The 57,671-nt window shown below is 61.2% G+C and carries 49 protein-coding genes (2 of these 49 cut by a window edge); 24 read left to right on the top strand and 25 right to left on the bottom strand.

Going from position 1 to position 57,671, the window contains the following annotated elements; translation table 11 throughout:
• A protein-coding gene (lnt, locus tag GXB78_RS19340; protein ID WP_329516617.1) for an apolipoprotein N-acyltransferase crosses the window boundary here: on the top strand, positions 1–1,464 show its 3' portion. It extends 60 nt beyond the left edge of the window; the window shows 1,464 of its 1,524 coding nt (coding positions 61–1,524); its start codon lies beyond the left edge, outside the window; its stop codon occupies positions 1,462–1,464.
• 90 nt (positions 1,465–1,554) lie between these two features.
• Here lnt and GXB78_RS19345 read toward each other — a convergent pair whose 3' ends face one another.
• Both GXB78_RS19345 and GXB78_RS19350 read right to left on the bottom strand, forming a co-directional pair.
• Positions 1,555–2,334, bottom strand: a complete 780-nt coding sequence (locus GXB78_RS19345) for a YdcF family protein (RefSeq protein ID WP_329516618.1) — start codon at positions 2,332–2,334, stop codon at positions 1,555–1,557.
• 104 nt (positions 2,335–2,438) lie between these two features.
• Positions 2,439–2,762: a hypothetical protein gene (locus GXB78_RS19350; protein WP_024014441.1), complete on the bottom strand. Its 324-nt coding sequence runs from the start codon at positions 2,760–2,762 to the stop codon at positions 2,439–2,441.
• A 255-nt stretch (positions 2,763–3,017) separates the two neighbouring features.
• Here GXB78_RS19350 and leuS point away from each other — a divergent pair, with 255 nt between their 5' ends.
• From leuS to GXB78_RS19375, 5 genes are all read left to right on the top strand, one after another.
• A complete protein-coding gene (gene leuS / locus GXB78_RS19355) occupies positions 3,018–5,624 on the top strand; it encodes a leucine--tRNA ligase (RefSeq protein WP_329516619.1) in 2,607 nt (868 codons plus the stop codon).
• Positions 5,625–5,712: 88 nt separating this feature from the next.
• Entirely contained in the window at positions 5,713–6,318 is a 606-nt protein-coding gene (locus GXB78_RS19360) for an LPS-assembly lipoprotein LptE (protein ID WP_329516620.1), read from the top strand.
• A 39-nt stretch (positions 6,319–6,357) separates the two neighbouring features.
• Positions 6,358–7,395, top strand: coding sequence for a DNA polymerase III subunit delta (gene holA / locus GXB78_RS19365; protein ID WP_329516621.1), 1,038 nt, complete (start codon positions 6,358–6,360; stop codon positions 7,393–7,395).
• Between the two features lie 181 nt (positions 7,396–7,576).
• The gene (gene arfA / locus GXB78_RS19370) at positions 7,577–7,741 is read left to right on the top strand and encodes an alternative ribosome rescue factor ArfA (protein ID WP_329516622.1); all 165 of its coding nucleotides are present in this window, start codon (positions 7,577–7,579) and stop codon (positions 7,739–7,741) included.
• Between the two features lie 61 nt (positions 7,742–7,802).
• The gene (locus GXB78_RS19375) at positions 7,803–9,125 is read left to right on the top strand and encodes a lytic murein transglycosylase (RefSeq protein ID WP_329516623.1); all 1,323 of its coding nucleotides are present in this window, start codon (positions 7,803–7,805) and stop codon (positions 9,123–9,125) included.
• Between the two features lie 100 nt (positions 9,126–9,225).
• Here GXB78_RS19375 and GXB78_RS19380 read toward each other — a convergent pair whose 3' ends face one another.
• From GXB78_RS19380 to GXB78_RS19440, 13 genes are all read right to left on the bottom strand, one after another.
• A complete protein-coding gene (locus tag GXB78_RS19380) occupies positions 9,226–10,191 on the bottom strand; it encodes a S66 peptidase family protein (protein ID WP_329516624.1) in 966 nt (321 codons plus the stop codon).
• Positions 10,192–10,502: 311 nt separating this feature from the next.
• Entirely contained in the window at positions 10,503–11,501 is a 999-nt protein-coding gene (lipA, locus tag GXB78_RS19385; RefSeq protein WP_160768663.1) for a lipoyl synthase, read from the bottom strand.
• A gap of 25 nt (positions 11,502–11,526) precedes the next feature.
• The gene (gene lipB, locus GXB78_RS19390; RefSeq protein ID WP_024014445.1) at positions 11,527–12,174 is read right to left on the bottom strand and encodes a lipoyl(octanoyl) transferase LipB; all 648 of its coding nucleotides are present in this window, start codon (positions 12,172–12,174) and stop codon (positions 11,527–11,529) included.
• Positions 12,174–12,449 carry a DUF493 domain-containing protein gene (locus GXB78_RS19395; protein ID WP_329516625.1) on the bottom strand — a complete coding sequence of 92 codons (276 nt, stop codon included), beginning with the start codon at positions 12,447–12,449 and terminating at the stop codon, positions 12,174–12,176. The genes lipB and GXB78_RS19395 overlap by 1 nt, the downstream gene beginning before the upstream one ends.
• Before the next feature lie 86 nt (positions 12,450–12,535).
• The gene (locus GXB78_RS19400) at positions 12,536–13,693 is read right to left on the bottom strand and encodes a D-alanyl-D-alanine carboxypeptidase family protein (RefSeq protein ID WP_016773028.1); all 1,158 of its coding nucleotides are present in this window, start codon (positions 13,691–13,693) and stop codon (positions 12,536–12,538) included.
• Positions 13,694–13,880: 187 nt separating this feature from the next.
• Positions 13,881–14,891, bottom strand: coding sequence for a septal ring lytic transglycosylase RlpA family protein (locus GXB78_RS19405; protein WP_016773027.1), 1,011 nt, complete (start codon positions 14,889–14,891; stop codon positions 13,881–13,883).
• Complete coding sequence (gene mltB / locus GXB78_RS19410) at positions 14,891–15,901, bottom strand: lytic murein transglycosylase B (protein WP_329516626.1); 1,011 nt, start codon at positions 15,899–15,901, stop codon at positions 14,891–14,893. Before mltB ends, GXB78_RS19405 begins: the two co-directional genes overlap by 1 nt.
• Before the next feature lie 17 nt (positions 15,902–15,918).
• Positions 15,919–17,022: a rod shape-determining protein RodA gene (gene rodA / locus GXB78_RS19415; RefSeq protein ID WP_051600793.1), complete on the bottom strand. Its 1,104-nt coding sequence runs from the start codon at positions 17,020–17,022 to the stop codon at positions 15,919–15,921.
• A gap of 31 nt (positions 17,023–17,053) precedes the next feature.
• Entirely contained in the window at positions 17,054–18,949 is a 1,896-nt protein-coding gene (gene mrdA, locus GXB78_RS19420) for a penicillin-binding protein 2 (protein ID WP_329516627.1), read from the bottom strand.
• A 10-nt stretch (positions 18,950–18,959) separates the two neighbouring features.
• Positions 18,960–19,427, bottom strand: coding sequence for a 23S rRNA (pseudouridine(1915)-N(3))-methyltransferase RlmH (gene rlmH / locus GXB78_RS19425; protein WP_011063671.1), 468 nt, complete (start codon positions 19,425–19,427; stop codon positions 18,960–18,962).
• A gap of 9 nt (positions 19,428–19,436) precedes the next feature.
• The gene (gene rsfS, locus GXB78_RS19430) at positions 19,437–19,931 is read right to left on the bottom strand and encodes a ribosome silencing factor (protein ID WP_016773024.1); all 495 of its coding nucleotides are present in this window, start codon (positions 19,929–19,931) and stop codon (positions 19,437–19,439) included.
• 71 nt (positions 19,932–20,002) lie between these two features.
• The gene (gene nadD, locus GXB78_RS19435) at positions 20,003–20,725 is read right to left on the bottom strand and encodes a nicotinate-nucleotide adenylyltransferase (protein ID WP_408005140.1); all 723 of its coding nucleotides are present in this window, start codon (positions 20,723–20,725) and stop codon (positions 20,003–20,005) included.
• Positions 20,694–21,965 carry a glutamate-5-semialdehyde dehydrogenase gene (locus GXB78_RS19440; protein WP_329516628.1) on the bottom strand — a complete coding sequence of 424 codons (1,272 nt, stop codon included), beginning with the start codon at positions 21,963–21,965 and terminating at the stop codon, positions 20,694–20,696. Before GXB78_RS19440 ends, nadD begins: the two co-directional genes overlap by 32 nt.
• 177 nt (positions 21,966–22,142) lie before the next feature.
• Between GXB78_RS19440 and GXB78_RS19445 the strand changes: the two genes are divergently transcribed.
• The 5 genes from GXB78_RS19445 to GXB78_RS19465 all read left to right on the top strand — a co-directional run bounded on the left by GXB78_RS19445 (position 22,143) and on the right by GXB78_RS19465 (position 32,217).
• Positions 22,143–22,868, top strand: a complete 726-nt coding sequence (locus tag GXB78_RS19445) for a DNA-3-methyladenine glycosylase (RefSeq protein ID WP_329516629.1) — start codon at positions 22,143–22,145, stop codon at positions 22,866–22,868.
• Between the two features lie 149 nt (positions 22,869–23,017).
• Entirely contained in the window at positions 23,018–24,334 is a 1,317-nt protein-coding gene (locus GXB78_RS19450; RefSeq protein WP_329516630.1) for a bifunctional DedA family/phosphatase PAP2 family protein, read from the top strand.
• 401 nt (positions 24,335–24,735) lie between these two features.
• Positions 24,736–26,628 (top strand): hypothetical protein, encoded by a 1,893-nt coding sequence (locus GXB78_RS19455; protein ID WP_329516631.1) that lies wholly within the window; start codon positions 24,736–24,738, stop codon positions 26,626–26,628.
• 41 nt (positions 26,629–26,669) lie between these two features.
• Positions 26,670–30,152 (top strand): calcium-binding protein, encoded by a 3,483-nt coding sequence (locus GXB78_RS19460; RefSeq protein ID WP_329516632.1) that lies wholly within the window; start codon positions 26,670–26,672, stop codon positions 30,150–30,152.
• A 109-nt stretch (positions 30,153–30,261) separates the two neighbouring features.
• The gene (locus GXB78_RS19465) at positions 30,262–32,217 is read left to right on the top strand and encodes a hypothetical protein (RefSeq protein WP_329516633.1); all 1,956 of its coding nucleotides are present in this window, start codon (positions 30,262–30,264) and stop codon (positions 32,215–32,217) included.
• 65 nt (positions 32,218–32,282) lie between these two features.
• Here GXB78_RS19465 and GXB78_RS19470 read toward each other — a convergent pair whose 3' ends face one another.
• Genes GXB78_RS19470 through GXB78_RS19480 form a run of 3 tightly spaced genes read right to left on the bottom strand, consistent with a single transcriptional unit; the run spans position 32,283 to position 33,962 of the window.
• Positions 32,283–32,873 carry an LON peptidase substrate-binding domain-containing protein gene (locus GXB78_RS19470; protein WP_329516634.1) on the bottom strand — a complete coding sequence of 197 codons (591 nt, stop codon included), beginning with the start codon at positions 32,871–32,873 and terminating at the stop codon, positions 32,283–32,285.
• A 10-nt stretch (positions 32,874–32,883) separates the two neighbouring features.
• Positions 32,884–33,600 carry an LrgB family protein gene (locus GXB78_RS19475; RefSeq protein ID WP_329516635.1) on the bottom strand — a complete coding sequence of 239 codons (717 nt, stop codon included), beginning with the start codon at positions 33,598–33,600 and terminating at the stop codon, positions 32,884–32,886.
• Entirely contained in the window at positions 33,600–33,962 is a 363-nt protein-coding gene (locus tag GXB78_RS19480) for a CidA/LrgA family protein (RefSeq protein ID WP_329516636.1), read from the bottom strand. The genes GXB78_RS19475 and GXB78_RS19480 overlap by 1 nt, the downstream gene beginning before the upstream one ends.
• Positions 33,963–34,156: 194 nt before the next feature.
• Between GXB78_RS19480 and GXB78_RS19485 the strand changes: the two genes are divergently transcribed.
• From GXB78_RS19485 to GXB78_RS19495, 3 genes are all read left to right on the top strand, one after another.
• Positions 34,157–34,612 (top strand): MaoC family dehydratase, encoded by a 456-nt coding sequence (locus GXB78_RS19485; protein ID WP_253496167.1) that lies wholly within the window; start codon positions 34,157–34,159, stop codon positions 34,610–34,612.
• Positions 34,613–34,714: 102 nt separating this feature from the next.
• Entirely contained in the window at positions 34,715–36,442 is a 1,728-nt protein-coding gene (locus GXB78_RS19490; RefSeq protein WP_329516637.1) for a C13 family peptidase, read from the top strand.
• A gap of 27 nt (positions 36,443–36,469) precedes the next feature.
• Positions 36,470–37,111, top strand: coding sequence for an oxidoreductase (locus GXB78_RS19495; protein ID WP_329516638.1), 642 nt, complete (start codon positions 36,470–36,472; stop codon positions 37,109–37,111).
• A 100-nt stretch (positions 37,112–37,211) separates the two neighbouring features.
• Here the strand turns inward: GXB78_RS19495 and GXB78_RS19500 are convergent, their stop codons facing one another.
• From GXB78_RS19500 to GXB78_RS19515, 4 genes are all read right to left on the bottom strand, one after another.
• Positions 37,212–37,496 (bottom strand): YceK/YidQ family lipoprotein, encoded by a 285-nt coding sequence (locus GXB78_RS19500; protein WP_329516639.1) that lies wholly within the window; start codon positions 37,494–37,496, stop codon positions 37,212–37,214.
• Entirely contained in the window at positions 37,489–38,136 is a 648-nt protein-coding gene (gene ubiX / locus GXB78_RS19505) for a flavin prenyltransferase UbiX (RefSeq protein ID WP_024014462.1), read from the bottom strand. Before ubiX ends, GXB78_RS19500 begins: the two co-directional genes overlap by 8 nt.
• Positions 38,133–39,482, bottom strand: coding sequence for a UDP-N-acetylmuramate:L-alanyl-gamma-D-glutamyl-meso-diaminopimelate ligase (gene mpl / locus GXB78_RS19510; RefSeq protein WP_329516640.1), 1,350 nt, complete (start codon positions 39,480–39,482; stop codon positions 38,133–38,135). Before mpl ends, ubiX begins: the two co-directional genes overlap by 4 nt.
• 226 nt (positions 39,483–39,708) lie before the next feature.
• Positions 39,709–41,619: a sigma-54-dependent Fis family transcriptional regulator gene (locus tag GXB78_RS19515; RefSeq protein WP_329516641.1), complete on the bottom strand. Its 1,911-nt coding sequence runs from the start codon at positions 41,617–41,619 to the stop codon at positions 39,709–39,711.
• A gap of 409 nt (positions 41,620–42,028) precedes the next feature.
• Between GXB78_RS19515 and exaC the strand changes: the two genes are divergently transcribed.
• From exaC to GXB78_RS19565, 10 genes are all read left to right on the top strand, one after another.
• A complete protein-coding gene (gene exaC / locus GXB78_RS19520) occupies positions 42,029–43,549 on the top strand; it encodes an acetaldehyde dehydrogenase ExaC (protein WP_110646090.1) in 1,521 nt (506 codons plus the stop codon).
• A 192-nt stretch (positions 43,550–43,741) separates the two neighbouring features.
• Entirely contained in the window at positions 43,742–45,193 is a 1,452-nt protein-coding gene (gene eat, locus GXB78_RS19525; RefSeq protein WP_329516642.1) for an ethanolamine permease, read from the top strand.
• 52 nt (positions 45,194–45,245) lie between these two features.
• Positions 45,246–46,640 carry an ethanolamine ammonia-lyase subunit EutB gene (locus tag GXB78_RS19530; RefSeq protein ID WP_329516643.1) on the top strand — a complete coding sequence of 465 codons (1,395 nt, stop codon included), beginning with the start codon at positions 45,246–45,248 and terminating at the stop codon, positions 46,638–46,640.
• Positions 46,641–46,645: 5 nt separating this feature from the next.
• Entirely contained in the window at positions 46,646–47,470 is an 825-nt protein-coding gene (gene eutC, locus GXB78_RS19535) for an ethanolamine ammonia-lyase subunit EutC (protein WP_329516644.1), read from the top strand.
• Between the two features lie 115 nt (positions 47,471–47,585).
• Positions 47,586–48,047, top strand: a complete 462-nt coding sequence (locus tag GXB78_RS19540; protein WP_039771887.1) for a GNAT family N-acetyltransferase — start codon at positions 47,586–47,588, stop codon at positions 48,045–48,047.
• Between the two features lie 258 nt (positions 48,048–48,305).
• Positions 48,306–48,956, top strand: coding sequence for a DedA family protein (locus GXB78_RS19545; protein ID WP_016773001.1), 651 nt, complete (start codon positions 48,306–48,308; stop codon positions 48,954–48,956).
• Between the two features lie 4 nt (positions 48,957–48,960).
• Entirely contained in the window at positions 48,961–49,773 is an 813-nt protein-coding gene (locus GXB78_RS19550) for a M90 family metallopeptidase (RefSeq protein WP_329516645.1), read from the top strand.
• Positions 49,774–49,885: 112 nt separating this feature from the next.
• Entirely contained in the window at positions 49,886–50,413 is a 528-nt protein-coding gene (ppa, locus tag GXB78_RS19555) for an inorganic diphosphatase (RefSeq protein WP_003205933.1), read from the top strand.
• A 320-nt stretch (positions 50,414–50,733) separates the two neighbouring features.
• The gene (locus tag GXB78_RS19560) at positions 50,734–51,480 is read left to right on the top strand and encodes a S24 family peptidase (RefSeq protein ID WP_329516646.1); all 747 of its coding nucleotides are present in this window, start codon (positions 50,734–50,736) and stop codon (positions 51,478–51,480) included.
• 435 nt (positions 51,481–51,915) lie between these two features.
• Entirely contained in the window at positions 51,916–52,086 is a 171-nt protein-coding gene (locus GXB78_RS19565; protein WP_329516647.1) for a hypothetical protein, read from the top strand.
• Positions 52,087–52,161: 75 nt separating this feature from the next.
• Here GXB78_RS19565 and GXB78_RS19570 read toward each other — a convergent pair whose 3' ends face one another.
• The 3 genes in view from GXB78_RS19570 to GXB78_RS19580 are tightly spaced (at most 3 nt apart) and all read right to left on the bottom strand, a layout consistent with a single transcriptional unit that may run on beyond the window.
• Positions 52,162–52,974 carry a YfaP family protein gene (locus GXB78_RS19570; protein WP_329516648.1) on the bottom strand — a complete coding sequence of 271 codons (813 nt, stop codon included), beginning with the start codon at positions 52,972–52,974 and terminating at the stop codon, positions 52,162–52,164.
• Positions 52,975–52,977: 3 nt separating this feature from the next.
• Positions 52,978–54,597: a DUF2300 domain-containing protein gene (locus tag GXB78_RS19575; RefSeq protein WP_329516649.1), complete on the bottom strand. Its 1,620-nt coding sequence runs from the start codon at positions 54,595–54,597 to the stop codon at positions 52,978–52,980.
• Between the two features lies 1 nt (position 54,598).
• On the bottom strand, positions 54,599–57,671 hold the 3' portion of the coding sequence (locus GXB78_RS19580) for an alpha-2-macroglobulin family protein (RefSeq protein WP_329516650.1). Its footprint extends 1,502 nt past the window's final position; the window shows 3,073 of its 4,575 coding nt (coding positions 1,503–4,575); its start codon lies beyond the right edge, outside the window; it ends in the stop codon at positions 54,599–54,601.

Genomic DNA, 57,671 nt, shown 5'->3' on the forward strand with positions numbered 1-57,671 from the left:
ATCACCACGTTCGCTCTTGCCCCGTTCGACATCTGGCCGCTGGCGTTGCTGGCGGTCGGTCTGTTCTATGCCGGTTTGCGTGAGCTGAGCCCTCGTCAGGCGCTGGGTCGTGGCTGGTGCTTCGGCTTCGGCCTGTTTGGCGCCGGCACGAGTTGGATCTATTACAGCATTCACCATTTTGGCGGCGCTTCGGTGTTGCTCGCCGGGTTCCTGATGCTGCTGTTCACCGCGGCGATTGCCTGGTTCTTCGCCCTGCCCGCCTGGTTGTGGGCGCGCTGGTTGCGCCGTAACGAGGCGCCGCTGGCGGATGCCTTGGCCTTTGCGGCGTTGTGGGTCGGCCAGGAAGCGTTTCGCGGCTGGTTCCTCACCGGTTTTCCGTGGCTGTATTCCGGTTACAGTCAGCTCGACGGTCCGCTGGCCGGGCTCGCGCCGGTGGGCGGTATGTGGCTGGTGTCGTTCGTGCTGGCCCTGACGGCAGCACTGATCTACAACGCGCCGCGCTTGTTGCAGACTCGCCGCAAAGGCTTTATCGCTGCCGGCCTGGTCCTGCTGCTGGGCCCTTGGATAGCGGGCGTCGCCCTCAAAGGCCACGCCTGGACCAGCCCGTCCGGCGCACCGCTGACGGTGGCTGCGATTCAGGGCAACGTCGCGCAAAGCATGAAATGGGACCCGGCCGAGCTCAACGCACAACTGGCGCTGTACCGCGACTTGAGTTTCCGTTCCAAACCGGTCGACTTGCTGATCTGGCCGGAAACCGCCGTGCCGGTGCTGAAGGAGTCCGCCGAGGGCTACCTGACGATGATGGGCAGCTTCGCCGCCGAGCGTAAATCGGCGCTTATCACCGGCGTGCCGATCCGCCAGACAGTGCATAAAGAGAAACGCTTCTTCAACGGCATCACCGTGGTCGGCGAAGGCGACGGCACTTATCTGAAGCAGAAACTGGTGCCGTTCGGCGAATACGTGCCGTTGCAGGATGTGTTGCGCGGATTGATCGCGTTCTTCGACCTGCCCATGTCGGACTTCGCTCGCGGCCCTTCCGACCAGGCGCTGTTGCAGGCCAAGGGTTACCAGATCGCACCGTTTATCTGCTACGAAGTGGTGTACCCGGAATTCGCCGCTGGCTTGTCGGCACGCAGTGATCTGTTGCTGACGATCAGCAACGACACCTGGTTCGGCACCTCTATCGGACCGCTGCAACATCTGCAAATGGCGCAGATGCGCGCGCTGGAGGCCGGACGCTGGATGATCCGCGCTACCAACAACGGCGTCACCGGGCTGATCAACCCGTTTGGGCAGATCACCGCGCAGATTCCACAGTTCGAACAGGGCGTGCTGTACGGCGAAGTGGTGCCGATGCATGACCTGACGCCGTATCTGCAATGGCGCTCGTGGCCGTTGATCGTGTTGTGCCTGCTGCTGTTTGGCTGGGCGCTGATGGCGAGCCGGATGTCGAAGACCCTTTAAAAGCTTCGCGAGCAGGCTCGCTCCCACATTTGGCATGCATTTCAATGTGGGAGCGAGCCTGCTCGCGAAGAGGGTGTTAGCAGCACCGAGTCAATCGTGCTTGGCATCACTTCGGTAAAACAGCGAATACCCCACCTGCCCCACCGCTTCATTGAGCAACTGCCCGCTCTGCCAGATCGACTTGAATTCCGGCAGCCAGCCGCCAAACGGCCGGGCGTTGTCAGTGCCTAAAAAGCCCACCGGTGCCGGCACTACCTCAAAACCCGCCTGCTCAAAGCTCCACACCGCACGCGGCATGTGCCACGCCTGCGTGACCACGACGACCCGTTTGATCCCCTGCGGCAAGAGAATATCTGCCGTCATCTTCGCGTTTTCCCATGTGGTGCGGCTCTCGCCTTCCTGCCAGCGCACGCTCACGTCGAAGTCATCACGCAACGAATCCGCCATCAATTTCGCTTCGGTCGGGGGCGTGCCGTAATGCAGACCGCCGCTGGTCAGGATCGGCAATCCCGAAGCCTTGGCCAGGCGCGCCGCGTAACGTTGACGCTCGAGGCCGACGCCGGTCGGCTGGTCTTCGCCCCAGGCCAGATCACCGCGCTCGCGCCCCGAGCCCAGCACCACAATCGCATCGGCGCGTTGCGCCAGCGTCGGCCATTCCTGCCGGGCCAGCGGCGGCTCGCGCTCAAGGGCCTTGGCGCCCCACTGCACCACCACCGGCAGGCTCATCAGCCACAGCCCGCCGAAGCCGAGGGCGAAACACACGCCAGCCAGGCGCGGCCGCGAGCGGCGCAGCCACCAGGCGGCCAGCAACAGCAGCAAAAGAATGCCGGGCGGCAAGAGCAGTTGTTTGATGAAGTATCGAAAGGGCATCGGGCATCTCCAAAAGATGCCCGAAGCCTAAGAGTGTTAATCAAGGGTTACAACCAAAGGCGGGATCCTGTTGCAGAAGATCCGCTTCCTGACCTGCCATGCGCTTACTTGGCCTGCACAGAACGCACCTTGCCGGTGTCTCTGCGCGGCGCCTTGTCCTTGAGCCAGATGACCTTGGCCGAATGTGCTGCATCGAGTTGCTTCACTGCTTGCGACAGGCATCCCTGCGTTTCACGTTCACTGCGATCCAGATAGGCCTTGACCAGTTTGAACTCGGCGGGGCTCAAGCCACGCAATTCCAGCTCCAGGGGGCGCTCGTCGCGCAGCCGGTCAGCGGTTTTCACGGCGTCCAGCGCCATGCCCAGACGATCGATCAACCTTTCGTACAACTCGGGTTTCGTTACGTTTTTTTTCCGTTGCTCCACCATCCCTCACCTCATTGAAGATAAGACTCACTCCCCAGTTAGAGCTTAGCTTCGCTGCACGAACCGGCTACACGCCGCGACCAACGGCCCTCGCCACCCAAACCCTCTGGCAATCGGCTGTAATCAGGGTTTCCCTCGGCCAAGCGCGGTCATGTATGCTACGGCGCTTCCTGTCATTCCACTTCCAGCGCACCCGGGCCATCCCGGATGCCGCCGTCGAAGAGGATTAGGCCACCCCTATCCAGTACAAAAGTAGCCATGCACGAACAATATCAGCCCCGTGAGATCGAAGCCGCCGCCCAGTCGTTCTGGGATGAGCAAAAGTCCTTTGAAGTCAGTGAACAGCCAGGCAAGGAAACCTACTACTGCCTGTCGATGTTCCCTTACCCCAGCGGCAAGCTGCACATGGGCCACGTGCGCAACTACACCATCGGCGACGTGATCTCGCGCTACCAGCGCATGCAGGGCAAGAACGTTCTGCAGCCAATGGGTTGGGATGCGTTCGGCATGCCGGCGGAAAACGCCGCAATGAAGAACAACGTAGCGCCCGCCAAGTGGACCTACGAAAACATCGCCTACATGAAGTCGCAGCTGCGCAGCCTCGGCCTCGCGGTGGACTGGTCCCGTGAAGTGACCACCTGCAAGCCGGACTACTACCGCTGGGAACAATGGCTGTTCACTCGCCTGTTCGGAAAAGGCGTGATCTACCGCAAGAACGGCACCGTCAACTGGGACCCGGTCGATCAGACCGTACTGGCCAACGAGCAAGTTATCGACGGACGCGGCTGGCGCTCCGGCGCGCTGATCGAAAAGCGCGAAATCCCGATGTACTACTTCAAGATCACCGCCTATGCGGACGAACTGCTGGAAAGCCTCGACGAACTGACTGGCTGGCCGGAACAGGTCAAAACCATGCAGCGCAACTGGATCGGCAAGTCCCGTGGCATGGAAGTGCAGTTCCCGTACAACGTCGACTCGATCGGCGAAGCCGGCACCCTGAAAGTCTTCACCACCCGTCCGGACACCCTGATGGGCGCGACTTATGTCGCCGTGGCTGCCGAGCACCCGCTGGCCACCCTGGCCGCGCAGAACAATCCTGAGCTGCAAGCGTTCATCGCTGAATGCAAGGGCGGCAGCGTCGCTGAAGCCGACGTCGCCACCCAGGAAAAGAAAGGCCTGCCGACCGGCCTGTTCGTCGAGCACCCGCTGACCGGCGAGAAACTGCCGGTGTGGGTCGCCAACTATGTGCTGATGCATTACGGCGACGGCGCGGTCATGGCGGTCCCGGCGCACGATGAGCGCGACTTCGAATTCGCCCACAAGTACAACCTGCCGGTGAAATCGGTGGTGCGCACCAGCTCCGGTGACACCAACCCGGCGCCGTGGCAGGACGCCTATGGCGAGCACGGCACGCTGATCAACTCTGGTGAATTCGACGGTCTCGACTTCGCCGGCGCGTTCGACGCCATGGAAGTGGCCCTGATCAAAAAAGAGCTGGGCGCCTCGCGCACCCAGTTCCGCCTGCGCGACTGGGGCATCAGCCGCCAGCGCTACTGGGGCTGCCCGATCCCGATCATCCATTGCGCCGCGTGCGGCGACGTGCCGGTGCCGGAAGATCAACTGCCTGTCGTTCTGCCGGAAGACGTGGTGCCGGACGGCGCCGGTTCGCCGCTGGCGCGCATGCCCGAGTTCTACGAGTGCACTTGCCCGAAATGCGGCCAGCCTGCCAAGCGTGAAACCGACACCATGGACACCTTCGTCGAGTCGTCGTGGTACTACGCCCGCTACGCCTCGCCGCATTTTGAAGGTGGACTGGTGGAGAAATCCGCAGCCGACCACTGGCTGCCGGTGGATCAGTACATCGGTGGTATCGAGCACGCCATTCTTCACCTGCTCTACGCGCGCTTCTTCCACAAGTTGATGCGCGACGAAGGTCTGGTCAGCTCCAACGAGCCGTTCAAGAACCTGCTGACCCAGGGCATGGTAATCGCCGAGACTTACTATCGTCGCGAAGCCAACGGCGCCTACACCTGGTTCAACCCGGCGGACGTGGAACTGGAGCGTGACAGCAAAGCCAAGGTCATCAGCGCCAGGCTGAAGTCCGACGGCCTGCCGGTGGAAATCGGCGGCACCGAGAAGATGGCCAAGTCGAAGAACAACGGCGTCGACCCGCAGTCGATGATCGACCAGTTCGGTGCCGACACCTGCCGCCTGTTCATGATGTTCGCCTCGCCGCCTGACATGAGCGCGGAATGGTCCGACTCCGGCGTCGAAGGTTCGCACCGTTTCCTCAAGCGCGTCTGGCGTCTGGCGCAAGCCCACGTCACCCAGGGCTTGCCGGGCAAACTGGACATCGCCGCGCTGAGCGACGAGCAGAAAACCGTGCGTCGCGCGATTCACCTGGCGATCAGGCAGGCCAGCCATGACGTCGGCCAGAACCACAAATTCAACACCGCCATCGCGCAAGTCATGACACTGATGAACGTGCTGGAAAAAGCCGCGCAAGCCACCGAACAGGACCGCGCGCTGCTGCACGAGGGTCTGGAAGCGGTGACCCTGCTGCTGGCACCGATCACCCCGCACATCAGCCACGAACTGTGGAAGCAGCTCGGTCACGCCGATGCGGTCATCGATGCAGGCTGGCCGGCCGTGGACGAAAGCGCTCTGGTGCAGGACAACCTGACCCTGGTCATTCAGGTCAACGGCAAGCTGCGCGGGCAGATCGAAATGCCGGCCAGCGCCACTCGCGAAGAAATCGAAGCCGCAGCGCGCGTCAACGAAAACGTGCTGCGTTTCGTCGACGGCCTGACCATTCGCAAAGTGATCGTGGTGCCGGGCAAACTGGTCAACATCGTCGCCAGCTAAATTGGATCGGGTGCCGGGCTCGCCTGGCACCCAGTAAAACCTTTCGGGCCGCAGAGTCGGCTCACCTGGTTTCAAGGGGAGCAACACAATGATCAAACGCAATCTGCTGGTGATGGGCCTCGCCGTTCTGCTGAGCGCCTGCGGTTTCCAATTGCGTGGTACCGGCACCAACGAACTGTCGATCAAGGAAATCGACCTGAGCGCGCGTAACGCTTACGGCGAAACCGTGACACAGCTGCGTCAGACGCTGGAGTCCAGCGGCGTCAAGGTCTACAGCGGCGCGCCGTACAAGCTGTACCTGGCTGACGAGCAGGAAAGCCAGCGCATCCTCAGCTATGCAGGTGCCGGTCGCACAGGCGAGTATCAGGTCAATACCGTGCTGAGCTATGACATCCGCGGCGAGAAAAACCTGTCACTGATCAGCGACAAGCTGGAAGTACAGAAGGTCTTCATTCACGACGGCAACAACCTCGTCGGCTCCGATCAGGAAGCCAACGACGCCCGTCATGAAATCCGCCGCGAGCTGGTCCAGCGCATGATGCTGCGCCTGTCGCAACTGACCCCGGGCCAGTTGCAGCAACTGCAGCAAACCGCCAACGACCGCGCCAAGGCTGAAGCCGATGCGCTGGAAGCGGCACAAAAGGCTGAGGCGGAAACGCCGCGTCACTCGCCGCTCGAAATCCCGCAGCAGTAAGACGGCCGGGGCGCTCAGGCGCCCCGCTCGCCCTTCCTTATGAAGCTCGCTCCCGCACAACTCGGCAAACACCTGCAAGGCGCACTCGCGCCGGTCTACATCATCAGCGGCGATGACCCGCTGCTGTGTCAGGAAGCCGCCGACGCCATCCGCACTGCTGCCCGCCAGCAAGGTTTCGACGAACGCCAGGTCTTCGCCGCCGACGCCAATTTCGATTGGGGTACGTTGCTGCAGGCCGGCGCGAGCATGTCGCTGTTCGCCGAAAAACGCCTGCTGGAGCTGCGCCTGCCCTCGGGCAAGCCTGGCGACAAGGGTGCTGCAGCGCTGATCGAATACTGCTCGCGCCCCGCCGAAGACACTGTGCTGCTGATCAGCTTGCCCAAGCTCGATGGCAGTGCGCAGAAAACCAAGTGGGGCAAGGCCCTGGTCGAAGGCCAGCAAACCCAGTTCGTGCAGATCTGGCCGGTGGATGCCAATCAGCTGCCGAGCTGGATTCGTCAGCGATTGTCACAGGCAGGCCTGTCGGCCAGTCAGGACGCTGTCGAATTGATTGCCGCACGTGTCGAGGGCAACCTGCTCGCCGCCGCCCAGGAAATCGAAAAGCTCAAACTGATGGCCGAAGGTGGGCAGATCACCGTCGAAACCGTGCAGGCCGCCGTGGCCGACAGTGCGCGGTTCGACGTGTTCGGCCTGACTGACGCGGTGCTCAACGGCGAACCGGCCCACGCCTTGCGCATGCTTGAAGGTTTGCGCGGCGAAGGCGTCGAACCGCCGGTGATCCTCTGGGCGCTGGCGCGGGAGTTGCGCCTGCTGGCCAATATCTCCCTGCAATACAGCCAGGGCACACCGCTGGACAAGTGCTTCAGCCAGTCGAAACCGCCGGTCTGGGACAAGCGCAAACCGCTGATGAGCAAGGCCCTGCAACGCTACTCGGCGCAACGCTGGGCGCAGTTGCTGCTCGAAGCCCAGCGTATCGATGCGCAGATCAAGGGCCAGGCGGCGGGTTCGCCGTGGATGAGCCTGAGTCGCCTGGCTCTATTGATGTCAGGCCAGCGACTGACTTTGCCTGCCGAGTAAGGCATTTGATCACGTAGCGTCCATTCGCGAGCAGGCTCGCTCCCACAGGTGCCCGCGTTCCAATGTGGGAGCGAGCCTGCTCGCGAAAGCGCCAGAATATTCCTACGCATGAGCTACTGGACAGGCGCGCCACATCGGCAGATTATTCTCGGCGCAAAACCACCACACCGAGAGAACCTTCATGAGCAAAAAGCCAGCAAAGCATGGCCCCAACAAGGCCAAATCCATCGTCGCCCAGCCCTTGTTCCGCAGTCGTCAGGAACGACCAGCCAAGGGCAAAGGCAGCTACCGCCGCGAAGCCTTCCAGTCTGACGACCGGGAGGCTTTTTACTTTCTGGCTGCCTGAAGCGCACCACCCCCCGCTCATGTTAAGGTCTGCACCTGATTCGTTTCCCCTGGAACTGTGCATGCCCCCAAGTCTTTCCCGTCGTTGGCCCGTGCGCCAATTGATCGCTGCCTCCAGCTTCATTCTGCTTGTCGCCTGCGCGGAAAAACCTACCGCCGCCGATGCACAACCGCTTCAAGCCGCCCCCGTGGCCACGGCCCCAGCGATCATCCCGCCGGTAGTGCCGTCCGCCGATCCGCTCGATATTCAACCGACCCAGACCTTCGCCGAATGGCAGGCCGGTTTCCGCAAGGACGCCCTCGCCGCCGGGATTCGCCCCGAGCTGTTCGATCAGGCATTTGCCAATGTCAGCTTCGACGCCAGCGTGATCCGCGCCGATCGCAGTCAGCCGGAGTTTTCCCGCCCGGTGTGGGAATACCTCGACGGTGCACTGTCGCCGTTGCGTGTGCGCAAAGGTCAGGCGCTGATCAACGAGTACGCCGATATTCTGCAAAGCATCGAGCAGCGTTATGGCGTTGATCGCCAGGCGCTGGTGTCGGTGTGGGGCATGGAAAGCAATTTCGGCCAGTTCCAGGGCAGCAAGTCGGTCATCAACTCGCTGGCCACCCTCGCCTATGAAGGCCGTCGTCCGGGCTTTGCTCACGCGCAATTGATCGCCGCCCTGCAGATTCTGCAACAGGGCGATATCACTCCGGAGAAAATGCTCGGTTCCTGGGCCGGCGCGATGGGCCAGACCCAGTTCATTCCGACCACTTACAACACCCACGCCGTGGATTTTGACGGTGACGGTCGCCGCGACATCTGGGGCAGTCCGGCCGATGCGCTGGCCTCGACCGCGCATTACCTGCAAAGCTCGGGCTGGCAGCGTGGTCAGCCGTGGGGTTTCGAAGTGCAGCTGCCGAGCGGCTTCAACTACACCCTGGCGGATGGCACGATTCGCAAAAGCGTCGCCGAATGGCGGCAACTGGGCGTGAGCCTGCCCAATGGTGCGCAGGCGCCAGCAGGCTCCGAGCAACTGTCCGCTGCCCTGCTGTTGCCGGCCGGTTATCGCGGCCCGGCGTTTCTGATCCTCGATAACTTCCGCGCGATTCTCAAGTACAACAATTCGTCGTCCTATGCGCTGGCGGTGAGTCTGTTGTCCGAGCGCTTCGAAGGCGCGGGCCTGATCAATGGCAGCTGGCCGAAAGATGACCTGCCGCTGAGCCGCACCGAGCGCATCGAATTGCAAACGCTGTTGAGCGCGCGCAATTACGACGCCGGCACGGCGGACGGGATTATCGGCGCGAACACGCGCAAGGCGATTCGTAGTGCGCAGCAGGCGCTGGGCTGGCCTGCGGATGGTTATCCGACGCACAAGTTGCTTGAGAGCCTTCGCGCCCAATAGAAAGACTGCCATATGGCGGATATCGCTTTCGCGAGCAGGCTCGCTCCCACAGTTGACCGTATTCCAATGTGGGAGCGAGCCTGCTCGCGAAGACTCACTATCAAGTAATAACCCGTTCAGCCTTGACCACCACATCCTGCTCCAGTATCAACTCCTGCTTCCCCGCATCCAGGCGCACCAGCGCGCCCAACGGCAACGTCAGATTCGGGTCGCAATGGCCACTGCGCCAACCCGACAGCACTGGAATCCGCAAAGGCTCGAAGGTCTGCTTGAGCAAGCGATTCAACGCGTCGACTTCCACCCCGGCGATATCGCCGACCAGCACACCGCGCAGCCTCGCCAACTTGCCGGCCAGACGCATCTGGGTCAGCAGGCGGTCGATACGGTACAGCGGCTCGTTGATGTCCTCGATAAAAAAAATCGCCCCTTCGACATCAATCTCGTAGGGCGTGCCGAGAGTTGCAGCGATCATCGCCAGATTGCCGCCAAGCAACCGCCCATGGGCAATGCCCGGTTCGACGGTTGATAACGGATACGCCGCCGGATGGCTCAGCACACTCCCTGACTTCATTTGCCCGCGTAGCATGGCGAAGAATGAAGTGACGGTCGGCGGCTCCTTGTCGCCCAACAGGTCGGCATTGAGCAGCGGGCCATGAAAGGTCACAAACCCGGCATAGCGACTGATGGCCAGATGCAGCGCGGTGATGTCGCTGTAGCCGACAAACGGTTTGGCGTTACGGCTGAGCAGGTCGTAGTCGATTCGATCCAGCAGACGCGGCGTACCGTAGCCACCGCGCAGGCAAATGATCGCATCGACTTCGGGATCGGCGAATGCCGCGTGCAGATCGCGCAGCCGTACGTCATCACCGCCGGCGAGATAGCCATCCTTCTCGTAAACACCGGGAAACACCTTCAGCCCATAGCCGCGGGCGCGCATCCATTGCAGCGCCTGTTCAGTATCGAGCATGCCGGGGCCGGCAGGCGCTATGACGCCAATCATCCCTTCGGAAGGCAACGCCGGTACGGCTCGGTGGGCAATGAGGGTGTGGCTCGGTCGAACGGTCATCCTTGGGCTCCATCGGTAAAGTCATGTACACACAGTAGTCAGCTGCATAGGCAAACAAAAGCCCCTCACCCATACCCTCTCCCGGAGGGAGAGGGAACTGATCGGGATGATCGCGACCAATGCGTTGATATGAACGACCGGGTTGAATGAAAGCTTGAGGAGTAAGGAAATCGGCTCCCTCTCCTTCGGGAGAGGGCTGGGGTGAGGGGCGAGTCCACCACTGATGCAAAGCCGTAGCAATGCCTTCCCTCAGTCAAAAAAATGCCCGCCGAAGGACAGTCCTCGGCGGGCATTTTTGCATCGGCGCTGAATCAGGAACCCAGCAGCTCGGCCTTGACCAGCTTCGCCTGCTCGTCGGCGTGGTACGAGGAGCGTACCAGCGGGCCCGACGCAACGTTCTTGAAGCCCATCTTGTAACCTTCTTCGGCGAACCAGGCGAAGGTATCCGGGTGCACGAAACGCTGCACCGGCAAGTGGCTGCGCGACGGTTGCAGGTACTGGCCGAGGGTCAGCATGTCGATGTCGTGTTCGCGCATGCGCTTCATGACTTCGATGACTTCCTCGTCGGTCTCGCCCAGCCCCAGCATCAGGCCGGACTTGGTGGGGATGTGCGGCATCATCTGCTTGAAGCGCTGCAGCAGGGTCAGCGACCACTGGTAATCCGAACCCGGACGCGCAGCCTTGTACAGGCGCGGCACGGTTTCCAGGTTGTGGTTGAACACATCCGGCGGCTCGGCGGCGGTGATTTCCAGGGCGATGTCCATGCGGCCACGGTAGTCCGGAACCAGGGTCTCGAGCTGCACGTTCGGCGACAGTTTGCGGATCTCGCGGATGCAGTCGGCAAAGTGCTGGGCACCGCCGTCACGCAGGTCGTCGCGGTCCACCGAGGTGATCACCACGTACTTGAGCTTGAGGTCGGCGATGGCGATGGCCAGGCTTTCCGGCTCGTTGACGTCCAGTGGCTTCGGACGACCGTGGCCAACGTCGCAGAACGGGCAGCGACGGGTGCAGATATCGCCCATGATCATGAAGGTCGCGGTGCCGCCGGAGAAACATTCGCCGAGGTTCGGGCAGGACGCTTCTTCGCAGACGCTGTGCAGCTTGTGCTTGCGCAGCAGGCTCTTGATGCGGTCGACTTCCGGCGAAACCGGGATGCGCACGCGAATCCAGTCGGGTTTCTTCGGCAGTTCGGTGGTCGGGATGATCTTGACCGGGATGCGTGCAACCTTCTCGGCGCCGCGCAGCTTGACGCCGGCTTCGACCTTGGGACGCGGGGCCGGGCGCTCGGTCACGTCGAGCGTCGGGATCATGGTTTGCACTGCATCAGTAGTCATATCAGTCGATTCCGCCCGTGAGGGTCGTCTGCTCAGCATAGTCGAGGTGTTTGACGAGCTGCGCGCGCAGCCGGGCACTTACCTCGGCAAATTCAATCGATCCTGCGTGATCGCTCAGCTGGGTCATGGCCAGCCCGGCATAGCCGCAGGGATTAATCCGTCGAAACGGTTCCAGGTTCATATCCACGTTCAGGGCCAGGCCATGAAAGGAACAACCGTGGCGAATGCGCAAACCCAGAGAAGCGATTTTCGCTCCATCGACATACACGCCGGGAGCATCTGGCTTGGCGGCGGCGGTGACGCCGTAGCTGGCCAGCAGTTCGATCAGGCAGGCTTCCATGCGGCTGACCAGATCACGCACGCCGAAACCCAGCTTGCGCACATCCAGTAACAGATAGGCCACCAGTTGCCCGGGGCCATGATAAGTCACTTGGCCGCCACGATCGACCTGCACCACCGGAATATCTCCCGGCAGCAGCAGGTGTTCAGCCTTGCCGGCCTGGCCCTGGGTGAACACCGGCGGGTGCTCGACCAGCCAGATTTCGTCGGCGGCGGCGTTGCCGCGTTCGTTGGTAAAGCGTTGCATGGCATGCCAGACCGGCTCGTAAGCCATCTGGCCCAGCTCGCGAAAGCCCAGCGTGCCGTGCATCACAACACCATGTGCACGAAGCCGGTCGCCCGCAGCTCGCTGTTGATGTTGTACAGCTGATCCTGATCGGTGGCGACGATGTGCAGCTGGATGGTGGTGTACTTGCCGGTGCTGCTTTGACGCTCGTCGATGCGCTCGTCATTGATCGTCGCGTGTTTCTTGACGATCTCGATGATCTGGTCTTTGCGGCCGACGCCCGTATCGCTGATTACCTTGACGGGATAATCCTTGACAGGGAATTCGATCTTTGGCGCCTTTACTTCGGTATCGGTCATGGCGTAACGGCCTCTATAGCGCAAGCCGTGGTAACGCACATGGCCCCGCACCGGATCGGGGCGGGGCCATGCAGGTCAACACTGAATCAGTTGAACAAGCCGTAGAAGAATAGACGGATGCTATCCCACATGCGGCGGAAGATACCACCCTCCTCGACGCCATCCAGAGCGATCAGGTCGGCGCTGTGCACCACCTTGTCTTCCAGTTTGACTTCGACTTTACCGATCACGTCGCCCTTGGCGATTGGTGCGACCAGTTGCGGGTTCATGGTCATGCTGGCAGCGAGCTTTTTCAGCTGGCCTTTTGGCAGGGTCATGGTCAGGTCTTGCGCCAGGCCGGCCTTGACCTGGCTGGTGGTGCCTTTCCACACCGGCGCCTGCGCCAGCTCAGTGCCCTTCTGATAGAAGGTCTGGGTTTCGAAGAAGCGGAAACCGTAGGTCAGCAGCTTCTGGGTTTCAGCGGCGCGAGCCACTTCGCTGTTGGTGCCGAACACTACGGCGATCAGGCGCTGGCCGTCACGTACCGCCGAGGACACCATGCAGTAGCCGGCTTCGTCGGTGTGGCCGGTTTTCAGACCGTCAACGGTCTTGTCACGCCACAGCAGCAGGTTGCGGTTGGGCTGCTTGATGCCGTTCCAGAAGAACTCCTTCTGCGAGTAGATCGCGTAGTGAGCCGGGTCTTCGTGGATGATCGCGCGGGCCAGGATCGCCATGTCGTGCGCCGATGAATAGTGCTCAGGGTTCGGCAGACCGGTCGGGTTCATGAAGTGGGTATTGGTCATGCCCAGTTCGGTGACGGTCTTGTTCATCAGGTCGGCGAATGCGTCTTCGCTGCCGGCGATGTGCTCGGCCAGGGCGACGCTGGCGTCGTTACCCGACTGGATGATGATGCCGTGCAGCAGGTCGCTGACAGTCACCTGCGAGCCGACCTTGATGAACATCCGCGAACCGCCGGTGCGCCAGGCGTTTTCGCTGACGGTCACCGGGTCGTTTTCACCGATCTGGCCGCGACGGATTTCCAGGGTCGCGATGTACGCGGTCATCAGCTTGGTCAGGCTGGCCGGTGGCAGACGCTGGTCGCCGTTGTTTTCGACCAGCACGTTGCCGCTGCTGGCATCCATCAGAACGTAGGCCTTGGCGGCCAGTTGTGGTGGCGACGGCATCATCTCGGCCGCGAAAGCGGCTGGCGAGAGGAGCAGCGGGACTAGCAGACACAGGCGTTTGGCAAAGGTGGTGATGTTCATCCGTCTCTCGAAATCGCTAATGGAAACTTGCCCGAAGGCAAAACTTGTTCAGACAGCCTTCTAACGGGCCATCGCATGTTCAGTTGCTCACTCCAGTCACCCTTGCCGGGCTTTTGTTCTTCGACGAGCCAACAACCCGGTTCACCCCCCGAATACCGCAAGTGAACCGTCAATCAAGGTCTACGTATTACTCGGTGACCACGCTGGGCGAACCCAGATTGGCCAACCGCACACTGTTCTGCACCTGGGCGATTTCACCCGGCGAGCCGATCGGTCCCAGGCGTACCCGGTGCAGGGTCTGCTGATTGCGCACGATCGAGCTGATGAACACCGGTGCGCTCACCATCCCGCTGAGCTTCGACCTCAGCAGTTCGGCAGCGTCCGGGTTGGCGAACGCGCCCACCTGCAGATACTGGCCAGACGCTGGTGCAGAAGCGTTTTTTTTTGCATCGATCTGCACTGGCACCACGGCCGCGGCGTGTTGCTGCGGCGGCGGTGTCCATTGCTCGACGGTACCGGCCGAAGCCGTAATCACTGGCGCGCTATTCTGCGCCACTTGCGGCTCATTGAGCATCAGCGGCGCCGGACGGCCCTTGGCCGCCCACCACTGCTGCGGATCGATGCCTTCGACCTTGACCCGCGCGGTGCCGGTTTCGGCATAGCCGAGTTTCTTCGCCGCCGCGTAGGACAAATCGATGATGCGATCGGAATAGAACGGTCCACGGTCGTTGACGCGCAGGATCACGGTCTTGTTGTTGTCCAGGTTGGTCACCCGAACGTAACTTGGCAGCGGCAAGGTCTTGTGCGCGGCGCTCATGCCGTACAGGTCATACACTTCGCCGTTGGCGGTGTTCTGACCGTGGAACTTGGTGCCGTACCAGGACGCCGTGCCCGAAGCCACGTAGGTCTTGGATTCCTGCAACGGAAAATAGGTCTTGCCCAGCACGGTGTACGGGTTGGCCTTGTACGGGCCGGTGTGCAGGGTCGGTGTCGCATCCGGGATGCGCGAAACATCGACATCCCACCACGGCGCGCCGTCTTTGTGCGCGCGGTTGATGTCCAGGCCCGGTTGGGCGCGGACAGCAGTGGACGGGGTTTTCTGCGTCGGCGTGCGACTGGTCGTGCAACTGGCGACCAGGACTGCCAACGCAGCGAAAGCCACCAGCTTCAGGGGTTTATTGTTAGGCAATGCCTGCATTACTTGACGCCCCGTGCTTGTACCAGCTGTTCAGACAGTTGATGTACGGCCATGGCGTACATCACGCTGCGGTTATAACGCGTGATCGCGTAGAAATTCTGCAGGCCCATCCAGTATTCAGAGCCGTTGTCGCCTTCGAGGCGAAATGCGGTAACCGGCATATCATCGCGCAGCGCATCATGACTTGACCAGCCCAGCGCCCGCAACTCTGCGACCGTTTTCACCGGCTCGATACCGGTGGTCAGGCCTTCATCGACCTGCTCGCCGCGCACATCGGCGCGGCTGACCACCGGCTCGCCGGCGACCCAGCCATGACGCTTGAAATAGCTGGCGACGCTACCGATCGCATCGTCCGGGTTGTTCCAGATATTGATATGGCCGTCACCGTCGAAATCCACCGCGTAGGCGCGAAAGCTGCTCGGCATGAACTGCGGCAGGCCCATGGCCCCGGCGTACGAGCCTTTCAGGGTCAGCGGATCGACCTGTTCTTCACGGGCCAGCAAGAGGAACTCACGCAGTTCCTTGCGGAAGAATTCGGCACGGGGAGGATAGTCGAAGCCGAGGGTCGACAACGCATCGATCACGCGGAAATTACCGGTATTACGTCCGAAAAAGGTCTCGACGCCGATGATCGACACGATGACTTGTGCCGGCACGCCGTATTCCTGCTCGGCACGAGCCAGGGTCGCCTCGTGCTGACGCCAGAAATCCACACCACGGGCGATGCGCGCGTCGGTGATGAACATCGGACGATATTCGTTCCACTGCTTGACCCGTTCGGCGGGTCTGGAGATGGCGTCGAGAATCGACTGCTTGCGTTGCGCCTCGCGGAACACACCCATCAGTTGTTCACCGGCGAAACCGTAGTCGCGGGTCATTTCGCCGACGAACTCGGCCACCTGCGGCGAGCCTTCATAGTCGCCGGCCAGCGCTTCCTGCACGCTCCCCAGCAGGCCCATCAGGCCAACCAGCGGCGCGCATCGAGTCGCCCAGCCACGCATTACTTGCATTGCACTCTTCACCTTATTCAAACCTGTGCGATCCACTTGCGGTGGGTATGGATCGACATCAAAACCCCAAACGCTGACAGCAGCGTCACCAGCGAAGTTCCTCCGTAGCTAATGAACGGCAACGGCACCCCCACGACCGGCAACAGGCCACTGACCATACCGATGTTGACGAAAACGTAAACAAAAAAAGTCATGGTCAACGCGCCGGCGAGCAATTTGCCGAACAGCGTTTGCGCCTGGGCAGTGATCACCAGCCCGCGACCGATCAACAGCAAGTAGATCAACAACAGCGCGCAAATACCCACCAGACCAAACTCTTCGCCGAGCACGGCAATGATGAAGTCGGTGTGGCTTTCCGGAAGGAAATCGAGGTGCGACTGGGTGCCGAGCAACCAGCCTTTGCCGAATACGCCACCGGAACCGATCGCGGCCTTCGACTGAATGATGTTCCAGCCGGTACCGAGCGGATCGCTTTCCGGGTCGAGAAAGGTCAGGACCCGCTGCTTCTGATAGTCGTGCATGACGAAGAACCACATCGCCACCGACACCGGCACCGCCGCCGCCAGCACGCTGAGAATCCAGCGCCAGCGCAGGCCGCCCATGAACAGGACGAAGGCGCCACCAGCGAGAATCAGCAACGAGGTACCGAGATCGGGCTGGCGCACGATCAGGATGAACGGCACGCCAATCAGCATCAGGCTGATGCCGACGTGCTTGAGCTGCGGCGGCAAGGTGCGTTTGGACAGATACCAGGCGATGGTCGCCGGCATCAGGATCTTCATGAATTCCGAGGGCTGGAAGCGGATCACCCCGGGGATGTTGATCCAGCGCGTGGCGCCCATGGCGTTGTGGCCCATGATGTCGACGACGATCAGCAAGACCACGCCGATCACGTAACCGAGCGGCACCCAACGGGCCATGAAACGCGGCTCGAACTGGGCGATGACAATCATCGCCACCAGACCGATGCCGAACGACGTGGCCTGCTTGCCGAGCAGATCCCAGCTCTTGCCGCTGGCCGAATACAGCACGAACAGACTGCCGGCAGCGAGGATCAGCAACAGGATCAACAGCGGGCCATCGATATGCAGTCTTTGCAGCAACGTCGCGCGGCGACGCATCACATCCTCGCTGGAGAGCATGCGATCAAAATTATTCATCACGGGCCGTGGCCTCCGCAGTGATTGGGCTGGCGTACTCGGCTTTCAAATGGCCGTCCTGGTCGAGCAACCAGGCGTCCATGACCTGACGCACCACCGGCGCGGCAACGCCGGAGCCGGACTCACCGTTCTCGACCATCACCGAGACGACAATTTTCGGGTCATCGGCCGGGGCGAAACCGACGAACAAGGCGTGGTCGCGGTGGCGCTCCTGAACCTTGGAGCGGTCATATTTCTCGCCCTGCTTGATCGCCACCACCTGCGCGGTACCGGACTTGCCGGCGATGCGGTATTGCGCGCCGATTGCCGCTTTGCGCGCGGTACCACGGGCACCGTGCATGACCTGCTGCATGCCGTGATTGACCTTGTTCCAGTCGGACGGGTCGCGCAGGACGATGTTCGGCATCGGGTTTTCATCCACCGGCTTCACCCCATCGAGGGACTTGGCCAGGTGCGGACGATTCCAGATGCCCTTGTTGGCCACCAGCGCCGTGGCCTGGGCCAATTGCAGCGGCGTCGATTGCATGTAGCCCTGGCCGATCCCGAGAATCAGGGTTTCGCCGGGGAACCACGCCTGTTTGCGCGTCGCCCGCTTCCATTCGCGAGACGGCATCAGGCCCGGGGATTCTTCGAACATGTCCAGCGAGACCTTCTGGCCGATGCCGAACTTGTTCATGTAAGTCGACAGCCGATCGATGCCGAGCTTGTGCGCCAGGTCATAGAAGTAGGTGTCGTTGGAACGCATGATCGCCGTGTCGAGGTCGACGAAGCCGTCACCGGTGCGGTTCCAGTTGCGGTATTTGTGATCGTAGTTGGGCAGCATGTAATAGCCCGGGTCGAACACCCGACTGGAAGCCGTGACCACACCGGCGTCGAGACCGGCAATCGCCACCGCCGGTTTGATCGTCGAGCCCGGCGGGTACAGGCCGCGCAGCACCCGATTGAACAGCGGCCGATCAATGGAATCGCGCAGCTCGGCGTAGGCCTTGAAGCTGATGCCGGTGACGAACAGGTTCGGGTCGAAACTCGGCTGACTGACCATCGCCAGCACCTCGCCGGTTTTCGGATCGAGCGCCACCACCGCACCACGTCGCCCGCCCAGTGCGGCCTCGGCGGCTTCCTGCAATTTGATGTCGAGGCTCAGGACGATGTCCTTGCCGGGAATCGGATCGGTGCGCTTGAGAACCCGTAATACGCGGCCACGGGCGTTGGTCTCAACTTCCTCGTAACCGACCTGACCGTGCAATTCCGGCTCGTAGAAACGCTCGATGCCAGTCTTGCCGATATGGTGGGTGCCGCTGTAGTTGACCGGATCCAGCGACTTCAGCTCTTTCTCGTTGATCCGCCCCATGTAGCCCACCGAGTGGGCAAAATGCGCGCCCTGCGGGTAATGCCGGACCAGTTGCGCGACTACTTCCACCCCAGGCAGGCGGAACTGGTTCACCGCGATCCGGGCGATCTGCTCTTCGGTCAGCTCGAACAGGATCGGTACCGGCTCGAACGGCCGGCGGCCCTGCCGCATGCGTTTCTCGAAGATCACCCGGTCCTCGGGCGTCAGCTCCAGCACCTCGACGATGACGTCGAGCACCTGTTGCCAGTCGCCGGAGCGCTCGCGGGTCATGCTCAGACTGAAGCTCGGCCGGTTGTCGGCCACGACCACGCCGTTGCGGTCGAAAATCAGCCCGCGCGTCGGCGGTATCGGCTGCACGTGGACGCGGTTGTTTTCCGACAGGGTCGAGTGGTACTCGTACTGGATCACCTGCAGGTAATACAGGCGCGCGATCAGCACACAGATCAGCGCCACAATCACGATCGCACCGAACACGACGCGGCTGCGCACCAGACGGGCGTCCTTTTCGTGGTCCTTGATGCGGATCGGCTGAGACATGAGGGCAGGCTTACTTGTGGTAAGGGTGGCCGGACAACACGGTCCAGGCACGGTACAACTGTTCGCCGATCAGGATCCGCACCAGCGGGTGCGGCAAGGTCAGCGGCGACAACGACCAGCGCTGGTCAGCGCGGGCACAGACTTCCGGTGCCAGCCCTTCCGGGCCGCCCACCATGAAGTTGACCGTGCGCGAATCCAGGCGCCAGCGATCGAGTTCGACCGCCAGTTGCTCGGTGCTCCACGGCTTGCCGTGAACCTCCAGCGTGACGATCCGCTCGTTGTGCCCGACCTTGGCCAGCATGGCTTCGCCTTCCTGGCGGATGAAACGGGCCACGTCGGCATTCTTGCCTCGGGTGTTGAGCGGAATTTCCACCAGTTCGAGCGCCAGTTCGGACGGAAGACGCTTGGCATATTCATGCCAGCCTTCTTCCACCCACTTGGGCATGCGTGAACCGACGGCGATCAGGCGCAGTCGCACAGCAATCCCTTAGAACTGGTCTTTGTTGAGCTTGGTGAAATGCTCGTGGGTGTTTTCCGGGCTGTGATGCTTGGCATCGGCCGCACGGCTTTGCTCGGCACCGGCCCACAGGCGCTCCAGGTCGTAGAACTGACGCGCCGAGGCGGTCATCATGTGCACGATCACCAGATCGAGGTCGAGCAGCACCCAGTCGCTGTCGCCCTTGCCTTCTTCGCCCAGCGGCTTGGCGCCCTGCTTTTTCACTTCCTCGCGAACCTTGTCCAGCATCGCGTTGATCTGGCGATTGGAGGTACCGGTGGCGATGATCATGTAGTCAGTGATGCTCTGCTTGTCGCGCACATCGATGATCTGGATGTCCTGGGCCTTGACGTCTTCCAGCGCGGCGACGGCAATCTTGACCAGTTCGTCGCCCTTGAGCGGCTCGTTGGTGTTGACGGCTTCCGGCAGTGGTGCGCTCTTGAACGTGCCTTTGCGCTTTACTTTCGGTAGATCTTTATCAGTCATATGTAACTCGTTTTGCTCATGTATTCGGCGGCTTGGGATACGGTGATTCGTATCAGTGAAGCACGCCTTGTTCAGTTCGACGCACGGTACAGACCGTGCGCATCGATGTAGGCCAGGACCGCGTCGGGCACCAGGAAACGTACCGACTTACCGCTGGCCAGCAGTTGACGGATCTGGGTGGCGGAAACCGCGAGCGGTGTCTGCCAGACGAATGCAATCTGTCCGCTCGGCCCTTTCAGGGCCAGCGGGTCGCTCACCGAACGCGCTGCCAGCAGGTTGCGCAAGGCATCCGGCGGTTCGCTGTCGGCGTCCGGGCGCTGTAGCACCAGGATGTGGCAATGCTGGAGCAACTCTTCCCAGCGGTGCCAAGTGGGCAGGCCGCAAAATGCGTCCCAGCCCAAAAGCAGAAAAACCTGGGTCTCGGCGGGCATCTCTGCGCGCAGCGACTCCAGGGTATCGATGGTCCAGGACGGTTTGTCCCGCTGCAATTCGCGGGCGTCCACCACCAGCGGCGGCAACCCGGCCACCGCGCACTCGACCATCGCCAGCCGGTCCTGCGCCGACACCTGCGGCGTACCACGATGTGGCGGCCGCGCGTTCGGCATCAGGCGCAACTCATCCAGCGCCAGCGCTTCGACGACTTCCAGCGCGCCACGCAAATGGCCGATGTGCACCGGGTCGAACGTACCGCCCAGCACGCCAATGCGTTGCGGGCGCGACTCGCTGCCGGTGTGCGGCGCTGTCAGGTCGAGGTCGGTCAAGTCAGACCGTCGCCTGGCCGCGCAATTGGCCATCGCCGACCACGATGTACTTCTCGCAGGTCAGCCCCTCAAGCCCTACCGGGCCGCGGGCGTGCAGCTTATCAGTAGAAATGCCGATCTCGGCACCCAATCCGTATTCAAATCCATCGGCGAAGCAGGTCGGCGTGTTGATCATCACCGAGGCCGAGTCGACTTCCGCCACGAACCGGCGGGTGTCGGCGAGGTTTTCGCTGACGATCGAGTCGGTGTGATGGGAGCCGTAATGATTGATGTGTTCGATCGCCTGCTCCAGACCGTCGACTACGCGGATCGACAGGATCGGCGCCAGGTACTCGGTGTGCCAGTCGTCCTCGGTGGCCACTACGGCCTCGATGACCGCCCGGGTGTGTTCGCAACCACGCAGCTCGACGCCTTTGTCGCGGAACTGCGCGGCCATCGAAGGCAGGAAATCCCTGGCAACCGCCTGATCGACCAGCAGGGTTTCCATCGCGCCACAGATGCCATAACGATAAGTCTTGGCGTTGAAGGCAATGCGCTGGGCTTTCGCCAGGTCGGCATGTGCGCTGACATAAACGTGGCAGATGCCGTCCAGGTGCTTGATCACCGGCACGCGGGCATCACGGCTGATGCGTTCGATCAGGCCACGGCCGCCACGCGGAACGATGACGTCGACGTATTCGGGCATGCTGATCATCGCGCCGACCGCGGCACGATCAGTGGTTTCCACCACTTGCACCACGGCGGCGGGCAGTTCGGCCTCGGCCAGACCGCGTTGAATGCACGCGGCAATCGCGCGGTTGGAGTGAATCGCTTCGGAGCCGCCGCGCAGAATTGTTGCGTTGCCGGACTTCAGGCACAGGCTGGCAGCATCGATGGTCACGTTCGGACGGGACTCGTAGATGATCCCGATCACGCCCAGCGGTACGCGCATCTTGCCGACCTGAATCCCCGACGGACGGAAGCTCATGTCACGGATCGCGCCGACCGGATCCGCCAGTGCAGCGACCTGGCGCAAGCCGACGATCATGCCGTCGATACGTGCCGGGGTCAGTTCCAGGCGCTCGAGCAATGCCGGTTCCAGACCATTGGCGCGCCCGGCAGCCAGATCCAGCTCATTGGCTGCGGCAAGCTCGGCGCGCGCAGCGTCCAGAGCATTGGCGGCAGCCTGCAAGGCGCGGTTTTTCTGCGCGGTGCTGGCGCGACCGATGACCCGAGAGGCAGCGCGGGCGGCGCGACCCAATCGGGTCATGTAGTCAAGAACGGACTCAGTCATGGTCTGCTGGGGTCTTGGCAAAGAGGAAAGCGGCAGATTATAGCTGTCGCGTCCCGGGACTAACAGCGGTGACGGGCGGATGGTCGAAATGAGCTGCGTTTGCCCCTCGTTCAGACGTAATTAAGCTCAGCGTTGTTATCATCCCGACCTCTTGAGCCTGGATAAACCTTGCCCATCATGACCAACGTGCCCCTTTGTCCCGAGTCCGCGCGCCTGCCCGTGGGCCTGCCGGACAGTTTTTTCGACCGCGACGCCCAGGTACTGGCGCAGGCCCTGCTCGGCAAAGTCATCCGTCACCGCGTCGGCGATCTGTGGCTGAGTGCGCGGATCATCGAAACCGAAGCTTATTACTGCGCCGAAAAAGGCAGCCACGCCTCCCTCGGCTATACAGAAAAACGTAAGGCTTTGTTTCTGGATGGCGGGCACATCTATATGTACTACGCCCGCGGCGGTGATTCGCTGAATTTCAGCGCACAGGGACCGGGCAATGCCGTGCTGATCAAATCCGCCTATCCGTGGGTCGATGAAGTCAGCGGCCCGGCGAGCCTGGCGCAGATGCTGGTGAACAATCCCGATGCCCAGGGCCGGCCGCGTCCGACGCAGAAGCTGTGCGCCGGGCAGACATTGCTTTGCAAGGCGCTGGGGTTGAAAGTGCCGATGTGGGACGCCAAGCGTTTCGATCATGAATTGTTGCTGGTCGAGGACGCCGGGGCGGCACCGACACACATTATCCAGACCACCCGGCTGGGCATTCCGCTGGGCCGCGATGAACACTTGATGTATCGCTTCGTTGACGCCGCGTATGCGCAATGGTGCACGCGGAACCCGCTGCGACGGGGTCAGGTCGAAGGCCGGGATTATTTCCTGCTTCCCGGAGCTGACGCCGAATCCGCAAATAGATGATGTCCCCCTGTGGGAGCGAGCCTGCTCGCGAAGGGGTCGTGCCAGCACGCGTCTATCGTCTGACACACCGCATTCGCGAGCAGGCTCGCTCCCACAGGTCAGAAGTCAAACGCGTAACGATCAATTAAAGATTGGATGGAGTTTTCTGTATGGGCCCATGGCTCGATAGCATTACCGGATGGCTCGGCGCCAATCCACAATGGCTGGCCGCAGCGGTGTTCATCGTTGCGTGCGTGGAATGTCTGGCGATTGCCGGGCTGATCGTGCCGGGCACGGTGTTGCTGTTTGCCGTGGCGGTGCTGGCCGGCAGCGGCGCGCTGTCATTGAGCGAAACGCTGCTGCTGGGCTTTCTCGGCGGCATCCTCGGTGATCTGATTTCGTATTTCCTCGGTCGCCATTTCCACCAGAACATCCGCCGCCTCCCCGGGCTGCGCCATCACCCGGAATGGATGGCCGGCGCCGAGTCGTACTTCCAGCGTTATGGCATCGCCAGCCTGCTGGTCGGACGCTTCATCGGCCCGTTGCGGCCGATGCTGCCGATGGTCGCCGGGATGTGCGACATGCCCTTCCCGCGCTTCTTCGCCGTCAGCCTGCTGGCCGCCGCTGGCTGGAGCCTGGCTTATCTGTTACCGGGCTGGGCCACGGGCGCGGCGTTCCGCCTGCCTTTGCCTGAAGGCTTCTGGCTCGAGGCCGGGATTGTCGCCGCCAGCATCGCGGTGATGGTCGGCTTGAGCGTCAACAGCAGCGTGCGTCGTCATCGCCGCGCAACGATCTGGATCGGCAGCATGAGCCTGCTGATTCTGATCGGCCTGTTCATCGGCTATCCGTACCTGACCGCGCTCGACAACGGTGTGATGACCCTGGTGCAGGAGCATCGTCAGCCAGTGCTGGACGAAATTGCCGTGACGCTGACCCTGATAGGCGAATTCCGCAACATGCTGCTGTTCAGCGCCCTGCTCGTCGTGCTGCTGTTGCTCTGCAAGCAGTGGCGCCAGGCGATCTTCGCCGGCGGCGCCATGCTGGTCACTGCAATGGCCAACACCGGAACCAAATACTTTTTCGCCCGTGTGCGCCCCGAAGTGCTCAGTGATCCATTGACTACCTACAGCATGCCCAGCGGCCATGCTTCCGGCGCGTTCGCCTTGTTCCTGGCGCTGGGCGTGCTGGCCGGTCGTGGCCAACCGCCACGCATGCGCCTGACCTGGCTGCTGATTGCCTGCATCCCGGCGCTCTCCATTGCTTTGTCGCGGGTTTATCTTGGCGCGCACTGGCCAACCGACGTATTGGCCGGGGCGATGCTCGCCAGTTGCGTATGTGCAGCGATGCTGTGGCTAAGCCAGCGGCAGGCGCCGCTCAACGCCATGCCTTTCAGGATCTGGTGGCTGATCCTGCCATCGATGGTCGCCCTGTTCGGTTTCTTTGTATTGCGCCACTTGCCTCATACATTGTCGCGTTACGCCTACTAAAACAGACAACTTTCAAGCAGCAATTTTCATACGCCGCTCTTTCGGAATATTCCGACAAGAGCGGCTCTTGCAACCTACACAAACTTCCTCCCCCGCGGTTAACTTTCCTGGTTATAAAACCGACATTTCCGCGTTCCCGATCGACGCAAAACTCGCGTTACATATTCCCTCCGAAACACGGCTGCGCAATCTTTCTCGCAGTTGAAAACCCGTTAGATTGATAGGCCTGCTTCGAGCACTTTCCGGCTATTCATATTTATTCAAACCGGGCATTGAAGTTCTGCCGAGCATCTATCAATCCACTTCCAATCGAGTCATTCATGAGTCCAAAGATACCCCGCAAGACGTCAGTCACAACGACGCATCAAACTGATCCAAACGCGCCAGCGCAGCATCGGCCCATGATCGATGTCAGCAGCGTTGAAATATCGCCACGGCCCGAAGTCCATGACCTGACGCTGTCCACCACAAACTTCGGCAGTTCCCTGGCCGATGCCAGCCAGAGACTTCCGGCGGTCGAAATCTTCCAGTTACCGGCGCACAGTTCATATCGCACGGAACATCCCGCTTCAATAAGCGATTATTGGCTATCGGAGGCTTTTCTGCGTGGGATGCAGCCAGCTGATATCGATGGGTTTCGCTGGGTCGTTGGCAGAAAGTTCGTAGACGTCGAATATCAGGGCGCTCTGCAAACCACTCACGTCGGCGTCGATGAAACCGGCGCATGGCGCAGCAAGTTGCTGACCGAGCGTGTTCCCTCCGGACCGCGTCTGTATAAAAACGCGGACAGTTCCACCTGGCGCCTCACCGAGCAACCCGCGCCGAAGCGTCCACGCCTCGCCCCAGTGCCTACGCCCATCAATCCACACCGTTACAGCCCTTCGGGACGTTCGCCGGATGCTCAGGGCTATTACGAAATGCATCCGCTATTTGGTTCGCGCAAAGACGACACTCACTTCGCCTTCAGGGATTCATATGGCAATTACATACCGGTTGATCCTCCGGCGGGCGGATTCGCGGCGACGCCGACCCACCTCAAACAGTGGACCGATCATGAAATCTGGAAGCTGTATGGCTTGCAAGGCCGGGACATCGCGCGTTTTCGTGTCGAAGCCCAGGCCAGCGGCACGCCCCCTCACTGGGCAGATCCGGTAACCACAGAAAATCCGCTCACCAATCTGCTGCGCGACTCGCTGCGCTGGCTACATCCGCACATGAGCCTGACAGAGCGCGAAATCTTTCTGCGATCGTTCAATCTGCTGCCGGATCAATTGACGCGCTTGCAGCAGGAGTTGCGCAGCCATCTGGCGATTCCGGCATGGGCGCTGGCGCACAAGCGTCAACTCGATGACCTCGCCAACCCACGACGCCTCGACCAATTTGTCGCCGATGCGGTCGAGCAGCTCAATCTCAAGCGCGATGCCCGCCATGACTGGTATCACCCGGAAAGCAGCCTCACCCCTGAGGTTCGCGAGGCTCTGTTGAAACAGCTCGGTTATTTGCGCAACAAGAACAATTGCCTGTACCGCACGGACATCCCGGCGCTGTTTCGCGGCGACGAGCGCACGCCGTTCGAGCTGGCGAACGACGGCACCATGCTGCCGCGCTATCACCATGAACCCGGCGCCACCACGCACAAGCCGATCAGCGCGACATTCAGTCTCAAGCAAGGACAGGTATATGCCAGCGCCCCCGTCCGCGACTATCTGCGTTTCAATAGCCAGACCAATAAATACCCGGGACGCGACACTGGCGACAGCGGTTCAGAGAGCGACGCCAGTGATTCATCGAGTGCCCCCTCGTCCGACTGGTCTGATCCTGACAGCCCCGTCGCATGGGATCACGAGCGCGGTTATCGACCTGCGCGCGCACGGCAGAAGGAAATGTTTCTGTACGTGCTCGACACACGCAATCTGGAAGTCGTCCCCCACGAAGAAAACATGGCGTTCAATTCCGCAGCGCGCCACACACCGCCGACCTGGTTTCCCTCCGACGATTTCGAGGGGCTGATCTCGGTCACCCGCAGCGGAATTGCAGCCGAGCGAGTCTGGTTACTGAACAAAGACCTGACCAAAGCCGCCAGGGTCGAAGACATCAAAGAACAGGCTGGCGCAAACGCTGATCGTATCGAAGCGGCTACCCATGCCGGGCACTTCAACCGGTTCGAATACGACCAGTTGATTGACCAGGTGGAGGCGGCGGGCCTGCCGATACTCAGGCTGTCGGGCAACGAGAACCAGTTTGCCTATGACATCGCCTGGCCCGAATCTGCCGCGCTCACGCAAAGCCGCTAAGGAAAGCGGTTCCCTCATGCACACCATTAAAGGATTAATACGTGTCGAAACTCATCGTACCCGCGGCTCATATCGCCCACGTGCGTGCACTTCAAGTTACGCCCATAGAAGCCTCGGCCAATGCCCATGCGCCGTCACCACCCAGGCTCGATCAAGCGAGCGCGCCAGTAGAAGTGCCTGACAGCGACCCATCCCTTCGCAAGACTCTGAAGGCAATCGACAAGCACCTGGGCCCTCTGCGTATCGGCGAGGTCATGATCAGTCGGGTCGAGTTGCAAGCGTTGGGGGCGACCTCAAACGGTCAACCGATCAGCCCGGCGAATGCCAACATGAAGAGCGTGGATCAGGCTTTTCTCGATGGACTCAATTTCGAGTCCGCGAAGGTGCAATCCCGCTTGCAAGCCGTGGACTTCCCCGACAATGACATGGCAGCGCTGCTGTTCTACGAAATTGCCTGCAAGCGCTCGGTCGATGCCGGCCCACTGTTCATCAGTGATACGCCGCTGGCTTCGGGCAGCGCCATGGACCGTCTCAACAAGTTGGGCAAGGCTGCGCAAAAACTGGAAATCCACCGGGTGGACGCGTTTGAAAACGCGCCGGGTTGGGTCAACAAGACCAAAAGCTATTTGATGAGCGGCGCAGGAGTCGGCATGCAAGCCTTCGGCATCTACAGTGGCTACATGGCCCTCACCGATGCGATAAAAAAGGGCGAAAAGCTGGAAATGCTCTACTACGGCGGATCCATCGCTGCAGAACTCGGCTCGCTGATCATCGAGCAGGGCCTGACCAGAACAGGCCAGGCGATGCTGACTCAGGGCAGCAATCTGTTGAAGGGTTTTCCACTGACCTCCATCGGCAAGTACCTGAGCCGTGGCGCGGGAATGTTCGCCAGCGCGATTACCTTGCCATTCGATATCGTCGACGCGATCAAATCGTTCAAAGCTGCCGCCGCGACATCGGGCAAAGAGGCTCAGGATCATTATTTCAGCGCTGCCCTGAGTGTAGCGGGCGCAGGCATGAGTCTGGTGCTGGGCGTCGCCGCGCTGGCCGGTTTCGGCAGCGTTGCCGGGCCGCTCGGCCTTGCGGCCGCCGCATTGCTTATCGCCGGGTCAATGATTTATCAGGCCGCCAGGGTCGTCGACGATATCGACGATTACATTGAATTGACAACGCTCGAGCGCCTGCGCTCGGGATGGTTCGCCTTCACCGGCAAGGAACTGGACGCCGAAGTGATGGATCGTTTCAAGCTGTCCAGGCTTTACAGTTACTATGAAAAACAGCTCGAACTGTCGGCGCAAGACATGCTGGCCGGTGCTTACAAGGACTCCATCGCACAGGTGGTCAACGGTGCGTTTCGCACCGAACTGCGCCCTGTGGAACTGTGGCGTTACCAGTGGGACGAAAGCGCCGGGCAGTTGCCGTTCAGACTCGACAGCCAGGCAGTAATTGTCGGCGCCGACGACACGATCGACGCAAGCCACGGATTACCCGACAACCTCAAGGGCGTCGTCAGCGGCAGTCAAGGCGAAGGCAAAGGTGTGTTCTGGCGCTTGGGCGATGGCAATGACCGAGTCGTTGGCGTCAAGGCGCAGCCCAACCTGTTCACCTACCGCGAAGGTCACAAGGCGCTGACCGGCGGCGACAGGAATGATGCGTTTTATCAGGAAGTCTCTGAGCATGAACTGGATCGGCTGACCAAACCGTCGCATATCAATGTGCTGGACGGCGGCGCGGGCAGCGACCTGGTGGCATTCGAAGGCCGCCGCCCGACTGCCGACACGCGCTACGTCGGTCACGATGTCAACCTGCAGACCGGCAAGGTCGCGCTTCGCGGCCTGGGCTCTGCGCATGAGCCCCTCGAAGTCGCCCACCTGACCGCTATCGAAAACGTTGCGACGTTGCGCAAAGGCACGAGCAATATCACCGGAAATGACCAGCCCAACCAGATTTCCGCCAACGGTTACGACCGCATCAGCGCTGGCGACGGCAACGACACCATCGCGATATTCGGCACCGAGTGCAGGGTGGAAGGTGGTGGCGGCGAAGACCGCTATTACCTTGGCAACACCAACGCCCGCACGACGATCATCGAAGGCGGCGAGCATTCAAGCCTGATTGAATTCGGCTGGCCGATGGAGGTCATTCAACGCTGGCAAATCATCGGCACATCCCTGGTGATCAACTCGTTGCGCGGCAAGGACGGCAGCGAATCCGACCATGTGCTGACCCTGGAAAACGTCTACCGTACGGTCAACGGTCAGCGTCAATTGAATAATGCCAAGTGGGTATTCCGCACCCTCGACGGCTATGAACTGCGCGCGCAGTTGCCTGGTCAACCAGGCGATGCATCGAGTCAGGACATTGAAGTTACCGTGGCCGTCAACGGACGACCGGCACCCGCCCCGGCGATCGTCAACGCAGGCACGGTAGCGCTGGACAATCAGGGCTTGCATCGACACTTCGTTGCACGTACAGAGCACCGGGTCGAATTCGTCGCCACCGGCAACGCTACCGGTGCCCGCACCGTTTACCTGGATTATCGGGACAGCGAGATTGTCGATGTGGTGGTCAGTTATGGCGTGGAGGTCCGTCAAGGTGTTTCGGGCAATACGCACCTGACCTACAAGAACATCTCCCTGTCGATTCTGCTGCCATCCAAAGTGCTGACATTCAAAGGGGTGATTCAGACGATCGCCGCAGCGACGGGCTACAGCGGCCGAAACAGTCTGAAGGTCACGACACCGCTTCTGGCCCGAGACATCGTGCTGGTCATGCAGGATGAGGTTTCGTACCGCGTGCAGGTGCCCGCGTTCGATTACCAGGACGACGCCAGTAACCCCGGAACTCGCATGCTCGGCTCGCGGAGCTGGTTGATGCGGCGCAACGGAAAATATCCGTTCACCCGGCCGCTGGTGAGCGAGAAACCATCGCTGGGCACCCAGACCAGCAAAGTGGTCATCGAATCACGGCACCATACCGGCATCTATCTTCTCGAAGGCAAAAGCGCGACCTACGACATCTATCTCGCCAGCAACTGCATCCTGCGGCTGGCGACCCCGGGCGCTGCGGCAAAAACGGCCAATGCATCGAGATGGAACCTGTACACCCGGCCCCTGACGGAAACCGTGACACGCGCCGATATTCAGCTCCAGGGCAACTGCCTGCGCATTGCCAGTGTCACGGTGCAATTACCGGACATCAAGGATGACACCCCGGTGGAGTCCATCAGCGTGGTGACGTCAGCCGGCAATATCTATGAAGTCTCGCTGCTGTTTGAAGTGCTGCAGCTGTACGTCATCGATGCCCATGGCTACGTCAGTGTCGAGGCAGTGCTGGCAGATATCGAAAAGCACAGACACCGCCACGAACTGGCCGCACGGGTCTACGTGACCCACATCGGTTACCAGCCCGACACAGTGGGCACGCTGGTTTACAACTCGTTGAACAGCCAGTGGAGTCTGCTGACTGATCCGCAGAAACGCGTCATCCGCGAAGACCTCTTCGTCTCCGTCAACACGAACTGACCGCGCGCTGCCGGTTTCAACCATGTGCCGGGGTGGATTTGCAGCCAGTCCGGCACTCGATTCACCTCGGCCAATGATTGGCCGGGCTCTCTCCATGGAATGACCTTTTATGCGCCAGAAACCCGGGACGCTTCGCCCATCCCCGACACCGGAAACACCGGGCACCTCGACTTTCCGTCCGGTAACCCATGATCGCCCCATCGATCTGGATTCACGCTTGTCTGGCCGGGTCAGGCCGGACGGTTCACTTACCGAGCCGGATACTGTCGCCCGCACTCCTCACGGCAGTGACGCCAGCCCGGAACCCGTAATAACGGTTAGCCGGATCACTGATGAGCAGAGGCCTGCGCACCGGCCTGCAACGTCGCCGCGGGAGCCTTATCTGCAAAACATTGACGAGACTTTGCCCCACGATGCAGACGGCCTGAAAGAGTACAAGGGACGCAGGTTCGCAGACATCGCCAACGATGACGGATCCCCCGCAGGGCAGACGGTAATGGTGGCGTACCACGATCTGATCAAGGCGTACCGCGCCCGGCTGCCAAGTGAGCGGGTGCCATCCGGGCCGCCTCTTTATCGAGTCGCCGACACTGACTTGTGGAGTCTGAACAAGCCCATCGAGCAGTACCCGCCCGACCGTTACACCCTGCACGAGTGGGCTAAACCCCATTCCGCACCGGTGCCGAACGAACAAGGCTATTACGCAGTACACGAATGGAAGGAACTTCCCTATCAAGGGCGAGTGAATACACAACTGAATGTCGGCTTCGCCTTTCAGGGCAAGTACGGCCGCCTGATCAAGGCAGACCCGAACGAGGCGCGCGCAGATCCCTCCTTGCCGTTGAAGCTGGCGCACTGGACCGATGGCGAACTGTGGGAGATGTACAACCTGCGCGGAGCAGAAATTCTTGCCTTTCGTATCGAGGCCGAGGTCAGAGGGGGCCCGCCGGGCTGGGCGAGACGCAGAGATATCAAAGACGACCACAAATTCCTTCTGGATTCCATGAAATGGTCCCACCCGCAAAAGACCCGCAGCGAGTGCGCCGAGCTTTTACGCAGTTACAACCTCAGCGTCGCGCAACAAAAACGCTTGCGCGCGGACATGGAAACCGGCTTTCCCGCATGGGCCGAACAGCACAAAAGCCTGACCCGAAATGTGCAGGATGCCAAACGCTTCGACCGGATTGCCGAGGAGCTTGGCCCCTTCAGTCTGAAACTGCGGCAAGAAGGTGAAAACATCGAGGGTGACTTGCCGCCTGTCGATCAGCGTTACGAAGCGGACTTTCTGCAAGGCTATCTGGAACATGCCGGCTACATGCGCAACAAGCACGACTATCTTTACCGTACGGATATCCCGGCAATGTTCCGCGCCGATTTACGCACACCCTTCGAACTGGCGCGGGACAAGCGATTGGTAAAATTGCGGGGCAACCCTTCCGACTCAACAACCCGGCAAGCCTTCAGCACGACATTCTCATTGGCCAACGGCATTCAATACCTGGATTTTGATTACTACTCCAACCCTCGGCACTACAACAGCCAGGCCAATCGCTATCCGGGACATTTTTCCGACAGTGATTCATCCAGCGGACACCGACACAGTTCGGGTGAAGAGTCTGATACCTCATTTGAAATGGACAACTCGCGCGATTACCCGTTGCTGCGGCGCAAACAGACCCATGGTTTCCTGTATGTCATTGACACCCGCGGCATCGAAGTAGTCCCACGGGTGGAAAACCTTTACCTGAACAACCGGGATTTTGACGGGGACAGCCACGAAGGACGAATTTCCATGCCCACTCGAGGCATCAGTGCCGAGCGGATATGGCTGGTGCGCTCGGACTTCAGTCGAGCGGCGAGAGTCGAGGATATTTTCAGGCAGGCTGGTGGCGATGCCCGGGATATCGAGGTCGACACCTGGGCAGGAGGCGATCACAGCAATTCATACGACCAGTTGATCGATGACGTAGCCCGCTCCGGCGGGACCATAGTGACGTTGGCCAAGGGCAAAGACACATGTTCGAACGATGTGATCTGGCCCGTTGCTGAACACTACCGGCCGTGACAACCAGACGCCATTCAAAAAGCGAAACAATGCTGGCAGAAGGCGTGAGTTGATTCAAAGTGAAACTAGGCGAACAGTTCGCCCTGCAACTCGTCGAGTAATGCCTGGATCGCATCCAGGCGTTGCTGGGGATCATCGAGTTGCAGCAGGTCGATCTTGTCCTCTTCAGCGAATGGCAACAAATAGGCGAGCTGATTGGCCAGCGATTGCTGCCCGCAGGCTTCGGTGCCCATGTCCAGCGCCTCGACCATCGGGTGTTCGGCCAGTGCTTTCAGCAGCGCGACCAGATCGGCATCCTCGTCCTGCAACGGTTGCTCGGGCTCGTCGTCCAGCCACTCGACATCGGCGAGAAGCAACTGGTCGCGCTGCACTTCGGTGCGCAGCACGTTGAAGCGGCGTCCGCCCTGCACACGGATGCCGAGCAGGCCGTTGTCCTGTTGCTGGAAATCGGTGATCCGCGCCTCGCAGCCAACCAGCGCAAAACCTTCTGGTGCGACGCCGACTTCGCTGCCCTCGAGAATACACACCACACCGAAGCCGACGCCCTGTTTCATGCAGCGGCCGATCATGTCGAGGTAGCGCGCCTCGAAGATCTGCAGATCGAGATTACAGCCGGGGAACAGCACCGTGTTCAGCGGGAAAAGCGGCAGACTCATAGACATTTCCTTACACCACCATCGACACCGCCAACGGCAGGAACACCGCCGTGGCCACACCCATCAGACTCATTGCCAGCGCGGCGAATGCGCCGCACTCATCGTTTTCCTGCATCGCCACCGCCGTGCCGACCGCATGCGCGGTCATGCCCAGGGCCATGCCACGCGCCTCGGGGCTGTGCACGCCGAGGCGGGTCAGCAGCGCCGGACCGAAGATCGCGCCAATCACCCCGGTGATCAGCACGAACACCGCGGCCAGCGCCGCCACGCCGCCGATCTGCTCGGCGACCAACATGGCGATCGGCGAGGTCACCGACTTCGGCGCCATGGTCATCAGGATCATGTGATCGGCACCGAACCACCAGCCCAGCGCCACGCCCATGCCCGTCGCCACCACCCCGCCTATCACCAGCGTAGTAAAAATCGGCCAGAACAATTGGCGGATCCGGCGCAGATTCAAGTAGAGCGGCACCGCCAGCGCGACGGTTGCCGGCCCCAGCAGAATGCTGAGGATTTCGGTGCTCTTGCGGTACTCGGCGTAGGTCAGGCCGCAGCCGACCAGCACAGCGATCACCAACAACATGGAGACCAGCACCGGTTGCAGAAAGATCCAGCGGGTTTTCTCGAACGCCGCCAGCACCAGTTGATAGGCGCCAAGGGTGATGCCGATGCCGAACAGCGGATGATGAATCACTGAGGCCCACGCGCCTTGCCAGTCGAACAGCATCAGGACTCCTCCGCCGGCGGCGCGTGACGTTTGACCAGCCGTTGCATCAGTACGCCGGCAAAGGCCATCGACAGGATCAGCGAGACCACCAGCGCGCCGACGATCGCCCAGAAATCCGCAGCAATCGCCGTGGCATACACCATCACGCCTACCGCAGGCGGCACCAGCAGCAATGGCAGATAACGCAGCAGACTGCCCGCTGCCTGATTCAGCGGCTCGCCGACTTCACCGCGGATGATCAGGAACACCAGTAGCAACAGCAGCCCGATGATCGGCCCCGGCAATATCGGCAACAGCAAGTGATTGAGCGCCGTGCCGAGCAATTGAAACAACACCAGCATGGTCAGGCCACGTAACACCATCTGACATCTCCGTCTTACATTTTCACCCAGCAGGGGCTCGGCATTATAAGCACGCCTGCGCTATGGACCGGCATTCGCCAAAAGCATGGTCGGTTGACCTGAGCAAATCGCCATGATGATCTACAGTGGTTCGCAGGCCGGTCAAATCCGCCACCTGAAAAACTATAAAACCGATGAACCCAAGGAGAGTCTCAATGCCCTATGTTCCAGTTGCAGAGCTCAAAGATTATGTCGGCAAGGAACTTGGACGTTCCCAATGGCTCACCATCGATCAGGAGCGCATCAACCTGTTCGCCGAAGCCACCGGTGATTTTCAGTTCATTCACGTCGATCCGGTCAAAGCCGCGCAAACGCCATTCGGCAGCACAATTGCTCACGGTTTTCTGTCGCTGTCGCTGATGCCGAAACTGATGGAAGACATCCTCGTGCTGCCCGAAGGCGTGAAGATGGTCGTCAACTATGGCCTGGACAGCGTGCGTTTCATCCAGCCGGTCAAGGTCGATTCGAAAGTCCGATTGAAGGTCGACATGGTCGAAGTCACCGAGAAAAAACCCGGTCAGTGGCTGCTGAAAGCGACCGCGACACTGGAGATAGAGGGCTCGGACAAACCGGCCTATATCGCCGAGCCGCTGTCGCTCTGCTTCGTCTGATCATTCCGGATGCGAAGCAGCGCACGCTGTTTCGCGTCACGTCTGTATATATGCGATGCATAGCTGCGGCATACTCGGTCGCCTAATTGCCCGGATCCCGCTATGCGCTCAATCGCTCGACTTGCACCCCTTGCCCTGACCCTGATGCTCACCGCTTGCGGCGACGGCGAATCGCTGTTGCCGCCGGATGCGCGCCTGCCCGATGGCGGTCGCTATCGCGGTGAACTGGTCGACGGCTTGCTGCAAGGTCAGGGCCGCGTCGACTATCCCAACGGCAGCTGGTACGCCGGGGAGTTCGACAAAGGTCAGTGGCACGGGCAAGGCGAATGGCATGGCAGCAACGGCGAGGTCTATCGCGGCCAGTTCCAGCAAGGTTTGTTCGATGGACAGGGCAGCCTGAGCACCAATGCCAGCAGTTATACCGGCGGCTTCAAACAGGGCCGGCGCGATGGCGAAGGAACGCTGAAAGAAAACGGCATGACCTATCGCGGTGAATTCAAGGCTGACCAGTATTCCGGCCTCGGTCGTCTGGAAATGGACGACGGCAGCTCCTATCAAGGCCAGTTCGCCCACGGCAAACCCAACGGTGAAGGTCAGCGCGGCGATGCCAGCGGCAATTCGTTCACGGGTCATTTCGTCAACGGTCAACTGGAAGGCAACGGCACTTACAACAGCGCCGACGGCGATATCTACGTCGGCGGTTTCAAGAATAATCAACTGCACGGCAAGGGCCGCTACGAGAACGCTGACGGCGATGTCTGGCTCGGCCAGTTCAAGGAAGGCGCACTGACGGGCAAGGGCGAATTGATCGGCGCTGACGGCAGCCATTACATCGGTGTGTTCAATGACTGGCGCTTCACCGGCCAGGGCCGCTTGAATCTGTCCGACGGCAGCTTCTACATCGGTGGCTTCGACAACGACAGCTATTCGGGACGCGGCACTCTGGTGCTGACCGATGGCAGCGTGCTCAGTGGCACCTGGATCAATGGCCAGCGTGTGCGCGACGCCGACGGCAAATTGCTGCCCGACACCCTCGAACTCGGTTTGCTCGCCCAGGGTCGTCTGCTCGACGAGGCGCTGGCGGCGATTCCCGCCTCGACCCCGGCAGTCGAGCTGTACACCATGACCCTCGGTGGCGACGGCAAGCAGAGCGTGTTCCTGCGCGAGTCCGACTACGTCGCCAACATGCTCAACACACGCTTCGGCGCTTTCGGCCAGATCCGCTTGGTCAACCATCGCGATCATCTCGGCGATCGGCCGATGGCCACCCGCGAGAACCTGCGCCGCGCCGCGCAAGCCCTGGCCGAACGCAGCGGTCCGGAAGATCTGCTGTTCATTTATCTGACCAGCCATGGCACCGCCGAGCATGAACTGGTGCTCGATCAGCCGCGCATGGAATTGGCCGACCTGCCCGCCGATGAACTCGCCGCGGTGCTCGCGCCGCTCAAGCATCGCGACAAGGTCATTGTGATCTCCTCGTGCTATTCCGGCGGTTTCATCCCGGCACTGAAGGACGAACGCACGCTGATCATGACCGCCTCGCGCGCCGATCGAGTATCGTTCGGCTGTTCGGAAGAAGCCAATTTCACTTACTTCGGCGACGCGCTGTTTGCCCAGGCGCTGAACCAGACCGACGATCTGGAACAAGCTTTCAAACTGGCCAAAGCCACTGTCGCCGAACGCGAACTGGCCGACGGTTTCGAAGCCTCGGAGCCGCAGATCTGGGCACCGAAGACCGTGCTGTCACACTGGCAATTGCTGCGTAAACAGCAAGCGCGCAAAGCTTTGCAAAGCAGCGCATTGAACGACGCGGCGACAAAAGGCAACTAAGCTGAACAGTATCAAGGGAGAGACACTATGTACTTGACGCCTCAGCACGTATTGCTTGCCGGAGCCACCGGATTGACCGGTGAACATCTGCTCGACCGTTTGCTCAACGAGCCAACGATAACCCGTGTCCTCGCCCCTTCACGCCGGCCGCTGGCCGAGCATCCGCATCTGGAAAACCCGGTCGGCGACCCGCAGACATTTCTGCCGCAGCTCAGTGGCCGGGTCGATATCGCTTATTGCTGCCTCGGTACCACGATCAAGCAGGCTGGCTCCGAAGAAGCCTTTCGCGCAGTCGATCTGGACATGGTGGTGGCGTTCGCCAAACGCGCGCGGGAGATGGGCGCGCGGCACCTGATCGTGATCAGCGCAATCGGCGCCGATCCGAATTCCTCGGTGTTCTACAACCGTGTCAAAGGCGAGATGGAACAGGCCCTGCGTGCGCAGAACTGGCCGCAACTGACCATTTGCCGCCCGTCGCTGTTGCTCGGCGAACGCACCGAACCGCGCCTGGTCGAGCAACTGGCCGGGCCGTTGTCGAAGCTGATTCCGGGCAAATACCACGGCATCGAAGCATGCCAATTGGCACGAGCGATGTGGCGCCTGGCGCTGGAAGAACAGGATGGCGTGCGGGTGATCGAGTCGGATGAGTTGCGCAAGTTAGGCAAATAACTCCGGGACTTTCAGAACCAAAAGATCGCAGCCTTCGGCAGCTCCTACAGAAGACCCCATTCCCCTGTAGGAGCTGCCGAAGGCTGCGATCTTTTGACCTTTACAATCCACCAGTCGCCTGAAAGCCCACGCCAATCACGGTGAGCAATGACAACGGCAACAACAGCGTATCCAGCAATGCACTGGCCGGCAGGTCCACCCCCGGATAGCTCGGTGCCTCGGCACCGAACCGGTCCATCGCACAGCAGCCGCCATTCAACGCATACAAATCCAGACGCGTCCCGGCGTACACCACCGGCGCGCCGGGTTTCGCCGCGTCCAGAGTACGCGCGGTAGCACACCCGCCCAGTTGCAGCGCCAGCACAATCACCAGCAGCTTATTCATCGCTGCTCAGATGATGCTCGCCCCAGCGCGGCAGCATGTCCTGCGGGATGCCAAGCAGATTGAGAATCCGCGCCACGACGAAATCGATAAGATCATCGATGGTCTGCGGCTGGTGATAGAAGCCCGGCGACGCCGGCAAAATGGTCACGCCCAGGTTCGACAGCTTGAGCATGTGCTCCAGATGGATGCTCGAGTACGGTGCCTCGCGCGGTACCAGAATCAACTGGCGGCGCTCCTTCAGCGTGACGTCCGCCGCACGTTCGATAAGGTTGTTGCAGGCGCCGGTGGCAATTGCCGACAGCGTCCCGGTCGAACACGGCACTACCACCATGGCCGCCGGCGCACCGGAGCCCGAAGCCACCGGCGACATCCAGTCTTCCTTGCCGTACACCCGAATCTGCCCGGCGGCGGCACCGGTGTATTCGGTGAGAAAGGCCTGCATCATCTGCGGTTTGTTCGGCAGGGACACGTCGGTCTCCGTGGCCATCACCAATTGCGCAGCCTTGGAGATCAGGAAGTGCACTTCGCGATCTTCGCGTACCAGACAATCGAGCAGGCGCAAGCCGTACTGCGCGCCCGAGGCGCCGGTCATCGCCAGGGTGATGCGTTCCGGGCCGCCGGCCTGGGAAAAAGTGTTCATTGCAGCGCCTCGGCGAGTTTGCCGTGCAGGCCACCAAAGCCGCCGTTGCTCATGATCACCACATGGGTGCCGGGCTGCGCCTGGCTCTTCACGCGTTCGATGATGCCTTCCAGCGAATCACTGACAATCGACGGCACCGTGCACAACGCTGCGGTGGCGCCGAGATCCCAACCGAGGTTGGCTGGGGCGTACCAGATCACCTGATCGGCATCGACCACGCTGTCCGGCAAGCCGTCACGGTGGGCGCCAAGCTTCATCGAGTTGGAGCGCGGCTCGATGATCGCAATCAACGGCGCGTCGCCGATACGTTTGCGCAGCCCATCGAGGGTGGTAGCGATGGCGGTCGGGTGGTGAGCGAAGTCGTCGTAAATGGTGATGCCGCGCACTTCAGCGACTTTCTCCATACGGCGTTTGACGTTCTTGAACGCGCTCAACCCGGCGATGCCCATCGACGGCACCACACCAACGTGACGCGCCGCGGCCAGAGCAGCCAGGGCGTTGGCAACGTTGTGCTGACCGGTCAAATCCCACTCGACGGTACCTTGCGACACGCCTTCGAACATCACTTCGAATGCCGAGCCGTCCTCGCTGAGCAACTTGACCTGCCACTGACCGCCGGCGCCGGTGGTTTGCACCGGGGTCCAGCAACCCATTTCGATCACGCGCTGCAAGGCCGACTCGGTGGTCGGATGGATGACCAGGCCTTCGCTCGGAATGGTCCGCACCAAATGGTGGAACTGACGTTCGATCGCCGGCAGATCGGGGAAGATGTCAGCGTGATCGAACTCAAGGTTGTTGAGGATCGCGGTGCGCGGGCGGTAGTGGACGAACTTCGAGCGCTTGTCGAAAAAGGCGCTGTCGTATTCGTCAGCCTCGATAACAAAGAACGGCGTGCCGCCCAGACGCGCGGACACCGAGAAATTCTGCGGCACGCCACCAATCAGGAAACCCGGACTCATGCCGGCGTGCTCCAGCACCCAGGCGAGCATGCTGCTGGTGGTGGTCTTGCCGTGGGTACCGGCAACGGCCAGTACCCAGCGCCCTTGCAGGACATGATCGGCCAGCCATTGCGGGCCGGAGACGTACGGCAGGCCTTTGTTCAGTACATATTCCACCGCCGGGTTGCCCCGGGACATGGCATTGCCGATCACCACCAGATCCGGCGCCGGATCGAGCTGCGCCGGGTCATAGCCCTGGGTCAGTTGAATGCCCTGGGCCTCGAGCTGCGTGCTCATCGGCGGATAGACGTTGGCGTCGGAGCCGGTCACGTGATGGCCCAGCTCTTTGGCCAACACCGCCATCGAGCCCATGAAAGTCCCGCAGATACCCAGAATATGAATGTGCATAGTCGACCTCGTAAAACATGGCCGCAGGTTAGCGTAGGGAGGGGGAAATGGCACTCTTTAGCTTTGTCGACCTGATCCTTGTGGCGAGGGAGCTTGCTCCCGCTCGACTGCGCAGCAGTCGTAGATCCTGCACATGCGGTTCATCTATCTGAACCGGGCCGGCTGGTTTTGGGGCCGCTTCGCAGCCCAGCGGGAGCAAGCTCCCTCGCCACAGGATGTGTGGAGGTCAGGCAGTACGAGAGATACCGTGTTTACGCAGTTTTCTATAAAGGGTGTTGCGGCTTACGCCCAGTTGCTGCGCTGTATGGGTCATGTGCCAGCGCGTCTGCTCCAGCGCATTGAGCAATGCAAGTCGCTCGGCGTCGTCCAGCGGCTGGGCGGCGATCTGCGCCGGCGCAACCGCCGGCCGCGCCTGGCGAATCATCACCGGCAAATCCTCAACTCCGACCCGCCCGCCATCACACAACGCCGCCAGCGTACGCAGGACATTGCGCAGCTGCCGCACATTGCCCGGCCAATTGAACCCCAGCAACGCGGCCCTCGCCGGTTCGTCGATCAGGATGGTTTCGCCGCCGGCCTCCTCGGCCAGCAGAAAATCCAGTAGCTGCGATTTGTCACTGCGCTCACGCAATGCCGGCAACGCCACTTCCAGCCCGTTCAAGCGGTAATACAGATCCTCGCGAAAACTGCCATCCTCGACCCGCTCCAGCAGATTGCGGTGCGTCGCACTGATGATCCGCACGTCCACCGCTTGCGGTTCACCGCCAATCGGCACCACTTGCCGATCTTCCAGCACACGCAGCAAGCGTGTCTGCAAGGCCAGCGGCATGTCGCCGATTTCGTCGAGGAACAAAGTGCCGCCATCGGCCTGCTGCAGTTTGCCGCGCATGCCGTCCTTGCGTGCGCCGGTGAAGCTGCCGCCGCGATAGCCGAACAGTTCGCTCTCGATCAGGCTTTCCGGGATGGCCGCGCAATTGAGTGCGACGAAGGCATTGCCGCAGCGCAGGCTGGCCTGATGCACAGCCTTGGCAAATGCCTCTTTGCCCGAGCCGGTTTCGCCATTGATCAGCAGCGGTACGTCGCGCTCGAACACGCGCAGGGCTTTGCGAAATTCTGCCTGCAACGCCTCGTCGCCGAGGCAGATGCCGGACAGGCGTGGTGCGCTCGGGGCGATTGGCGTTGGAACAATGGCTGTAGGTTTGCGCGCTTCGCCGCGCAACACGGCAAACAGATGCCGCCCGTCACGGGTGCGCAGCGGCCAACTGGCGCTGGCATTGGCACTCGCGCGGCCAAGCAATTCGTCCAGAGAACAATCGAAAAACGCTTCCACCGGTTGGCCGAGCAGACCACCGCGACCATGCCCGAGCAGGTTCAGCGCGCTCTGGTTGACCGCACTGATCCGCCCTTCGCCGTCGAACGCCAGCAGCCCTTCACTGAACAAGCCGACGGACTCGGCTTGCAGGTGAAAGCGCAGCAACCACTGATTGTCGAAACAGCGCAGGAAGTAGCAGCTCTCGATCATCTTCGCCGACAAATTGACCAGCGCCATGGTGTGGAACTGGCTCTGGCGCGACACGTCCGGCCGCGCCGAGGAGACGTCGAGTACCGCCAGCAACTCGCCATGCGGATCGAACACCGGGCTCGCCGAACAGGTCAGCCCGGTGTGGCGGCCGCGAAAGTGTTCGTCCTGATGAATAGTCAGCGCTTGGCGCTCAACGAGGCAGGTGCCGATACCGTTGGTGCCCTCGCAGGCTTCGCTCCAGTCGGCGCCGAGCCAGAGCCCGGCGCGCTCGAAAATCTTCCGTTCGGCCGGCGCGGTCACGCAGTTGAGGATCACCCCGCGTGCGTCGGTCAGCAACACCGCGTGGCCGGCACCGGAGAGTTGCTGATGCAGGCTGCTCATTTCGGTGCCGGCGATCTGCAGCACTTGTTGCAGACGTTCGCGACTTTCCAGCACTCGACCATGTTCAAGCACGGTCGGCGCCATGGTCACAGAAGGATCGAGGTGATAGTCCTCAAGGCAACGCAGCCACGATCGGGCGATGGATGGATCGGCCCCCGGCCCGTGCAAGTGCGGTTTGCCCTGGGTGACGGTGAGAACCTGGCGGGCATGGCGACTCAGATGGTTGTCGTGCATTTCTTATTGTTCTCCCCGAAAGGTCGAAGCAATCCTGGGTAGGAGCTGCCGCAGGCTGCGATCGTTTGATCTTGATCTTGAAAAACAAAAGCAAAAGCAAAAGATCGTCCGATCGCGGCCCGAGCCTTCGGCAGCGCCTACCGGATTTCTGTTGGCTGAGGATCCTCCAGCGGCTGCGGCATTGCAATGCTGGCAAGACCGCTCGGTCACGGGCTGTGCCGCAAGCGGTACAAATTGTCACGCGCGCTGTACCGAAACCGTCACAGCGCCCCTCCATTCGTCCGAGACAAACCGGCCAAGCCCTTGATTTGCCTGCTCTGCACGGCAGTGGCCCGGCCCTTGCTCTACGCTTATAGCAAGCGCACTTGCGCGTTTCTCTAATAAGTACAAAGCCAAGGAGAACATCATCATGCGTTACGCCCACCCCGGTACTGACGGCGCCAAAGTCTCGTTCAAGAGCAAGTACGGTAACTACATCGGCGGCGAATTCGTCGCGCCGGTCAAAGGTCAGTACTTCACCAATACCTCGCCAGTGAATGGCCAACCGATCGCCGAATTCCCCCGCTCCACCGCCGAAGACATCGACAAGGCGCTGGACGCCGCCCACGCTGCCGCCGATGCGTGGGGCGCCACTTCCGTGCAGGCGCGCTCGCTGATCCTGCTGAAAATCGCCGACCGCATCGAGGAAAACCTCGAACTGCTGGCGATCACCGAAACCTGGGACAACGGCAAAGCCATCCGCGAAACCCTCAACGCCGATATCCCGCTGGCCGCTGACCACTTCCGCTACTTCGCCGGCTGCCTGCGCGCCCAGGAAGGCAGCGCCGCGGAAATCGACGGCAACACCGTGGCCTATCACATCCATGAACCGCTGGGCGTGGTCGGCCAGATCATTCCGTGGAACTTCCCGCTGCTGATGGCCGCGTGGAAACTCGCGCCAGCGCTGGCCGCCGGTAACTGCGTGGTGCTCAAGCCTGCCGAGCAAACCCCGCTGGGCATCTGTGTGCTGATGGAACTGATCGGCGACCTGCTGCCGCCCGGCGTGCTCAATGTCGTGCAAGGCTTCGGCAAAGAAGCCGGCGAAGCCCTGGCAACCAGCAAGCGCATCGCCAAGATCGCCTTCACCGGCTCGACCCCGGTCGGCTCGCACATCATGAAATGCGCGGCGGAAAACATCATTCCGTCTACCGTGGAGCTGGGCGGCAAGTCGCCGAACATCTTCTTCGAAGACATCATGCAGGCCGAACCGAGCTTCATCGAAAAAGCCGCCGAAGGCCTGGTGCTGGCGTTCTTCAATCAGGGCGAAGTGTGCACCTGCCCTTCCCGCGCGCTGGTGCAGGAATCGATCTACGACGAATTCATGCAGGCCGTAATGAAGAAAGTCAGCCAGATCAAACGCGGCGATCCGCTGGACACCGAGACCATGGTCGGCGCCCAGGCGTCGGAGCAGCAATTCGACAAGATCCTCTCGTACCTGGAAATCGCCAAGGGCGAAGGCGCGGAACTGCTGACCGGCGGCAAGGTGGAAAAACTCGAGGGCAGCCTGGCCACCGGTTATTACATCCAGCCAACCCTGCTCAAGGGCACCAACAAGATGCGCGTGTTCCAGGAAGAAATCTTCGGCCCGGTGGTGAGCATCACCACCTTCAAGGACGAAGCCGAAGCCCTGGCGATCGCCAACGACACCGAGTTCGGCCTCGGCGCCGGCCTGTGGACCCGCGACATCAACCGCGCCTACCGCATGGGCCGGGCGATCAAGGCCGGTCGCGTGTGGACCAACTGCTACCACCTCTATCCGGCGCATGCCGCGTTCGGCGGTTACAAGAAGTCCGGCGTCGGCCGTGAAACCCACAAGATGATGCTCGACCACTATCAGCAGACCAAGAACCTGCTGGTGAGCTACGACATCAATCCTTTGGGGTTCTTCTGATCCAGACGGGGTGAGGCAGGTGTTCCTGCTTCGCCCTTTGGATTGTCTTCGCGAGCAGGCTCGCTCCCACAGGTGATTCATGGTCGTACGCAATCCCCTGTGGGAGCGAGCCTGCTCGCGAAAGCGTTGTGCCATTCAACCCAATGGCTTGGCTGTGGCCGGGCCTATAAAACAATAAGAAAGGTGAACCCTATGCCAAGCGAATCTCCGGCTAGCGCTCCGGCGACCGGCTCCTCCGTCGACTTCGAAAAAGTCGGCTCCGACTATTTCCAACAACGCGAACTGAAAAAAGGCGCCGCCGGCTGGGTCCTGCTGGTGGGACTCGGCGTCGCCTATGTGATTTCCGGCGACTACGCTGGCTGGAACTTCGGCCTTGCCCAGGGTGGCTGGGGCGGGATGTTTCTGGCCACGCTGCTGATGGCGACCATGTACCTGTGCATGTGCTTTTCCCTGGCCGAGCTGTCGTCGATGATCCCCACTGCCGGCGGCGGCTACGGTTTCGCCCGCAGCGCGTTCGGACCGTGGGGCGGGTTTCTTACCGGCACCGCGATCCTCATCGAATACGCCATCGCCCCCGCCGCCATCGCGGTGTTTATTGGTGCCTACTGCGAGTCGTTGTTCGGCATTGGCGGCTGGATGATTTATCTGGCGTTTTACATCATCTTCATCGCCATCCATATCTTCGGGGTGGGCGAAGCGCTCAAGCTGATGTTCATCATCACCGCCGTCGCCGCGCTGGCGCTGGGCGTTTTTCTGGTGGCGATGGTGCCGCACTTCGACGTCGCCAACCTGCTCGACATCCCGGTGACCACTGCGGTCGGCGCCAGTCCATTCCTGCCATTCGGCTACGTCGGTGTATGGGCAGCGATCCCCTATGCGATCTGGTTTTTCCTCGCCGTCGAAGGCGTGCCGCTGGCCGCCGAAGAAACCAAGAATCCCAAGCGTGACCTGCCGCGCGGCCTGATCGGGGCGATGCTGGTGTTGCTGATGTTTGCTCTGCTGATCCTGATCGTTGGCCCTGGCGGCGCTGGTGCCAATTCCTTGCTGACCTCCGGCAATCCATTGGTTGAAGCACTGAGCAAGGCCTACGGCGGCTCGACCTGGATGGGCAGCTTCGTCAACCTCGTCGGTCTCGCCGGGCTGATCGCCAGTTTCTTCTCGATCATCTACGCCTACTCGCGGCAGATCTTTGCGCTGTCGCGGGCCGGTTACCTGCCACGCAAACTGTCGCAGACCAACCAGAGCAAGGCGCCGGTGCTGGCGCTGGTGATTCCCGGCATTATCGGCTTCGGTCTGTCGCTGACCGGTCAGGGCGACTTGCTGATTCTGGTCGCGGTATTCGGCGCTACCATTTCCTATGTGCTGATGATGGCCGCGCACATTACCCTGCGCATCCGTCGCCCCAAAATGGACCGACCCTATCGCACGCCGGGTGGCATTTTCACATCCGGTGTGGCGCTGGTGCTGGCCTGCATCGCCGTGGTGGCGGGGTTCCTCGTCGATCCACGGGTGGTGATCGGCGCGGCGATCATCTATGGAGTGTTAATTGCTTACTTTGCTTTCTACAGTCGGCATCACTTGGTAGCGGGCACGCCGGAGGAAGAATTCGCGGCGATTCAGCAAGCTGAACAAGCCTTGCACTGATTGTCGAATACCACGGCGCAGAACTGTTCTGCGCCGTCACGGAGAACGCTGAATGGCCAGTTTTGCTCACACGGTCGGCGCGCAGACCTATCGCTTCGACAGCCTCAAAGACGTCATGGCCAAGGCCAGCCCGGCACGCTCGGGAGACTTTCTCGCCGAGATTGCCGCGCTCAACGACGGCGAACGGGTGGCCGCGCAAATGGCGCTGGCGGACACCCCGCTCACGCACTTTCTGCAGGAAGCGCTGATTCCCTACGAAGCCGATGAAGTCACCCGGCTGATCATCGACACCCACGACGCACAGGCCTTCGCCGTGGTCAGCCACCTCACCGTCGGCGGCTTTCGCGACTGGCTGCTCAGCGATGCCGCTGACGAAACCAGTTTGCGCGACCTCGCCCCCGGCCTGACCCCGGAAATGGTCGCCGCCGTGTCGAAAATCATGCGCGTGCAGGATCTGGTGCTGGTCGCGCAGAAAATCCGCGTGGTGACAAAATTTCGCGGCACCCTCGGTTTGCGCGGGCGCCTGTCGACCCGCCTGCAACCTAACCACCCGACTGACGAGCCCTCCGGCATCGCCGCGAGCATTCTCGACGGCCTGCTGTACGGCAACGGCGATGCGATGATCGGCGTCAACCCGGCCACCGACAGCATCGCTTCGATCTGCGCGATGCTGGAGATGCTCGACGCGATCATCCAGCGCTACGACATTCCAACCCAGGCCTGCGTGCTGACCCACGTCACCACTTCGATCGAGGCGATCAACCGTGGCGTGCCATTGGATCTGGTGTTCCAGTCGATTGCCGGCACCGAAGCGGCGAATGCCAGTTTCGGCATCAACCTCAACGTGTTGCAGGAAGGTTACGACGCCGGGCTCAGTCTCAAGCGTGGCACCCTCGGGCAGAACCTGATGTATTTCGAAACCGGTCAGGGCAGCGCGTTGTCAGCCAACGCCCACCACGGTGTCGATCAGCAGACCTGCGAGACCAGGGCCTACGCCGTGGCGCGACATTTCAAGCCGTTCCTGGTGAACACCGTCGTAGGATTTATCGGGCCGGAGTACCTCTACAACGGCAAGCAGATCATCCGCGCCGGCCTTGAAGATCACTTCTGCGGCAAGTTGCTCGGCGTGCCGATGGGCTGCGACATCTGCTACACCAACCACGCCGAAGCCGATCAGGACGACATGGACACCCTGCTGACGTTGCTCGGCGTCGCCGGGATCAACTTCATCATGGGCATCCCCGGCTCCGACGACATCATGCTCAATTACCAGACCACTTCCTTTCACGACGCCTTGTACGCCCGCCAGACCCTGGGCCTGAAACCGGCGCCGGAGTTCGAGCAATGGCTGGCCAACATGGGCATCTTCACCCAGGCGGACGGCAAGGTTCGCTTCGGCAACAACCTGCCGCCGGCCTTCCGCCAGGCCTTGGCGCACTTGGGATGAGTCTTATGGAAAAACCACCGGTCGATCCGCAAAACCCCTGGCTGGAACTGCGTCGCCTGACCCCGGCGCGGATTGCCTTGGGCCGCACCGGCACCAGCCTGCCGACGCGGGCGCAGCTGGACTTTCAGTTTGCCCACGCACAGGCCCGTGATGCCGTGCATCTGGCTTTCGATCACAGCGAAATCAGTGCACAACTGAGCGAGCGCGGGCGGGAAACCTTGGCACTGCAAAGCGCCGCGCCGGACCGACACACCTATCTGCAACGCCCGGATCTGGGGCGCAAGCTCAGCGATGAATCGGCGCAAACCTTGCGCGATTACGCCAGCGCACATCAAGGCGGGATCGATCTGGTGATCGTGGTCGCTGATGGCCTGTCGGCATTGGCGGTGCATCGGCATACGCTGCCATTTCTGACGCGCCTGGAAGAACAGATGAGCGGCGACGGCTGGTCCGTGGCGCCGGTGGTGCTGGTGGAACAGGGCCGCGTGGCCATCGGTGACGAAATCGGCCAACTGCTCGGGGCGAAAATGGTGGTCATGCTGATCGGCGAGCGTCCCGGTTTGAGTTCGCCGGACAGCCTCGGGCTGTATTTCACCTATGCGCCGAAGGTCGGCCTGACTGACGCCTATCGCAATTGCATTTCCAATGTACGGCTGGAAGGCTTGAGCTACGCCATGGCGGCGCATCGCTTGCTGTATCTGATGCGTGAAGCCTGCCGTCGGCAGCTGTCGGGGGTCAATCTGAAGGACGAAGCTCAGCTTCACACATTGGAGTCGGACGACGCTGTCGACATGAAAGGCAATTTCCTACTCGATCCGCCCCCAGCCTGAACCGTTTCCGCATTGCCATTCTGCGCTGGTTTCAGGCAGGATCGACGCACGGCCGCACGGGTTTCCCATCGCCGTCAGAGCAGTTGAAGACAGCCACTTGAAGACGAGACCTATCATGCGGATTATTCAAGCGACCCTCGAACATCTGGATTTGCTGACTCCTTTGTTCGTCAAATATCGCGAGTTCTACGGCTCCCTGCCTTACCCGGATTCCTCCCGCGCATTCCTCGAAAAACGTCTGCGCCGCAAAGAGTCGGTAATCTACCTGGCGCTCGCCGACGATGACGACAGGAAACTCATGGGCTTCTGCCAGCTCTATCCGAGCTTCTCTTCGCTGTCGCTCAAGCGCGTGTGGATCCTCAACGATATCTACGTCGCCGAAGATGCGCGCCGGCAGTTGGTCGCCGACAACCTGATCCGCACCGCAAAGAAAATGGCCAAGGAAACCCAGGCGGTGCGCATGCGCGTCTCGACCAGCGCGGACAACGAAGTGGCACAGAAAACCTACGAATCGATCGGCTTCAAGGAAGACACCGAGTTCAAGAACTACGTGCTGCCGATCAGCGAAGAGCTCTGACCCCAAAAGATCGCAGCCTTCGGCAGCTCCTACAACGGAACGCGTTCCAATTTAGGAGCTGCCGAAGGCTGCGATCTTTTGCGGGCTGACAATTGTTCACACCACGACATTCCGCGCTACAAAACCGGCACGCTTTTCAGCGGTCAGACCGTATAATCCCGATCTTTCCGGCTTGTAAGAAAAACTACACCCCGCTGTAGGCTTACACGAAGTCATCCGCACAGGCCTGCCGAGTCGGGCCGTCATACAGGTGCCCCCATGGATTTCAACCCGCTCGACCTTATCCTGCATCTCGACGTGTACCTCGATTTGCTGGTGAACAACTATGGGCCATGGATCTACGCCATTCTGTTTCTGGTGATCTTCTGTGAAACCGGCCTGGTGGTGATGCCGTTCCTGCCGGGTGACTCGCTGCTGTTCATCGCGGGCGCGGTGGCGGCCGGCGGCGGCATGGATCCGGTTTTGCTCGGCGGCCTGCTGATGCTGGCGGCGATCATGGGCGACAGCACCAACTACGTGATCGGACGCACGGCCGGGGAGAAGTTGTTCAGCAATCCGAATTCGAAAATCTTCCGCCGCGATTACCTGCAAAAGACCCACGATTTCTACGACAAGCATGGCGGCAAGACCGTAACCATGGCGCGTTTCCTGCCGATCATCCGCACCTTCGCGCCGTTCGTCGCCGGTGTGGCGCGCATGCCTTACCCGCGTTTCTTCGGTTTCAGCGTGCTCGGCACCATCCTCTGGGTTGGTGGTCTGGTCACCCTGGGTTACTTCTTTGGCAACGTGCCGTTCATCAAGAAAAACCTGTCGTTGCTGGTGGTGGCAATCATTCTGCTGTCGCTGGTGCCGATGATCATCGGCGTGGTGCGCAGCCGTTTCGGCGGCACCAAAGTGCAATCGCACTGATCCGATGTGGTCCCTGAGCGCCTGGCGTCGCCGGCGCCTCCTGGCCAGGCACCCGATTGCCGACGACCTGTGGCAACGGGTGCGCCATCAGCTCTCCTTTCTCGACGGCATCAGCGCTGCTGAAGACCAGTGGTTGCGCGAAGCCTGCGTGCTGTTTCTCGACGACAAACGCCTGACCGCCCTGCCCGGCGTCGAACTGCATCAGGAGCAGCGCCTGCTGCTCGCCGCCCAAGCACAGTTGCCGCTGATGCATCTCGGTGATCTGAACTGGTACCAGGGTTTCCACGAGATCGTGCTGTACCCGGACAACTTCCTCAGCCCGCAACGCCATCGCGATGCCAGCGGCGTCGAGCATGAGTGGGACGGCGAACACAGTGGTGAAGCGTGGCAGCAGGGCCCGGTGATTCTCGCCTGGCCCGGCGTACAGGCCAGCGGTGGCTGGGAAGGCTACAACCTGGTGATCCACGAGCTGGCGCACAAGCTCGACATGCTCAACGGCGATGCCAATGGCCTGCCGCCGCTGCACGCGGACATGCGCGTCAGCGATTGGGCCACGGTGATGCAGGCCGCCTATGACGACCTCAACCGCCAGCTCGACCACGATCCCGACGCCGAAACCGCCATCGACCCCTACGCCGCCGAGAACCCGGCGGAGTTCTTCGCGGTCACCAGCGAATACTTCTTCAGCGCCCCGGATCTGCTGCACGAGGCTTATCCACAGGTCTACTTGCAACTGCAGCTTTTCTACCGGCAGGATCCGTTGGGCAGACTGCGGCAACTTCAGACCACAGACCCGGTCTATCAGGCGCACGACTAAGCTCTGCACGACTTCTGGTACGTGGCGTCGGCGTAGGAATGTGCCTATAATCGCCGCCACTTTTTGGTCAATCCGGCCAAGTGTTTTTGGTCAACTACGGGGGCAACGCCCAATGAGCTACAGCAAGATTCCGGCTGGCAAAGACCTGCCGAACGACATCTACGTCGCGATCGAGATCCCGGCCAACCACGCGCCGATCAAATACGAAATCGACAAAGACAGCGATTGCCTGTTCGTTGACCGTTTCATGGCCACCCCAATGTTCTACCCGGCCAACTACGGTTACATCCCGAACACCCTGGCTGACGACGGTGATCCCCTCGACGTGCTGGTCGTGACCCCTTACCCGGTAGCGCCAGGCTCGGTAATCCGCGCCCGTCCGGTCGGCATCCTGAACATGACCGACGACGGCGGCGGCGATGCCAAAGTCATCGCCGTGCCACACGACAAGCTGTCGCAGCTGTATGTCGACGTGAAGGAATACACCGACCTGCCGCCACTGCTGATCCAGCAGATCGAGCACTTCTTCGCCAACTACAAGGATCTCGAGAAAGGCAAGTGGGTCAAGATCGAAGGCTGGGCCGGTGCTGACGCCGCCCGCGAAGCGATCACCAAGTCGGTTGCCGCCTACAAGGGCTAAGCAATTGCGCCTTGCGTGAAGCTTGAAAAAAACCCCGGACTTCCGGGGTTTTTTGTTATTGGCGTCTGCATAATCGACTCGGTTCTTCAAGGCGATGTATCTTGAAATACACCCTGGTCGGGCCCCTCTTCCTTCGGGAGAGGGCTGGGGTGAGGGGCTCTTGAAAAAGCCAGACTAAACAAGCCGTTTAAATTCCTACATGCAGTTTTAATCTGTTTAATTTCCCACAAGCGCGTCTTACATCCCGTCGCAAAATACAGGCTTTTTTTGAACGCCCGGTTTATTCAAACCGCTCTAGTCCGGCCGTAGACTCCGTGTTTATGAGAAAGAACACTAGCGGTCCACGATTCAAGGCACTCCTGGAAGCAGCGAACATCAGCACCACGGATTTCGCAAGGTTCTGGGGCACGGAAGCCCAAAACGTTCATAACTGGTACACCCGGGGCGTCCCGGCGTATCGCATGGAAGAAGTCTCACGCCTGTTGTCGGTCAATAGTGAATGGCTGAAAACCGGGGAAGGCGTCAAGGAGGTCCCGCGCCTGCACCCGCCCGCCAGCAATGGCGACACGTTCGATGCCCAGTCCATCTGCGGCGTCTACACCGTCATCAACCCCAGCGATATCGACCTGGCTTTCTTCAAGGAAACCCCGATCGCCAACGCCGACGGCAAAACCCACGTCATCCTCGACCCTGATCAATCCCTGCGCCTGCCTCGCGCCCACCTCGATCAACTCGACATCCAGCACGCCAATGCCATTTGCGCGCACATGATCGGCAACAGCATGGCCGATCGCATCGAAGACGGCTCCATCGTCGCCATCGACCGCGGCCTGACCCAGGTCGTCGACGGCGAAATCTACGCCGTCGAGCACGACGGCATGCTGCGCATCAAATACCTGCACCGCATGCCCGGCAACGGCCTGCGCATGCGCAGCCACAACAGCGCCGAATACCCCGACGAGGTTTTCCGGCCGGCGCAGATCGAAGAGCAGCGGATTCACATTCTTGGCTGGGTATTCTGGTGGTCGACACTGGGCAAGCGCAGGCCGGTGGTGCCGTTTCTGTGATGCGTTCGCTGATATCAAGCTTTGCGCAGAACCTGTGGGAGCGAGCCTGCTCGCGAAGAGGCCCTGACAACCGGTACAAATCCCGAGTTTGTACCGCTTCAGTCGCTCTAAACCGCACTTGAGGCTGGGAATCCCAAGCAAAACTCAGTATCCTGCGCCCCACATTCGCGCATCGACCCGCCCAGCGGCTCGGATGACGCCCGACGCGGCAGACCAACGTCTGACCAAGTCCCGCAGCCGGACGCAGATCCGGATGTACGTTTTGAAGGCTGGCGCGGTTTACCAAAAATAAACCAAGCCAGTCCCCGAGAAGCCGGCCACAAGCCGGCTTTTTAATGTCTGCAACAAATCAGCTCCACGGCTGACATCGCGTTTCAGCTTGTATTTCGCGCAACGCATTGATTACCGTTGGGCCAATATCGCAGGGAACATTAAATGCCCATAGTCTCATTCCCGATTCAGGACCCGCTGAAACGCGTCGCCGAGCGCGGCGAACTCCCTGTCGAAGGTACGCTGACCAGTGAAGAAGATGAGGAACTTGTCGCCATCGTCCACGAGCGCCTCGCCGCCCCTCAGAGAATGCAGGTCAGTCTGGCTGATCTGTAAGTTGGGCATAAATATGGATTGAGCGCCCCGCTACAGGCGCCGAATTTGTCCAACAACTTGTTGGACAAATGCCCCTCACGGATAACTGAACGACTTCACCAACGTCAACTCCCCCGCCGTCCGCATCGGCACTACAAACGTCTCCATCTTCTCGCTCGGCGTGCCTTCTTCAGTAACCACCGTCACCTGCGCCGTAGTCAGCGCCTGCGCCGCTTCATCTCCACCCTCGTCATCCCCGCGATACCCGCCGCCGTAATAATTCACATAGACCAGATATTGCCCCTTGATCGGCGCGGGCATGGCGGCGATTTCCGGGCCGTAGCCGGTGGTGACGTCGACGTCGAGGGCGGCGCCGTTGGCGGCAGTGCGATTGCCGTACCAGATGTGGGCGCCATCGGGGGTGATCAGGTGCAGGTCGAGGTCGGTGCCGTCGCTGTCCCAGGCCAGCAGCACGCGCAGTTTGGCCGGGGTGGCGCCGCCGCGGGCGTTGAGGAATTGCGTGCGGTGGCGTTGTTGGCCGTCGGCGCTGCGCACTTCGACGCTGTTGCTGCCGTTGGGGAAGGAGAACGGGCGGTCGAAGCCGCCGGTTGGGTCGATTTTCAGTGGCATGCTGACGCCATTGACGATCAGACGGCCTGGTTCGTTGTTCTTCGGCACGGCTTTGATCTGGCCGCTGATTCTGGCGGTATTGGCCTGGCCAAGCGGTGTGTTGACCGACGAGGCCGGGTAGTTGACGGTCTGGCGGAAGCTCTCGCCCTCGCCTTGCGGTGCGCCGCTGCGCCAGCCGCCCACCGGGGTGTCGAGTTTGACGCCATCGGCGGCGTGCGCCTGCGGCAGTGCGTTGAGGGCACAGAGCAGCAGCAAGACCTGTGGATAACGGAGTGTCATGGTCTATTCCAGCAAAAGGTGACGGGCGAGCCCTTCGATGTAGGTTTCATCCTGGCCGTTGGGGTGTGCTTCGAAGGCCAGGTGCAGATATTCGTGGGTCAGGTCGAGGCGATCCTGCAGGGTCAGGACGCCGCGCACGTAAATGCGCTGGCGTTCGCGGTCGACGAAGGGTCGGCCGAAGGCCAGTTTGCATACGGCGAAAGTGCTGACTTCGTTGTAGCCGGTTTCGCTTTCCAGCTTCGGGCGCCAGCCGCGTCGCTGTTTCTGCAACCAGTCTTGCGCGGCGGGTAATGCTTCGCACGAGGCGACCGGGTTGTCCCAGCGGCTGAGGCTGGCGCGTGGATAGGCGTGCAGCAGAATCGCGTCGTAGCGCTGGCCGGCGTTGGCCTGTTCCACGGCTTGCTGCCAGGCGAGTTTGTCCGGGCCGGGTTGCTCGGAGTGATAGGTAACGGTGCTGCCGGCCAGCACCAGATCCGCTGTCCACGCCGCAATGTTGCGCGACTCGGCCGAGGCCGGGCGCGGGGCGACGCGCTGGCGATTGCTGCTGTCGTCGATGCTCAGGCAATCACCGTTGCGCGTGGCGTTTTGCAGCAGATAAGTGCGGATCGCTACGGCCAGCGCCTTGGCCGCTTCGGCAGGTTCCGGTCTGGCTTCGCGCTCAAGGACGCGGGCGACATATTCTTCGCGATCAAGCCTTGCGACGAGTTTGTCATTGAGCAGAAACAGTTCGCCGTCGCTGTGGATATCCAGTGCGTTGCCGTTGGCAAATTCGACGCGATAGTCGCCGCGCATTGGCCCGGACGTGGCTACACGATCTCCGGACAGAACCTTGGAAAGCGGATATTTCGAGAACAGCCCGACCTCCACACAACGGCCTGCGTCCACCGGCCAAGCCGTCGGCAATACGCTGGCCAACGCTTGGCCGTAGTGACGCAGGACCATCTGACTGGTGCCGCGCCCGCCCGCCCAGATCGGTGCGCCGTCGGCGCTCCAGCCGGCGAATCCACCCTGGCGCGATTGTGCATCCTGTTCGCCGAGCCAGCTCCAGGTTTTCACCCGCAGACGCCCGCCCAACTCGCCGACGATATTGCCGTCCGCCGCGCTCAGCACGACATCGAGCAGCACGCGGCGCGTCTGATCCTGCGCTGGCAGCAACGCCAGAACGCTCAATAACTCGGCAACCGAAACCCTTGTTGCCGGTTGCACGGCTGGCAAATCCAGCAACCACGTCGGCGCTTGCCGCGCCTGCCAATACGCTCGCCAATCCGTCGCTGCAATGCCCAACCGCGCCGGTTCGAAATACAGACCGCAGGATTTCACCAGCGCCTGATCCCGCTCGATCTTGCCGCCCGCCGAGCAGCAATAAACTTCTTCTTTGGACTGCCCGCGACATTCATACGCCGGTTCCCGCGCACCGGTATCCACCAGCCATGCGTAGACGAACAACTTCCACAGACTGCCCAACGGCGCATCCAGCGATGACGGCAACGGTTCGCGCTTGATCAGTTGCGTCTGACTCAACGACAACAACTCGCCCTTGTACGCCACGCGCAACGGCTCGTCCTGCGCCGTTGCCAGCGCAGGCATCACACACATCAGCAGCCACAGCAGCGGCCGAATCATGTCAGTTAACCGTGACCTGACCGAGTGCGGTTTTCGCCTCCTGGGCCTGATGCTGCGGCGCATACACCTGCTTGAAGCGTACCGGCGGCAGATTGAACTGGCCCTTCTGCGAGAAGCGCACCAGATGACGCAGGCGCAACTCGCCACTCAGCGCGTCAACCGGCACCGCGTAAGCCAACTGACCCGATTCAAAGCGCGCCTTCTCCAGCGCGGTCGGCTCGGTGCCGTCCTTGCCCTGCAACTTGATGCCCCACGTCGTGCGCTCGACATCGGCGCCCGGTGGCAGCGGCACTTCAAGCATGGCGTAGCGCAGCGGTTTCGGTGCCTTGCTGGTGAGGATCACCTCGTCCAGGTACAGGCTGTCGCTGGACAACGGTTTAGTACCGACCGGCTCGAGTTTGAAGGTGAACGCTTCGTCGCCCGGCACCAGCCGCGACAGACGCCGAGTGACGCTCACGGCCATCGGATCGACCTGCGGCTGTTGAGTCTGGAAGCTCAGCGCTGCACGCAACGGCCGCTCTTGCGTGCCGGACACGCTCAGCACGCTCGGCAGTGGCGTCGCGCCTTGCCATGTCCAGTACATCTCGCCGCTGGCGCCGTAGTTTTTCTTCCAGCCTTCACCGGGCATCAACGCGATGGTCGGTGACGCCTGGGCGATGCTGCGTTGCAGCCAGGTCAGCGCCAGTGCACGTTCCAGCGTCGATTGCTGTGGCAGCAACCGTTGCAGCAATGCCGTCGCACGAGCTTGATCGAACGGCTGCAGTGACAGGTTCAGTGCTTCTACAAAAGGCTGCGAACTGGTCGCCAGACGTTGTTGCGCTGCGCCCAGTTGACGATTGAACGCCTCCGGCAAAGCAACTTTCGCCTGCGTGGCCAACGATGCAGTGAGTACCCGCGCCGCTGCCAGACCGAGTGCCGAATCCGGATCGCTCATCACCAGACTGTCCTGGCCGTCGTCGAGCAAGGTTTCGGCACCGCCTTCATCAGCCCTGGCCAAATCATCGATCAAACCGCTGAGCAGCGTGTTCACAGGCAACTGCATCTGTTTGGCGAACGACAGAATCAGCGCCCGTTGCAGCAATGGCGTATTCGGCGCTTGCTTGGCGTACACCTCGAGTACCCGCTGCCAGTGCTCCGGCGGCAGGGTCAGGTCGAGTACGCGGCTGGCGTTCCAGTCCGCGTAATAGGCGTAGGCGGTGAGGAATGCATCCGGCTCGCCGTCGTAGCCCCACCAGGTGAAGCTCGCCGACGGCCCGGCCATTTGCACCAGACGCAGGCGGCTGTTCTGCATGATCAGGCGCAAGCGATCGCGAATCTGCGGGTTCGAGGCCAGCGATGGATAAGCGATGCTCAGCGGCAGCAAACGACTGGCCGTCTGCTCGACGCCGCCGTACGGGTAGCTGAGCAGATCGTCGAGGGCCGCACGGAACAGCGCTTGCGGACTGTCATCCAGCCGCAGACGAATATCCGTGGCATCCGCCGGCAAACTCAACGGAGTGTCACCGCTGACCACATCGAGGCTTTGCGTCTGGGTGACCTGCCAGCCTTCACCGGTTGCACTCAGTCGAACCGCCAACGCGTCGGCGACTTTGCCGTCCTGCACCAACTCCGCCGTCCATTCGCCAGTGGCCAGGGCGAACGCCGGCAACGGCAGGTAATTGATGCCGCTGTTCAGGGTCACCGGCACTCGCTGTTCGGTGCCGGCATAGTGCGTTACCAGTTCAGCCTTGACCGGCTTCTGCGCCTGACTGAACGCAAACACGCCCAGTTGCGGCTGATCGCCCTTGCGGAATCTGCTCGGCCCGCTCCACTTCAGGTACAGCGGTTTTTCCGAACGGACAAACTGCTTCTTCTGCCCGACCTGACCGTCATCGGCAATCGCCCGCGCGGTGATGCGCCAGCGGGTCAGCGAGTCCGGCATCTTGAAGGTGAAACGGGTTTTGCCATCGGCGCCGGTCAATAACTCCGGTTGCCACGCTGCAGTATCAACGTCTTCACGGCGCGGACGTTCGAGCACTTTTACACCGCGTTCGCTGCGGTTGGCCTTGCCCGGTGCGCCGGGGCTGCCCGGCAACGCCACGTCATAGCTGATGAATGACAGGCTGGCACTGGTGCGCACGTTATTGCGGCGTGGGTGATAGAAGAACTGGTTGATGCTCGGCTCGACTTCCGGTTGCAGCGCGTAGACCATTTCGTCGACCACGCTGACCGTCAAGTGTGCCGGGACGGCTTTGCCGGCGAACTGCGTGGTCAGGTCGACCGTGACCGTATCGCCTGGCAGGTACACCGCTTTGTCGGTGCTGATCGCAACGTCGATTTGCGGCGCGACCACTTTGATCCCGGCGTTCTGGAAGCTGTACTGACCGCCCTTGGTGTAGAGCACGGAGAAGGTCAGGTTCGGCGCAAAATTGTCCTTCACCGCAATGCGCGCGCGGTATTGGGTGTCGCTGAGTTTTTCCAGTTTCAGCCAGTCACCGCCCTTGGCCAGCAGCGCGGTGGCTTCGACCTTGTCGCGCTCCAGCGACAGCAGTGCATCGCTGACCGGCTCGGGAAAGGTGATCAGCGCCAGCGCTTCTTCGCCCGCCTTGTACTCAGGCTTGTCGAGGACGATTTCCACCGTGCCCGGCACCGCTTTCACACCGTCGCCAGTGACCGAATGGCCGGTGGCACCTAGGACTCGACCGTGTTGATCCTTCAGCGTCAGGTTATAAGTGCCCGGACGCTCGAAGGCGAGACTGAAACCTTTATTCGTTGCAGCGAGTTTGCCTTCGCCGGTGCTCTGGTCTTCCAGGCGCACCCAGGCGTAGCTGCTCGGCGTGACTGCTTTGCTTTGATCAGTGCCGCCCTCGTTGGCGTAGGTAAACGCGACCTTGTCACCGACCGCGCTGAAACGCTGCGGCGCGCTCAAGCGAAAAGTTGCCGCGCCGCGGTCGATGAGGATTTCCTTGGTGGTCTTGACCCGATACGCCGCACCATCGCTGGCGAACACCGTGAGCATGTAGCGGCTTGGCTTGTCGGCGGCAGGCAGGTCGAGTGTCGCGCTGCCCCTGCTGTCCGTGGTCAGTTCGGTGCTG

This window comes from Pseudomonas moraviensis subsp. stanleyae (genome assembly GCF_036283065.1).
Classification (GTDB): domain Bacteria; phylum Pseudomonadota; class Gammaproteobacteria; order Pseudomonadales; family Pseudomonadaceae; genus Aquipseudomonas; species Aquipseudomonas stanleyae.

Coding starts and splice junctions, on each gene's coding strand:
- GXB78_RS19345 (WP_329516618.1), bottom strand. CDS start 2,334: ATGCCCTTTCGATACTTCATCAAACAACTGCTCTTGCCGCCCGGCATT.
- GXB78_RS19350 (WP_024014441.1), bottom strand. CDS start 2,762: ATGGTGGAGCAACGGAAAAAAAACGTAACGAAACCCGAGTTGTACGAA.
- leuS (WP_329516619.1), top strand. CDS start 3,018: ATGCACGAACAATATCAGCCCCGTGAGATCGAAGCCGCCGCCCAGTCG.
- GXB78_RS19360 (WP_329516620.1), top strand. CDS start 5,713: ATGATCAAACGCAATCTGCTGGTGATGGGCCTCGCCGTTCTGCTGAGC.
- holA (WP_329516621.1), top strand. CDS start 6,358: ATGAAGCTCGCTCCCGCACAACTCGGCAAACACCTGCAAGGCGCACTC.
- arfA (WP_329516622.1), top strand. CDS start 7,577: ATGAGCAAAAAGCCAGCAAAGCATGGCCCCAACAAGGCCAAATCCATC.
- GXB78_RS19375 (WP_329516623.1), top strand. CDS start 7,803: ATGCCCCCAAGTCTTTCCCGTCGTTGGCCCGTGCGCCAATTGATCGCT.
- GXB78_RS19380 (WP_329516624.1), bottom strand. CDS start 10,191: ATGACCGTTCGACCGAGCCACACCCTCATTGCCCACCGAGCCGTACCG.
- lipA (WP_160768663.1), bottom strand. CDS start 11,501: ATGATCCCGACGCTCGACGTGACCGAGCGCCCGGCCCCGCGTCCCAAG.
- lipB (WP_024014445.1), bottom strand. CDS start 12,174: ATGCACGGCACGCTGGGCTTTCGCGAGCTGGGCCAGATGGCTTACGAG.
- GXB78_RS19395 (WP_329516625.1), bottom strand. CDS start 12,449: ATGACCGATACCGAAGTAAAGGCGCCAAAGATCGAATTCCCTGTCAAG.
- GXB78_RS19400 (WP_016773028.1), bottom strand. CDS start 13,693: ATGAACATCACCACCTTTGCCAAACGCCTGTGTCTGCTAGTCCCGCTG.
- GXB78_RS19405 (WP_016773027.1), bottom strand. CDS start 14,891: ATGCAGGCATTGCCTAACAATAAACCCCTGAAGCTGGTGGCTTTCGCT.
- mltB (WP_329516626.1), bottom strand. CDS start 15,901: ATGCAAGTAATGCGTGGCTGGGCGACTCGATGCGCGCCGCTGGTTGGC.
- rodA (WP_051600793.1), bottom strand. CDS start 17,022: ATGCGTCGCCGCGCGACGTTGCTGCAAAGACTGCATATCGATGGCCCG.
- mrdA (WP_329516627.1), bottom strand. CDS start 18,949: ATGTCTCAGCCGATCCGCATCAAGGACCACGAAAAGGACGCCCGTCTG.
- rsfS (WP_016773024.1), bottom strand. CDS start 19,931: ATGACTGATAAAGATCTACCGAAAGTAAAGCGCAAAGGCACGTTCAAG.
- nadD (WP_408005140.1), bottom strand. CDS start 20,725: ATGGCCAATTGCGCGGCCAGGCGACGGTCTGACTTGACCGACCTCGAC.
- GXB78_RS19440 (WP_329516628.1), bottom strand. CDS start 21,965: ATGACTGAGTCCGTTCTTGACTACATGACCCGATTGGGTCGCGCCGCC.
- GXB78_RS19445 (WP_329516629.1), top strand. CDS start 22,143: ATGACCAACGTGCCCCTTTGTCCCGAGTCCGCGCGCCTGCCCGTGGGC.
- GXB78_RS19450 (WP_329516630.1), top strand. CDS start 23,018: ATGGGCCCATGGCTCGATAGCATTACCGGATGGCTCGGCGCCAATCCA.
- GXB78_RS19455 (WP_329516631.1), top strand. CDS start 24,736: ATGATCGATGTCAGCAGCGTTGAAATATCGCCACGGCCCGAAGTCCAT.
- GXB78_RS19465 (WP_329516633.1), top strand. CDS start 30,262: ATGCGCCAGAAACCCGGGACGCTTCGCCCATCCCCGACACCGGAAACA.
- GXB78_RS19470 (WP_329516634.1), bottom strand. CDS start 32,873: ATGAGTCTGCCGCTTTTCCCGCTGAACACGGTGCTGTTCCCCGGCTGT.
- GXB78_RS19475 (WP_329516635.1), bottom strand. CDS start 33,600: ATGCTGTTCGACTGGCAAGGCGCGTGGGCCTCAGTGATTCATCATCCG.
- GXB78_RS19480 (WP_329516636.1), bottom strand. CDS start 33,962: ATGGTGTTACGTGGCCTGACCATGCTGGTGTTGTTTCAATTGCTCGGC.
- GXB78_RS19485 (WP_253496167.1), top strand. CDS start 34,157: ATGCCCTATGTTCCAGTTGCAGAGCTCAAAGATTATGTCGGCAAGGAA.
- GXB78_RS19490 (WP_329516637.1), top strand. CDS start 34,715: ATGCGCTCAATCGCTCGACTTGCACCCCTTGCCCTGACCCTGATGCTC.
- GXB78_RS19495 (WP_329516638.1), top strand. CDS start 36,470: ATGTACTTGACGCCTCAGCACGTATTGCTTGCCGGAGCCACCGGATTG.
- GXB78_RS19500 (WP_329516639.1), bottom strand. CDS start 37,496: ATGAATAAGCTGCTGGTGATTGTGCTGGCGCTGCAACTGGGCGGGTGT.
- ubiX (WP_024014462.1), bottom strand. CDS start 38,136: ATGAACACTTTTTCCCAGGCCGGCGGCCCGGAACGCATCACCCTGGCG.
- mpl (WP_329516640.1), bottom strand. CDS start 39,482: ATGCACATTCATATTCTGGGTATCTGCGGGACTTTCATGGGCTCGATG.
- GXB78_RS19515 (WP_329516641.1), bottom strand. CDS start 41,619: ATGCACGACAACCATCTGAGTCGCCATGCCCGCCAGGTTCTCACCGTC.
- exaC (WP_110646090.1), top strand. CDS start 42,029: ATGCGTTACGCCCACCCCGGTACTGACGGCGCCAAAGTCTCGTTCAAG.
- eat (WP_329516642.1), top strand. CDS start 43,742: ATGCCAAGCGAATCTCCGGCTAGCGCTCCGGCGACCGGCTCCTCCGTC.
- GXB78_RS19530 (WP_329516643.1), top strand. CDS start 45,246: ATGGCCAGTTTTGCTCACACGGTCGGCGCGCAGACCTATCGCTTCGAC.
- eutC (WP_329516644.1), top strand. CDS start 46,646: ATGGAAAAACCACCGGTCGATCCGCAAAACCCCTGGCTGGAACTGCGT.
- GXB78_RS19540 (WP_039771887.1), top strand. CDS start 47,586: ATGCGGATTATTCAAGCGACCCTCGAACATCTGGATTTGCTGACTCCT.
- GXB78_RS19545 (WP_016773001.1), top strand. CDS start 48,306: ATGGATTTCAACCCGCTCGACCTTATCCTGCATCTCGACGTGTACCTC.
- GXB78_RS19550 (WP_329516645.1), top strand. CDS start 48,961: ATGTGGTCCCTGAGCGCCTGGCGTCGCCGGCGCCTCCTGGCCAGGCAC.
- ppa (WP_003205933.1), top strand. CDS start 49,886: ATGAGCTACAGCAAGATTCCGGCTGGCAAAGACCTGCCGAACGACATC.
- GXB78_RS19560 (WP_329516646.1), top strand. CDS start 50,734: ATGAGAAAGAACACTAGCGGTCCACGATTCAAGGCACTCCTGGAAGCA.
- GXB78_RS19565 (WP_329516647.1), top strand. CDS start 51,916: ATGCCCATAGTCTCATTCCCGATTCAGGACCCGCTGAAACGCGTCGCC.
- GXB78_RS19570 (WP_329516648.1), bottom strand. CDS start 52,974: ATGACACTCCGTTATCCACAGGTCTTGCTGCTGCTCTGTGCCCTCAAC.
- GXB78_RS19575 (WP_329516649.1), bottom strand. CDS start 54,597: ATGATTCGGCCGCTGCTGTGGCTGCTGATGTGTGTGATGCCTGCGCTG.